Raw genomic sequence first — 56,460 nt, forward strand, 5'->3', positions numbered from 1 at the left:
AAAGCTTGCCAGCACACCGATCGCCTCTTCCAGTTCGCGTGCGCGCATCCGGGCTTCGGCATGTCCTGCCGCTGCTTTCCGGGACAGAGCGGCCAGCAGCAGCGCCTCTTTCGGCAGGGCGGTCCCAATTCCGGTAATCGAACCAGTGGCCCCGCAATTGACAAACCCGTGGTAAACCTCGGTATCCACCCCAACCATCAGCGTTACGTCGTCATCTTTCGATGTGATGTGTTCCGCCGCATAACGCAGATCATCCTTGCCGCCGAATTCCTTGAACCCGACGAGGTTCGGATGCTCGGCCCGTAAGGCAAAGAACAGGTCAGCCCGGGTCGCGAACCCGTAGACCGGGCTGTTGTAAATGATGGCGGGCACATCCGGCGCAGCGTTCAGAATGGCCTTGAAGTGATTTCTCTGCGCCGCGATAGAGGACCCGCGGGATAAGACACGGGGGATGACCATCAGGCCTGCTGCGCCTAGTTTTTGCGCATGTGCGGCATGGGCGGCAGCCGATTTCGAATTGATCGCGCCGGTGCCGACCACAACCGGTAAGCCTGCAGCGATCAGGCGCTCGACCCCTTCCATCCGCTCTGCATCGGTCAGCAGAGGCCAGTCGCCCATCGAGCCGCAATAGACCACCGCCGACATACCGGCCCTGATCATCTCCTGTCCCTTTTTGACCAGTGCGTCGTAGTCCGGCGTACGATCCGCTTTGCAGGGTGTCATCAGGGCAGGCATGGTGCCGGAAAAGACTGTCTTGGACATTGTGGCTCTGTTCTCCTGAGCATTTTTGGTGGGTGCGTTAAGGGCGTGCGTTTTGGGAGGAGCGAGCGAAAATCCGTCCCGACAAGATCCATTTCGGATATTGTATCCAATTTTGCTTCTCAATTCCACCTGCAAATACTCGGCGCGGAGTTGAGCAGTAAATTGGGCCTAACTACTCGGCGAGATGAGCTTCGGACAGACGGAGGACAACTGAGAACCGGCCAGCCGTGACGGCACCAAAAATCGCCTTAACAATATGTGAAATGGCGGAGACGAAGGGATTCGAACCCTCGAGACCCTTCCGGGCCTACTCCCTTAGCAGGGGAGCGCCTTCGACCACTCGGCCACGTCTCCGCCGACGGGTATATCCGTGCATGTTACCGAGATACAAGGTCGATTTGGTCGCCCCGCGCAATTTTCTGAAAAGGTAGTCATTGTGCTCCTTCGGCCGGGTTCTGATTTGCCAATGGTTGCGCAGACACCCATCTCGGCAAGGGAAAGTCGGGCGTTGCGCGAATATGAGGTGACCGGCATCATGCGTTCTTGCACCGCCTCTCGATTTCCTCATGATGGGTCCAAACCGAAGAAACGAAGCAGTCAGTGATTTGCCTCAGACGCTATACACATATTTTTCAGTATCCGCGTGAATGGCCATCACTGGAGGCACAATAATGGGATATGTCGGATGACATTCAGGCTGGTTTCCTGCGACGGGGGCGGGATCAGAGGGTACTTGACCTGCTTGATTTTACAGAGCCTGCACGAGGAAACGCAGTTTCTGGATAAGGCGGATGGCTTTGCAGGGACTTCGACCGGTGGGTTGGTTGCGGTTGCCTTGGCGGACGGTCGGTCGCAGGGGAAAGACATGGCCACCCTGATCGGCGATCTGGCGGCGCATTATCGCGACGATGCGGACAAGATTTTCCGGGAGAACGAGCGCACGCTTCTGGACAAGGCGTTCGACGACATCCTGGCAAAGTTCAAACTGGGTGGTGGACCCGGTATCACCGCTGCGCAGTACAATTCGAGCGGGCTTGCGGAAATTGGACAAAGCCTTGTGGGCGACAGGACGCTCTCATCACTGGATCCCGAGCTTGTCCTTGCAGTCAATACGGTTTGCCTGCACCGCAGCGACAAGGTGGGTTGGTCGCCGTTTACAGTCACGAACCAGGATTTGAGCCACGAGGCCTGGTTGGATATGAAAGCGGTTAAACTGTTGGACGTGGCGATGGCGAGCTCAGCAGCGCCGACTTATTTCCCACCACATCTCATCACCGCTGATGGCGTTGACTATGGCTACTTTGCGGATGGCGGAACGTTTGCGAACAACCCGGTGATGAACGGTATTAACGTTGCCATTGCGGCGGGCCGTGCGGATGGGTTGGGCGACATCGAGGCGTTGTCCATTGGCACCGGACAACAGCCGACGGACATATCGGAAGAAATGATCAAGAACCCGGACGACTGGGGTCTGCTGAAATGGTTTGGCATCACGTCAAACGCGACCAAGGGCGCGCTGATCGAACTGTTGCTGACCACCTCGGCGGAAAACCAGTACTGGATGGCGCATTTGGTGCTGAAGGATCGGTTGGTGCGCCTGAACCCGCCATTGCCCAAAGTTGTTGGGCTGGCAACGCACAAACCCGCCTCGTACGACCTGATGGACGAAGCCTTCAAGGCCAGCAAACAGACGCATCATTGGGAGAAGGCCGTTACTCTGCTGAACCGGTGGTAACAAAGGCCGACACTTAACAATGCAACGTCTCTGTTGCGTTTGCAGGCGGAGTGTTTAAGATTTGTTAATACATATTAACAGATTATCTGCACATAGGGGGAGACATGGGGGATCCCGGCATCGCCGAGAAGCTGGTTGACGTGTTGCATCGACCGGACGGGGATGATGCACTCCGGCCCGTTCACACGATCGGAATCAGTGCAACAGGGTTCTTCGAACCCTCTCCGATCGCTCAGAATTTTTGCGTTGCCGCACATTTCCGGGAAAAACGGAGCAATGTCGTTGTGCGGTTCTCAAACGGATCCGGAAGCGCCACTGTGCATGATGGCTGGTCCGACGTACGCGGCCTTGCCGTGCGGTTTCACCTGCCGGACGGCAGCGATACAGATCTGATTGCGATGACCTTGCCCGAATTTTTCTCGCCCACGCCCGAAGACTTTCTGAACTTCGCCAAGGCCGCGAAACCCAGGCCGTATGAAGGTGAAACGCCATGGCAGAAAATCTTCAACTTACTGCGTCTGATCCTGCCAAAACGCGATCCCTATCCGGGGGAAACGATCAGCCCGGATGACGGGGCAATCGAGTTTGCCGACAAAACCCCGCATGCCCAGTTGGCTGTGCTGGAAGCCGCCGAGATCGGCGCACCGGTCAGTTATGTGCGCGAGGCCTATCACGCGGTGCACACGTTTGTTGTCACCGGTCCGGACAAGGCCCGGCGTTGGGTCCGCTTTTCCTGGCAGCCGATTGCCGGTGTTCTCAAAACCAATCCTGATCTGCCACCGGTCGACGATTACCTGAGGCAGGAATTGAGGGATCGGCTGGCGTCGGAACCGGCTCGTTTTTCATTGATGATGGCGGTCGGTGAGGTCGGCGACGACTTCAACGACTCGTCGCGGCCCTGGCCACCGCATCGCAAGCGCATCATGATGGGCACTCTGACCCTGGACGCGGTGCCGGATGATCAGATTGAACAGTCCGAAAAGCTCAGCTTCAACCCGGGTCTTTTGACCGAAGGGATCGAAACGTCAGACGATCCTGTTCTCAAAATCCGCATTGAGTCCTACGAAATCTCAAGCGCGCGGCGGGGTGGGACACCCTGCCCATTCTCGCAGGGGTAAGACCATGACACGCCACAACAGTTGGTTCAATCGCTACGTCAACAGCCTGCCGGAACGCGGATGGTTCAAGTTCCTGTCACGCTATGTTGTCGTTCCATTTTGGATCTGGAAAGAACCGAAACCCAAACTGCCCGGCGGTCCCAGACCATCGCCGCAACCCAGCGAAAACGTTCAGCGCATGATGAACCTGATCATGCCGCTCAAGGATCCGTCGCCAGCCGGACGTGCGCACGCGACCCTGGCCATCGCGCAAAACGTAGAAGAGGTTTTCGCCGGGCTCGACAACGTTGGCACAGTCCACTTCGCGCGCTTCCTGTTGATCGACGATAAGATCTGCATGATTTCCGTTTATGACGGAGACTTCAGCAATTACATTCGGGATTTCATCACTACAATCGGCAGCGTGTTCAATGACGTCATCTCTTTGGTGGACGGCGCCGAGCATCTGATCCCGACTGAGCACAACGTCGAAGAGTTCATTGACTGGGTGCACGAACATGACCTTTTCCAGGCGCCGGATTTTCCGACGGATATCTTCGGATTGCAGGATGCGGCCAAGGGTAAAACACCTAACGATCCACCACATAAACTGGCGTCGCTGCCGCGCGATTTCGTTTTGCAACTGCACGCGAACCGCAACATTTCATTGGGAGGCGGCTATCGCGCGTATCCCGGAGTTTCGGCCGCGCAAGTGCGCCAAAAGTTTGGACAAGGCTGGTGAAAACGACCTTCAATCTCGCCGATATTCAGGGCAACATTCTGCGCGGCTATCGCCGTGATTTCGTGCGCCATCTGATCCTTGAAGTGGATGACAGTGCCGCCGCGCGGCAGTTTCTGAGCGCATCGGTCGATGACAGCACCGAAGATGTGCCAGCGATCACGCGTGATGTGACATGGAAGGTGCGCCCCCTCTATTGCTTTAACATCGCGATCACGTTCGAAGGCCTGCGGGCGTTGGGGACACCTCGTCAGCATCTCGACACCTTCCCGACCGAGTTCAAGCAGGGCATGGCTAAACGCGCGATCAAGATCGGCGATTTTGGTGATAGCGCGCCCGAGCATTGGCCCGCGCCGTTTGACCAGCCGGAACGCGTGCATCTGATCGCCTCGATCCATTCGGATGACGAAGAGCACCTTGATCAGGTCGAAGCGCAGGTGGCGAAAGGCTTTAAAGTCCTGGGCGTGCGCAACGGGCGCAACCTGCCTGAAGGCCGGGTGTTCTTTGGCTATGTCGATGGGATTTCCCAACCCAGGTTCAAGCATGTCATCGACCCGGAACAGGCGGGTGTGGACGAACCCATGGACCCGCTCGGAACCGCGTTGCTGGGCTATCCCACCCGGCAGGAAGGCGTGCTGTTCCGGGTGCCGACGCCACATGAACTTGGGTTCAACGGATCGTTCAATGCGTTCCGGGTGCTGGAGCAGGACGTTGCAGGGTTCGAAGCCTATCTGGATCAAGCCGCAACCACGTTGATGGATCACCCCAAAAAACACCTGCTGGCAAATCCGGACAGGCTGGACCTGATCGGTGAAGGTCTGGACATGCACGGCGCCCTGCGCGAGGTCGTGGCCGCTCAAATGTGCGGGCGCTGGCGCAATGGTGTCCCGTATGAACTGTCCCCGGATGCGCAATTTCCTGAGACAGAGGTGTCGCTGACGAATTTCGACTACACCCACGCTTCTCGGTGCCCGGCGGGATCACACCTGCGGCGCGGCAATCCGCGCGGGGGACCAATCGTTCAGAGGATCGCGAACTATACACGGCGTCTGGTGCGGCGTGGCATGTCTTATGGTCCTGATTTTGATCCGCAAAACCCGGATGATCGCGAACGTGGCCTGCTGGGCAGCTTCATCGGGGCGAATATCGCGGCACAGTTCGAGGCCGTTATGTGCGACTGGATCAATCTGGGTCTGCAAGATCCGAACATCACCGGCGCGAACGATCCGGTTCTGGGAGCAAATACACCCGAGACCAGTTGGTTTGACATGACGCTGCCGGATGGTGACTCGATCCGATTGTTCGGTTTCCCGCGCCTCATTCATTCGCGGGGCGGAGCTTATACCTTCCTGCCAAGCTTGGCCGCCATCAAGTATCTGTCCGAACTGACGGACTAAGTCAGGTCCGCGAGCGCATTGTCTATGCGGGTCAACAGGGGTGTCTGACCAGCGGTTTCGACGATGACGCGGGCCTTGGTCAGGTGTTCGACCGCCAGCAGTTTCTTTTTTCGGGCTTTGTACAGCAGCCCAAGGATCATGTCGCAGCGGGCGACGTAGTGCCCCCTGTCGTCAAATTGCGGGTTTTGCCGTACCTGAGCTATCATCGAAATCAGTTCCTTTTCGCCAAATAGCATGACACGGGCAATAGACCGCAGGTTTCGGAGCAGAACGGAAACCGACCCGCCACCTTCGCCGGTCAGAATGGCCAGATACATCTCGCACAGAAACAGACGCGCCCAGTCGGCTGAGGCTTTCGTGCCTTCGTCAGTTCGCTTCTGGATCGTGGCTTCTATCTGACGCAGCCCTTCGGCAATCTGCCCGTTCAGCGCATAAGCCACACCCAGCATGGTGGCTGGCCCCATCGTGAATAGTGTCCAGCCCTTGGATTCGCAGACATTGATATGGCGCTGAACCGTCTCAATCGCACCGGGTTTTTCCAGTGGTACGAGCGCGCCGATTCTGGCCGCTTCGGCAATCGCCAGTTCAAATTCCACCTGCGAGGCTTTTTGGGCCTCTTCCGCCATGGTCAGCGCCAGTTCGTAATCGTCGGTGACCATTGCGATCAGAGCTTTCATCGCGGTTCCGTAGCCCAGAGACCGGGGGTCGTTTTTCGACTTTCCGACCTCGATCATCAGGTCAGAGGTGGCATGTGCCCGGGCGACGCGGCCTCGAGTCAGTTCGTTCCAACCCACTGTAGCCAGAAAGAAATTCTGGATGTACGCGTCATCGATCTTTTTCAGCTCGGCTTCGATGAGACGTTTTTTGGCTTCGAACACTTCATTGTCGATCGGTGAAAAATAGATCGAGACCGACAGCTCGTTCACCATGGCATAGGCCTTGGACGCAGGGTCGCCCAGCCGGTCTCCCATGGCGGTCAGTTCCTGCTGCACCAGATGCGCCTCACGGTACTTTCCGTTGCACACAAGGCAGGACACGTAGTGATGCAGGAACAGTGCATGATCCGGGTTGTCACCGACCTGTTCGAGGATCGGCCGGACCGTACCGGCCAATTCGATGATCGTTTTGACTCTGAGCGAGATATTCGAGCACAACGCGAAACCTGCAAGAAACGCTGCAAACTGCTCTTTCGTGGCGCAGGTCGGATCGCTTTGATAAAGTTCGAGGGCGGATACGAAGTACCGGTTGGCTTGGTCCAGCGAATAAACCCCCAGACTCTTGTCACCTGCCATCGCGGTATAGCGGAACGCCTGATCGGTCCGATCTGTCTGGCTATAGTGGAAGGCCAGTGTTTCGGCCGCTTCCTGTAGCCGGTTCGCGTTGCGCAATTCCAGCGTGTCGGCAATGGCCAGATGCAATTCTGAGCGGCGTGATGACACAAGGCTTTGGTAGACCGAGTCCCGCAACAAGACATGCTTGAAGATGTAGTCGGATGAGTTGGCTTCGCGATACAGCACATCTTGCGCCTGCAGGCGTTGCAGAGCGGTTCCTGTGCCTTCGGCGTCGTCAACCAGTTGCGACAGCAAACCCGGGTCAAATCGGCGTCCAATGACTGCGGCTGCCTGCAACAGATCCCGATCTTCTGGCGGCAGGCGTTCCAATCGGGTGGTCAACAGGCTGCGCATGCTGGCAGGCAATCCGGAGGCAACCATTTCCGTATCGAGATAGGCCTGCCCGTCCTCGATCCGCAACGCGTCCTGATCCAGAAGAAAGCCCAGGATCTCTTCGCCAAACAGTGGGTTGCCGCCCGAGCGTTCGGCCAGTTGCTCAGCGAAACCGTTAGGCAGCGTATCGACGCCCAACCGGTTTTGCGCCAGATGCCCAAAGTCGTCCGGACCAAGCGGCTGCAAGGCAACGGTTGCCACTCCAGAACGCCCCAACCAGTCAGGACGGTATTCCGGACGCCGTGTCTGAATGATCAACAGGTTGGACAGGTCTTTATTTTCGATCAGATTGCGCAGCAAATCTTCTGATGCGCTGTCGATCCAATGACTATCCTCGACCAGCAGGATGACCGTTTCCCGCGTGCACCTGGCCTTAAGCAACACCGGCAACAGTTCCCGCGTGCGCAGACCAATCAGAACGCCGTCCAGACCGTCCAGCGCGCCCGGAGGGGGTTTGAGACCAAGAAGGTTGAGCAGCAGTCCAAGATTTTCATCCGAGTACTGGTCCCAGACTTTGAGGCCAATCTCCAACTTGTGCGCGACCTTTTCGGGATCGTCGCGATCCCGGATTCGGAACGTGTTTCGGACGATTTCGATAATCGGCAAAAACGGAACCTGTTGCCGGTCGGCAAAACAATACCCAGTCAGGATCAGTGTCTTGTCCTTAGACACGCGCTGCAGGAATTCGAATACAAGCCGCGTTTTTCCCAGACCCGGCTCGGCCACAAGATCAACGACCGTCGTGGACTTTTGGGCCCGTGCAAGGGCGTCGGACATCACATCCAGTTCGCGATCACGCCCAACGTAGCTGCTCAGCCCCTGTGCGACGGACGCATCAAACCGCGTCGCGCCCTGATGTATCGCCTGCAATTCCCAGAGCTTCTGCGGCTTGGCCAGCCCTTTGATCTGATGTTCGCCAAAGAACCGCAGATCGGTAACCCATTCGACAAGCCCGCGGGTCGTGTCGCAGATCAGTGTGCCACCCGTGTCCGCCAGGTTTTCTATGCGCGACGCAAGGTTGACCGTGCTGCCAACAGCCGTCGTGGGACCGTCACTTCCCTGAACCGCTGCCATCAGCGCATTGCCAGAGCTCACCCCGACCCGCATGGCGGGGCGCACACCGAACCGTGCTCCGATGTCGTCCGCTCCTTTTGCGAAGGCGTCGTGGATGGACAGTGCAGCCCGGCATGCGCGCAACGCGGGATCTTCAAGCGCGTCCGGTATTCCGAACAGGGCCATGATGCTGTCGCCCGCAAAGTCGCGGACCGTGCCACCGTGCTCTTCGACCGCACCCGTCAGGGTGTCGTAGACCATGCGCACAAATTCCAGGGCCTTTTCTTCTCCCAGGTCCGAGACGATCGCGGTGTAGCCCACCATATCGGCAAACAGAACCGAGACCTGGCGCCGTTGCCCCAGGTCTGCCCGCTGCTGAGCAGATATGTTCGTGACATCCCCCATTTTGGCAAAGTGTCTACAACACTTGGCATAATCCTGCTAGCTCTAGACGACATCACAACACCATGCTGCGATCAAAAGGCAGCTAAAATGTCACGCACGTCGCCCGGACAGGCATGTCCACGTCAAAAGACGTGATTTGCGCAAATGCGCATCAGGCGGAATACTCCAGTTTCAATCCCGGGCGCGGCCATCTGGTTTTATAGATCTTGCCGGTGCTCGACGCCGTGATCCAAAGGTCCTGCATGTCTGCACCGCCAAAGCACAAGTTGGTTGTGAACAGGTCCGGAACCGGCACATGTTCGGTGCTGCCATCGAGGCTGAAGACCGTGATGCCGCCGTTGAAGATCGTGCCCACACAAACCCGCCCGCTGGCTTCGACCTTGAGGCTGTCCAGCCACTGATACCCAGGCAGTGTCTGAACGACGTTTCCGGGCATTCCGGCGATCGGGCCTCCTTTGACTTGGCCTGGGCCTGTGATCTCCATGGCCCAGAGCCGGCCGAACACGGTATCGGAGACGTAAACGGTTTTGCCATCCGGTGACAGGCCCACCCCGTTGGGCATCGGGATCGTCGCCGCCTTGATCAGCGTATTCCCGTCGATTGTTGCGTAGTACAGACCGCCATATCGTGTCGATTCTTCGTCTTCGATCCCCGTGTCTGTGAACCAAAAGCCACCAGATTTGTCGAACACGATATCGTCGGGCGCAATCAGGCGTTTACCTTCGTAGGACTCAAACAGCTGGGTGACGCTTCCTGTTGCCAGATCAACCCGATGTACGGACCCGCCTTTGTAATTCGGTCGTATTGGCGCGGGCACAGTGATCTGGTCTGGGCCGTATGGCACAAAGCTGTAGACGCCACCATTGTTGCAGACATAAGCTGCCCCGTCCGGACCGATTGCGACGCCGTTAGGACCGCCCGGGATTCTGGCCACCACGCGCACCTTGCCGTCCGTTCCAAGCCGTACCAGTGTTTCTTCCTTGATATCGACGAACAACAGTGATCCGTCGTTCATTTCCACCGGGCCTTCGGGAAACCCTAACCCGCTGCACATTTCGTTCAGTTCCAATGCCATGCTGTTTCTCCCTCGTCCTGTTGGTTGTTCGTTTGACTGACTACCTGTGGTCATGACGCCACATACCGTTCAATCGCATAGCGCTCAAACGTTAAGCAAGGTGCAGCATGGCCCTCGGTATTTCGAACAGGTGGAATTGCCCTGCACTTATGTCCTTTGGCGCAAGGAAAACCTTGGCCGGGTGTCGTGAAAAATTCCTCCAAACGAGGAGCTTAGCGTGGCACGAGTGGCGAACAACCGCCCTTGCCGGAGAGCTTTCGCACGCCTGGGTCCTTCTGATGTTGATGGCAAGTTGTGTAAAAGAGCCTTGGTTTTCAGGCCATCAGAAGTATTCCCGATAACCAGTCACGTTCTGGTAACGCTGGTCATGGCATGTGCTCCTTGCCGAATAGGAGGGCATCATGCCGCAAGACCCCGTGAATACCCGACCAGAGTCGATGCAAGCGACGGCTGATCAGCTGACCCTGCCCAACAGACGCCAGGCCGCAACGTCGGTGTTTGAGGCGTCGTCTGTGAGTGCTGCGCACAACAGAGAATCCGAAATTTTCGCGGGGACGTGGCCCACGAATTTCTCAAAAGGCCTTCTGCACAGTGTTTTTGGTGTCGTCGACTCCTTTGCGTTTAATGAGTTTTTCGAAGAAATCGCGCATCCCAGTTATTCGGACAACAGCGGCAATCGGCTCGCTTTGTTTGATACCCCGGCTTATCCCGGACCGTTTCGAACCAAACCGGTAAATGGTGGCCTGGATTTTGAGTGGCGCGGATGGGACGGCCCTATCTACGGCCGTCAATTAGGTCTGAAAGGACCGGATGCCGGTGCGGTTGGAATCGCACCCGCGCCGCAGCTGGGTTCAGATGAGCTGGCCGCAGAGATGGCGGAGTTGTATGCAATGGCGTATCTGCGGGATGTCTCGTTCGAGGACATTCGCAACGGGGTACGGGGTGCGGATAAAATCGCCGGCGCACTGGGCCAGATGGTCTGGTTTCAGCCGGAAGGCCGTCCGCTGGATGCCGATGGCAGAGATATCGGCAAAGTGTCGGCGGCACGACGGGTCCGTGATGGCAATGGGCTATCTCCGCAGACGCTCTTTCGAGGGTCCAGCCAGGGGTGCGCGCAGGGACCTTTTCTGTCGCAGTTCCTCTTGCAGGGGTACGGCCTGTCGGCAAACAGCCCATTGCCCGGTGACGATACCAATAGTGAGCTTCTCTTTTTTGGTGCAGATCGGAATGATCCGCAGATCATTCCGCAACCTGAAGGTGTTGATTACCTGCGCGATTGGGCGGAGTGGCTGGACGTGCAGAATGGCGCCGATACAAGGGGCGAGCTCGCTATCGATGCTTGTGGCTTGAAATTCATCGAGACACCGCGTGACCTTGCAACCTACTTACATTGCGACCGGACTTATCAAGCGTATCTGAATGCCTGCAGGGTGATGCTCGACTGGGGTACGCCTGTCGACGAGGGACTGCCGGATCATAGCCAAAACGGGCGGCGCGACCCTTTTGCCGCGTGGAGCAGTCCGCACATTCTGACCCTTCTGACCGAGACGGCAACGCGCGCCTTGAGCGTGGTGAGACAGCACACTTTTCAGGTACACAATCGAGCCCGCCCGGAAAAACTGGGCAGCGTGGCCTGTCTGACCGCAAATGGGCACGGAGAGGCGCTTGGAGCCGCCAAAACACAGGCCGAAGTGCATCTGGATAAGCTGGAAAGCGCTGCGTTTGACGGATTCAGTCTTATGGAGGCCATTGCCGCCACCCCGGTTGACCGACGGTTCTCGCACAATGCTATGTCGCACAAGGGGCTACCCAAAATCGAGCGCAACCTTTTGCTGCCGATGGCCTACCCAGAAGGTTCGCCAATGCACCCGGCCTATGGCGGTGGACATGCAACCGTCGCCGGTGCTTGCGTTACCGTACTCAAGGCGTTGTTCAGAACGCATGCTGCGGATGGTGCCCGCCTGTCTCTGGATGCGGCTGGCGCGCAGGCGGTCTATGTACCGGCGCACGGCGGCAAGATGCTGGTGAATGCCACGCGAGCCGGGGACCAGGCCCATTGTCTGACGCTCAACGGCGAGTTGAACAAGCTGGCCGCAAACATGTCGCTGGGGCGGAGCATGGCCGGTGTTCACTACTACAGTGACTATTTTGACAGCGTGCGTATGGGCGAACGGATCGCAGTGGGTATCCTGGCGGAACACGTGGCCACGTATGCAGATACGGCAAGGATAACGTTAGAAACCTTTGACGGCGACCGTCTCAGCATTGTCGGCAGCCGCAAACGCGGCAGTGAGATCCATATCCAGAACAGCACGCCCGAGACGTGGTGGACCCGCCATCTGCCGGAACAGGCGGGGTGGTGAGCGATGTTGGAACGTCGAACCAGCGCTGGCCCGCAGTTGTGGCGCCCCTGAGGATGCCGCTCGCAACGGCGCCGCCAACCCGCCTTGAGGGTCCCGCCGAGGGTTTGCGGTCATCCGCTTCCGCTTTGAAACGAGCCGCTGACATGCCTGTTTTTCAATCGCCAGGAGATGCCGATCAGGACGTCAACAAAGAGGCTCTGACGGCTTGGAACGCACGCATCAAGTCGTTGTTCGATGCTTGCAGCGTTAGCCCGTTTCTGGTGCTGGACCCCCGAGACATCCAATACGGTCAGATTTCTGATGCGTTCAAATGGTCAGGTAACCCACGTGAGCCGCTGGATTGCTTGGGGGAAGATCTGGCTGCGCAGCTGTCCGATCTGGGTTGGTCAGGACGTGCCGAGTTGCAAAATGAGTACCTTGAATATGCACTGGTGATGCGACCGGATCATCGAGGCAGGCTGCGTCCCAAACGGTTTGTCGGCACCACCGAGTTTGCCGAGTGGTGGATGACAGTGGCCGCGTTTGACTTGCCGTATTTCTTGCGAATCGTCCACAGGATCACGGGACGGAATTACAACCCGGACGAGTTGTTTGGCATGTCATCGGTGGATTGGAGTGCCCTTGATGTATCGGCGCGCATGGCCTGTTTTCAGAAACGTCTGATTGGTGCGGGCCGTGCTCGGCCACCCGAACATCCTCTGAACGTTGAACATGCGCTGTTTATGGCGAACGTCACGAACAGATTGGAAGACCTTGTATCGGTTATTCATGCCGGCTCGTTCCCCTATTCCGTATTGGAGGCCGGCCCCCGTCGGCGGGCGCGGTTGGATGAGATTTTCACGGCAACCCATCGACAGACTCAGTTTTGCCGGGCTGCAGTCTCCAAAGTGGTGCAAGATGCATACGGTTTGGCGTTTATCGAGGATGCGACCGACCCCCAGGGCCATGCAATGGCGTTTGCGGACCCATTTGGCATGTATATTCGCGCCTTTCAGACTGTGGGCCTAAGTATGCGCGGGGAAGACATTCCGCAGGACTGGGTGCGATATTCGCGCGGAGCAGAACACATGCCTATGCGCATCGAGTTCGGGCCTGCCGATGACGATCCGCGATTTTTGGACGAGATCACTGTTGGCGCAGGCGCTTTGGCCCAACCAATTTCAGGCTACAGCCTTGCAAAGCGGATCGAGGTTGGCCCGCATATCAAAGTCGCCTCAAAACCACGTGTGATCACAAAGGTCGAATTTGCCGAGATCTCGGCAACAAAACCGGGGGGGATCGTCTGCGGGCTGCCTGGAACCGCACGCTGCCAACAGATTTCACAATTCGCGGACCTTTGCGAAACACGGAAACGTGGCCGCCCAGGCAACGTCGAGTGATCCAATGGTTGACGTACTTTCATCCGAGGCGCTCACACGGGCACAACTTTGGTCACCGGCAACGGGATTTCCGGCGCAGTCATGTCAAACACCGCGACAGGGCGACCCAGTATTGTTGCTGCAGTTTTCAGAACAGCGCCAAGCGTTGGGTTGCGCGCGCGCCAAGTTGCGACATCGAAAGGCGTAACGGGATGTTTGGACTGGTCCCGGCTGGCTCCCCGGTAAAGTCGGAACAGTCTTGTTTCATCCGCTCCCATCCCGTCCTGTGTGACGCCGGTATGTTCAAGCGTCACCATATTGCGCCAGGACACAACAGCCTCGGAGGCAGCGTGCCAGGCACCTTGTTTCACGTCTGCGGAAAACGCCGTGCCGAAAGTTGGCCTGCCGCCGTCTTCATCGGCACAGATGGCACGGATCAACACACCGATGTCGCGCACTTCGGTCACATGAACGTCCAGCTTGCGCAGATGCGTGGCGAGCCACTTCGTCAGATCTGTAGGCAAGGCCGACGTCGGCAGCGCATGTTCGCAGTTCTTTGCACCAAGGGCATGTTCCAGACACTCAAGCGCCGCGCTCAGTGCCGCCGCCTCTGTCGTGGGACCAGCGGCAGACCCTTTAGACGTAATCTGCCCATTGGTGATCGGTGCACCCAGGGACAGGGCGTCGATTGATGCCAGATGCCTCCTACCATCCGATGCAATCAGGCTTTCGCGTGTCTCGGGTTCGGTCGAACTGTATTGCAGAGCATACCTTTCGATGGCCTCGAACCCGGCCAACCGGGCCGCACCTTCGGCCGTGCGGGCTGTGCCAAATGACACCCGCCGGGCCATCGCACCTTGGGGAGGCTGGGTGCCGTCGCGCAACTCGATCATTCGAAAGGCCGCGTGGATTGGTGCGCCTTTCGGAAATTCGGCAAAGGAAGGTTTGGAAATGAGCCTTGCCGTTTCGGCGTGCTCGATCAGTGCGTCGGTCATTTTCGTTTCCGGATAACAACGTAAGGAGGTATACAAATGGTTGTGGTCGTGAGGGAAGGAATTTCGATATGGCTCGATTGACGCTTAATCCTGATTATTCGCTGAAAGACCTCGGTTGCGAGGTTCTCAGGGCGGCACGTGCCAGGGCGACTGATGCCAAAGACGAAGAGGAAGCCGCAGAACGCAAGATCAAAGAGATTCTTGCAAACGTCGGTAACCCAGAAGTAAAATTTGTTTATGATTCGAAGGATATAGCGCATATTGTCATCCCGGATCTGAGCGGCAAGGGCGCGGAAGAAGACCACGACCATGAATCGTGGTGCTGCAAACTCGCCTACGAGGCAATGGGCGGAATCGTCGTTTTCGGGTGCAGTTCCTAAGCATCGTCTCTCCGCGCACCTGAGGGGCATTTGTGACTAAGGCACGGACCAAGATATTCCTGACCGGCCCATTTCAGGTGATTTGCGACGACGGTCGTGATGCAACCCCGCGTGGTACCAAGGCGAAAGCGCTTGTCGCCTTGGTGCTGTTGTCCAAGAACACCATTCGCAGCCGCACCTGGCTGCAGGACAGGCTGTGGAGTCAGAGTTCCCCGGCACAAGGTGCTGCATCGCTGCGCAAGGAGCTGAGTGTTCTGACCAAACATTTTGGGACGTTTGGCCTGACATTTTTGGATGTCGGGCGCGAAACCGTGTCGGTTGATCTGACATCGCTTGATGTTGACCTGTTCGATGAGCAGCTTCATTCGGATCGCGCCGAGCTTTTGGAAGGGTTGGATGTTGGAGATCCAGAGTTCGAGGACTGGCTGGCGATTGAGCGTCAGGCCTATTGGGACATCGAGACCGATGGAAATGGCCTGGGTTCGATTGCGGGTCGTGTGCCGACCCGTTGGGGTCGCCAGCGACCTGCCGTTGTGGTCGAACCGATGGAAGTGGTCGGCGAAACTCCAGAGGTCAACGTTGCGGCAACGTCGATCCGCGACGAGCTTTTGTTTCTGCTGGGCACGTTGTCCGATGTCATCGAGTTGCGTGACGCCCGCAGACAGGAAGGACCGGTCGACGGGTATGTCCTGAGCGGCAGCGTTGTCGGCGCCGAAGGGCTGCGGGTGACGGCTCAGCTAACCTCTACTGCGGATCAGATCTGTCTGTGGACCGAGCGGTTCCGCTTTAAAAGCCAGGATACGTTCGATGCTGTCGAAGAGATCGCCATGAAAGTGGTCGAAGCTCTGCATCTGCGTTTGCGAGACGGGTACTGGTCTGAAATCTGGTCTGCGCGGGCCACGTCGACCGAGGCGTGGACAGCCTTTCAAAAGGGTCGGATACTTGAGAGCCAGGCGACCGAGGGCGGTTTGCATCAGGCGATCCGGCAATATGAATCCTGTCTTGAGCGCGACCCGGCATATCTGCCCGCGAGCGTCGCGATCGGGTTCTGTCGTCTAGACATGATCCGGCTGGGTATGGACAACACACCCGAACAGACATTGGCACGTGTAAACTCAGACTGCCTGAGCCTGCGCGAAAAACACCCGACTGATCCGTATTGCGCAGCTTTGGAGGCGTTTACGCAAAATGTCGCCGGCGATACGTCCAAGGCCTGCAAACTGATGCGCAAAGTGGTGGACCGTTTTCCCAGCAGCCCCGAGATGTTGGGATATTATGCAGTGCTGTTGCTCTACGATGATCAGATCGACGCGGGTATCGGTGTCTATCAGCAAGCGCTGGCGCTTACGCCGCACCCTCCGATCTGGATCGAGGCAAATCTTGCGATGGCCATGGCTTTGGTCGGGGATGGATCGGCCTGGCAACATGCGCACAACGTGTTGCGCATCGACCCGGGGCGCGTTCGACCGCGGGTCGTTTTGTGCATGCTGTCGGCTGAGGCCGGCAACGAGTCATTGGCGCGGCGTCACGCCCGAGGCATTCTGGAACTGCAACCGGGATTTACGGCCGCGCGGTGGGCATGGCCCGGGTGCTTCAAGAACCAGGGCCACTATACAAAAGTTGTCAAGTTGCTGTCCAAAGCCGGGTTGTGAACGCTCAAGCCTCGTCCAACACTTTGCGGGCCACGCGAAAACACTCTAGCGCCTGTGGGACGCCGCAATAGATCCCAATGACGTGCAGGATTGCTCTGATTTCTTCTCGGGTCACGCCGTTCTTGATCGCGCCTCGGCAATGGATTTCCCATTCATGCATCTTGCCCAAGGCACCGATCATCGACAGGTTCATCATAGACCGAGTTTTGGCATCAATCACGTCATCGCCCCAGCCGAACCCCCAGCACCAGGCTGTCATCGCCTCTTGGAACGGACGGGTGAAATCATCCGCTGCCGAAAGGTTCTTTTCGACATACTCGGCACCCAGAGTGCTCTTGCGTTGTTCGAGCCCCTTCAGAAAAAGGTCCTCGTCAAAAATGTTGGCCATTGTTGGTCTCCGGGTTTGCCGATCGGGCGTGTTGAGGCAGCGACTTTGCGCTGAAGTTTTGCATCAAACTGACGCTATCCTTTTACTGGTCCAAAGGGAACGTGCAGCGCGACTTAACGCGCTGAAATCCGGAACGCGATAGCATCAGGAGTGCTTTGATCCATCAGCCATCGACACCGTCGCGCATCCATTGTTGCAGCCGCGCAATTGAATGTTCCGACATCACACCGCACCCAGGATCCAGAACCAACGGGCCGGGGCAATATCCACGGGATTTCAGGCCACGATGAACGGATTCCACCAGGCGGATGTCTTCTTCGACGGTGGTTTCTCGATCCTGCACGGCCAGTTGCCGGATCACGGCGCTTTCCGAGCCGCCCTCGGTGTACCAGCCGCGCCAGACGGTACAGTGATCCGTGTCGACCGCACGCCAGTGATAGGTGTTCAGCACGTTGCCGGGGTAGCATTGAAACGAGAACATTGGCCACAAAAACCAAGACTGGTAGTCGCCCGCATGAGGCACTGACAGGTCGATGGGGTAGGTCATCTTGTCCAGGCTCTGGCATTCGGTCGTGTGGCGCAGGACGTACCCACCATTGGCATCAGGCTGAATGTCGTACGTCTCGGGCTTGACCACACCCTCGGCAAAAGTCGGGTGGTTGGTCGGGCAGTGGTAGCATTCCGAGTAGTTCTCGATACTGACCTTCCAATTGCAGTTCTCGGGAACCTCGACCCATTCGAGCGGCTCCAGATCATCTATGTGCGGGACAAAGGCGCGGATTTCTTCGCGCACGCCGGGGAACCAGTCGTCCATCGGTGCGGCATCATCGTCGAGATTGACGAAAATGAAGCCGTTGAAGACTTCGGTGCGGACGGATGTCAGACAGATCGCGCTGCGATCAAAGCCGGGGACAGATTTTACATTCGGTCCGGCGCGCAGTTGCCCTGAAAGCTCATAGGTCCAGGAGTGATAAGGGCAGACGACAACGCGGGTATTGCCCGCGCCGGTCACCATCTCATGGGCGCGGTGCTGGCAGACATTGTAGAATGTGCGGATCTCCCCGTCGCGGCCGCGGATGCAAAACAGGTTCTGCCCTGCGATCTCAAAGGTGAAATAGTCTCCCGTTTCCCGAACCTGCGCGATATGTCCGGCAAATTGCCACGTCCGGGCCAACAGCCCCTGCATCTCTTGCTCAAAAACCGCGGGGTCGGTGTAGTATCGTGCATCCAGTGAATGGACCAGGGGCGCGTTCATTCGGGCTCCTCCGCATAGAGGCCTAGTTGATGTCTGCGTTGGTGAAACCGCTCCACCCGTTCCACGATTTCGTCGCTGGAGACGGCAATCACGAAGGAGAGCAGCGTCTCCAGCAGCGCAATGGTCGAGACCGAGGACGGGAAGAATTGCGGCGTGTCGGCAGCCACGACAAAACCGTGATGGGCGTTCAGGATGACCGGACTGGCCGGGCTGTCGGATATGCCGACAACGGTCAGCCCTTGCTCGCGGGCCAGTTTGATCGCGTCGATCACTTCGGTCCGGTAAGGGTGGCAGGTGATCGCGATCAGCACGTCCTGTTCATCGGCCCAGGCCAGATCGTCGACCGGCGTTGAGCCAGGCCGAGGGATGGAGTGAAACTGCTTCATCCCCGTCGATGCGAGATAGGTAAAGTTTCGTGCGTTCGAGTTGTTGACGCCCACGCCCAGAGTGAAGATCTGGCGGCAATTCCATATATCCTCGGCTGCGGCTTTCAGGCGCGCGGCGTTGATTCCGGCGAAAGTGTCTTCGATATTCTGGATCGCGGCGCCGACCATATCGGCGTAGAGACCGCCCAATTCCCCGGATTTGCCTATTTCCTGCAACCAACGGGCCCGATCAGGGAATGACACACTCCCTTGTCGAATCGCTTCGCGGAATGGTGCCCGAAAATCCTCGTAGCCCTCAAAGCCGACCTGTCGTGCCATGCGAACAAAGGTGTTGGGTTTTACTTTGGCGGCCTCGGCAATTTCGCGCACGGTTGAAACCCCAACATCTGTTGGGTTTTCCAGCACATATCGTGCCGCTTTCTGCGCCTCTGGCGTCAGGGCGTCCCATTCTTCGGTCAGGCGGTCGAGAACGATAGATGATACATTTGTGTCATTCATGATTGACGATGGTACAAATGTGGAATTAGCCTGTCGAGCAGAAAACGCGACTCGGGAAGAGGAAACATCATGTCCGAGAAGAATCTGCCATCTCATGCCCGCGTGGTGATCGTCGGCGGCGGCGTGATGGGTGTTGGTCTGGCCTATCATCTGGCGCATGAGAGTTGGGGCAGCGATACCGTGCTTCTGGAGAAGGCAGAGTTAACCAGCGGTAGTACCTGGCATGCGGCGGGGCAGATCACGCATTCGACCTCCAGCTTTGGGCTCGGCAAATGCGTGGATTACAACATCGGGCTGTACTCGGGTCAGTTGGAGGCCGAGACCGGCCAACCGGTGACATGGCATGGCTGCGGGTCGTTCCGACTTGCCTATACCGAGGACGAGATGGACTGGTTACGCCACACCCTGTCGGTGGGCCGGTCGCTGGGTTTCAATATCGAATTGGTGGGTCCCGACAAGGTGGCGGACCTGCACCCATTCTACAATCTAGAAGGCGTGCTCGGCGCGCTGTACACGCCGGATGATGGGCATGTCGACCCAACCAATGTGACCATGGCGATGGCGGCAGGTGCGCGTCAGAAAGGCGTCCGCATCTTCCGCAATTGCCGCGCGACCAACATCACGCAGGCCAAAAACTGTGAATGGGTGGTCGAGACTGAGCAGGGTACAATCACCTGTGAGCATGTGGTGAATGCAGGTGGAACCTATGCGCGGCAAATGGGTGACTGGTCAGGTCTGCAACTGCCTATGACTTCGATGACGCACCATTACTTCGTGACGGAACCGGTGCCCGAGTTCCAGAATCTGGGTGAGGAATTACCGGTGATCCGGGACGACCGCAAAGTCTCGGGCTACATCCGGATGGAACAGAACCGCGGACTTATCGGGATCTACGAGAAAGAAAACCCGAACTCGGTCTGGCATGATCATTGCCCTTGGGAATATGAAAACTGGCTGTTCGATGCGGATTACGACCGGGTGATGCCGTGGCTCGAGGAAAGCCTGAACCGGATGCCGATCTTTGCAGAACTGGGCATTCAGCGCGACGTCCATGGTGCGATTTCGCATCCGCCGGACGGCAATCCTCTGATCGGGCCTGCGCCCGGTGTGCGGAATTACTGGTGCTGCTGCGGGACACAGATCGGCATCGGCTGGGGGCCGGGCCTGACCCGTGAACTGGCGCGCTGGATGGTGCATGGGACCGCTGATATCTCGATGCGGGAATTCGATCCGCGCCGCTTCGGCAGCTATGCCACCAAGGACTGGCAGGTCATCAAGGCTGAGGAGGATTACTGCCTCCGCCACGAAATTCCGTACCCACATTTCAACCGTCTGAAGGGGCGCCCGATCAAGCCGTCGCCATTGTATGATCTGTTGAAATCCAAAGGTGCGGTGCATGAGGAAGTCTATGGCTTCGAACGGCCGCGATGGTTTGCCCGGGACGGTGTAGAGCAACGTGACTACTACTCGTTCCGTCGCACCCCGGCGGACAAAATGGTTGCGGCTGAGGTCAAGGCCGTGCGCGAACGCGTGGGCATCATGGACGTCACAGCCTTCACCAAGGTCGTGGTCTCGGGGCCGGGCGCCTACGCATTTCTGGATCGTTTGACAGCGAACCGCATGCCGCAAAAGGTCGGCTCGATCACGCTGACCCACATGCTGAATCGCCGTGGCCGGATCGAGTTGGAGACAACAATTGTTCGCATGGCAGAGGATCGGTTCTATCTGGTCTGCGCCGCCTTCTTTGAACAGCGCCTGCTGGACCATCTGACGCAACAGCACGTGGATGAGGACGTGACCATAACCGCGCTGTCTGAAGACTGGTCGGCGCTTTCGCTGAACGGCCCCCGGTCGCGCGACGTGCTGGCCCGCTGCACCGATGCCGATTTGACCAATGCGGGGTTCCGATGGCTGTCGGCGCAGGAGATCACCATCGCAGGCCACAAGGTTTGGGCCTTCCGCATGTCTTATGCCGGCGAGTTGGGGTGGGAGTTGCACATGCCCAACGCAGCCTGCCTCGACGTCTATACCGCGCTTTGGGCGGCGGGTGAGCCGCATGGCATCGCCGACTACGGCAGCTTTGCCATGAACGTGTTGCGAATGGAGAAAGGTTTTAAGGGCGCCGGCGAGTTGACCAACGAAGTGACTTTGGCTGAGGCGGATGTTTTGCGCTTTGCCCGGGCAGACAAAGACTATCTGGGTAAGGACAAGACGCTCAACACTGATCTGCCCTGGTTGTGCGCCTACCTGGAAATTGAACCCGACGGCGAAGTCGACGGCCATGGCGGCGAGGCTGTCACCCTGAATGGCCGGGTCGTGGGCTCGACCGCGTCCGTCGCTTATGGCCATACGATCGGCAAGATTCTGGCCTTTGCCTATATCAAACCCGAAGCGGCGACGCCGGGGACGGCACTGGAGGTTGTGATCCACGGCAAACCCCGCGCGGCCCGCGTGCTGGGTGAGCCCGCTTATGATCCCCAAGGCCTGTTGCCCAGAACTGATGCCATGATGGAGCCGGTCTGATGACCTTACCCGAAACGATGAAGGCCATGGTTCTGACAGGTCATGGTGACATGGACAAATACGAGTGGCACGAGGACTGGCCAACACCACAAGCTGGCCCGATGGAGGTCGTGATCAAGGTCGGCGCCTGCGGGTTGAACAACACAGACGTCAACACGCGGACCGGCTGGTATTCAAAAGCCGTTGACGAGGCCACGACCGGCGGGTCGTACGACGAACTGGATGATGAAGACAGCACCTGGGGTGGGGCGCCGCTTACCTTCCCACGTATTCAGGGCGCAGACGCGGTGGGGACTGTGGTGGCCATTGGTGCAGGGGCGGATCCGGGCCTGCTCGGCAAACGCGTGATAGTGGCGGGATGGTTGCGCGATTGGGACGATCCCATGAACCGTGACAAGGCGGGGTATTTCGGCTCTGAATGCGATGGCGGATTTGCGGAATACACCAAAGCAGATATGCGCGGTGTGGCCCCGATCAACAGTGATCTGAGCGACGCAGAACTTGCGACGTTCAGTTGCTCTTACGTGACCGCCGAGGGCATGCTGGACCGCGCCAATGTCAATGCGGACGACACGGTTCTGATCCCCGGTGCCTCTGGCGGTGTCGGGGGCGCGCTGATCCAACTGTCCAAATTGCGTGGCGCGCGCGTGATCGCGATGGCGTCCGAGGCCAAGCACAGGGAGGTCGCCAACCTTGGTCCGGATCGTATTCTGCCGCGAAGTCCCGAGAACCTGAGAACCGCTTTGAAAGGTGAAAAAATCACAGTGATTGCAGATGTCGTCGGTGGCCCGCTTTGGCCCCGCCTGATCGACGTTCTGGAACGTGGCGGCCGCTATACCTGTTCCGGTGCCATCGCTGGCCCGCTGGTCGAGCTTGATCTGCGCACCTTTTATCTGCGCGATCTGACCTTCACCGGGTCGACGGTGAACAGGCCGGAAAACTTCACAGATGTCGTGAAATACATAGAGGACGGTAAAATCAAGCCAGCGCTGGCCGCCACCTATCCGCTAGCTGACCTGTGTGAGGCCCAACAGGCCTTTATCGACAAAACACATACCGGCAACATTGTGGTGGTCCCATGACGCTCGACGACGTTCTTGATGCGGCGCGCCTTGTGCACCGGTCCCATCCCGATCTTTCGGCGTTCGGGACGTGGCCGACCGACCTGACGCCCTGCGGCCTGCAACCGATGTCCGTTCCGGCAACGGAATTGGTGAGCGGTTTTGAACACTCGGGAACCGCATTGACGGAACGGCTTGTTACGGCGGTTCGAGCAACGGCGCATCTGGCCAGCTGGCAACGCGCCTATCGTGAAGAAGAGGTCGGCGCCGATTTTCTGAATCGGTATGGGCATTACGAACTGTTCGGTCCGAACGGTCATTTTCACTCGACCCAGCTGCGCGGATACATCGCCTATTGGGGGCCCGGCCTGACCTATGACTGGCACAGCCACGAAGCAGAGGAGTTGTATCTGAACCTCGCCGGTCACGCTTTGTTCAAAGTGGCTGATGAAACGGCGCCTGTTGAACCGGGTCAGACGCGGCTGCACGGCAGTTGGCAAAGTCACGCAATGGACACACAAAACAAGCCGGTTTTGACCTTCATCCTGTGGAGAGGACAAGGTATGGGCGGTCTGCCGCAGATGGATGTCGCATGAAGAGAACGCGCCTCCGTGGGTGTCAGAGGGGCTTGCCCTGTATGGGCGATCGTGCGCGGAACGGAAAGCTCTTTGCACCTGACGTTGCGGGTCTCGGCGTTGTGCCGCAGTACCTTATCCTTCGTGCGCTGATCGAGGAGTTTGCGCAATGAGACCGCAGGCCGTCGCAACTCAGATGATCGACGATACACGTGTACGGGTGACACGATTTGACTTTGCTCCCGGTGCAGAAACCGGTTGGCACCGCCACGCGATGGACTATGTCATAACGGCGATCACGGATTGTCACATGCAACTGGAATTGCCGGATGGCACGGTCAATGAAGTAACGGTCTCAGCCGGAACCGCGTATCGCCGCGACAAGGGGGTCGAGCATAACGTGATCAATGCCGGGGAAACTCCGATGTCATTTGTTGAGGTCGAGTTGAAATGAAGATCACCCGGATCTCAGTCTATCATGTCGACTTGCCGCTAGAGCATCCCTATTGGCTGTCCGGCGGACGGCTGAAGTTCGAGGTGCTGGATGCGGCGCTCGTCAAGATCGAGACCGATAGCGGCCTGGTAGGATGGGGTGAGGGGACGCCTTGGGGGCACACCTACGTTCCGGCTCACGGCCCGGGTATTCGTGCCGGTATTGAAACCATGGCGCCCTTTGTGCTGGGCCTTGATCCGCGCCGCGTGCTGGAGGTGGAACGGGCGATGGACATCGCGTTACCCGGTCACCTTTACGCCAAAAGCCCGATCGACATGGCCTGTTGGGACATTGCCGGGCAGGCGGCCGGCCTGCCGATTGCCGATCTGATGGGGGGCGGGTCGCGGTCACCGCGCCCGATTGCATCCTCGGTCGGGGCCAAAACGGTGGATGAAACCCGAGAGGTCATCGAACGGTATCGCCAGCGCGGCTATGTTGCGCATTCTGTGAAAATCGGTGGTGATGTCGAACGGGATATCGCGCGTGTGCGCGATGTGGAAAGCACACGTCGACCCGGTGAAACTGTCCTTTATGACGTCAATCGCGGCTGGACGCGGCAGCAGGCCCTGCACGTGATGCGTGCGTGTGAGGACTTGAACGTCGTTTTTGAGCAACCGTGTGAAACGCTGGATGACATAGCCGCGATCGCGGCCCGCCACGCTGCGCCTGTGTCCGTCGACGAAAGTCTTGTGACCCTGCAGGATGCGGCCCGGATTGCGCGAGACGGGTTGGCCGAAGTGTTCGGGATCAAGCTGAACCGCGTTGGCGGGTTGACCAAGGCGGCACGGATGCGCGACATCGCGCTGGCGCATGGCATAGACATGTTCGTGATGGCCACGGGCGGTTCGGTTCTGGCGGACGCCGAAGCGCTGCATCTGGCTGCGACGGTTCCGGATGACAATTGTCACGCGGTCTGGGCGTGTCAGGACATGATTACGGTCGACATTGCAGGCGGCCGGGGGCCGCGCAACGTAAACGGGCATCTGCACCTGCCGGAAACGCCGGGTCTGGGCGTTCATCCGGATGAGGATGCGCTGGGCGACCCGGTCGGAGTGTACGGATGAAGATCACCAGAATAACGCTCTGGGCCGTCGACCTGACCAGCCATGAAACCTACATTATGGCCGAGGGCAAAACCTGCGCCACGGTGACCTCTCACATCCTTTGCCTTGAAACCGATACCGGCCTGAAAGGCTGGGGTGAGGTCTGTCCGATCCCGCATTACCTTCCCGCTTTTGCAAACGGTGTGCCTGGTGCAGTTTCGGAAATGAGTGGACAGATACTGGGAATGGAGCCTTTCGGGGTGGACGCCCAGATGCGCAAGCTGGATGGGTTCCTGCAGGGTCACGCCTACGCCAAATCGATTGTCGATATCGCGCTGTGGGATTTGTTTGGACAGGCCACAGGTCTGCCTCTCTACAGTTTACTGGGCGGGCGAACACGGCGGGACATGCCGCTTTATCACTCGATCACCTGCATCTCTGCGGATGAAATGGCCCGGATCGCCACCGCGGCTTACCAGACCGGTATCCGTCAGTTTCAGGTCAAGCTGGGGGTCGAAGGCGATTGGCAGGCCGATGCGGAACGGTTGATCAAAGTACGCGAAGCGGTCGGTTCGGGGCCGATTGTCTACGGTGACTGGAACTGCGGTGCGTCGCGGTTGCAGGCCACACGGACGGGGCGGGCGGTCGCACATCTCGACATCATGTTGGAACAGCCCTGCAAAACACTGGAGGATTGTGCGGCCGTGCGGCGGGCCACCGGGTTGCCCATGAAACTGGATGAAAACGCGCATGACTTGCCCTCACTCCTCAGGGCGTACGAACTGGGATGCATGGATGCCGTGGCCCTGAAACTGTCAAAGTTTGGCGGCCTGTCGGCCATGCGTAGGGCGCGGGATCTGACCGTGCATCTTGGAGCGGAAATCTGTGCGGAATGCACGTGGGGTTCGGATATTGTAACTGCGGCCTCGCTGCATTTTGCGGCGTCCACCCCGCACGGATCCTTGCTGAACACCTGTGATCTGTCATCCTACGTGTCGCCACGTATATGCCCCGACGCCCCGGCACGCGAAAATGGTCGGATTGCCCCACCCGATGGGCCGGGACTGGGTGTTTCACCCGACATGGATGTTCTGGGCTCCCCGATATTGGAGATCGCTTGATATGCTGAAAATCAACACCCAATCCGAATGGATCGCCCGCGCCAACGCGGTTCTGCCTGCTGGAGGCTTTGGCAATTTCGACCCGGGTATCATCATCGCCCGGGGCGATGGCAGCCATGTCTGGGACGAGGACGGAAACGAATACATCGACTATCTGATCGGCTCTGGCCCGATGCTTTTGGGCCATGGTCACCCGGAAGTGATGGAGGCGGTGCTTGAGCAACTGCCCAAGGGGATGACGTTCTTTGCCAATAACAGCAAAGGCATCGAGCTTGCCGAGGCCATTGTCGAGGCGGTGCCATGCTGCGAACAAATTCGATTTGTCGCCTCGGGCGGCGAGGCGGACATGTATGCGATCCGGCTGGCGCGGGCTTACACCGGTCACGACAAGATCCTGAAATTCGAGGGCGGCTATCACGGGATGAGTGCCGAGGCACAAATGAGCCTTGCGCCCAGCCGCGAGGTCAATTTCCCGCAGGCCGTGCCTGACAGCGCCGGAATCCCCCAGGGTGTTGCAGATCAGATGCTGATCGCGCCGTTCAATGACCTTGAGGCCGTTGCAAACCTGCTGAACGAACACAGTGACGTTGCAGCGATCATGGTCGAGCCGTTGCAGCGCATCGTTCCCCCCATGCCCGGATATCTGCAGGGCCTGCGTGATTTGTGCGATAGGCACGATGTTCTGCTGATCTTTGATGAGATCGTGACCGGCTTTCGTCTCGCCTATGGTGGCGCCCAGGAACGATATGGAGTGACGCCGGATATCTGTACGCTAGGCAAGATCACGGGTGGAGGCTTTCCGCTCGCGGCCGTTGGTGCCAGCGCAGAGATCATGCAGCATTTCGACAAATCCCGTGTCGGCGAAGAGGGATGGCTGATGCAATTGGGAACCCTGTCCGGCAACCCGGTGGCCTCGGTGGCCGGGTTGAAGACGATGGAAATCCTGCGGCGCGAGGGCGCGTACGAGCGTCTGCGTGCGACGGGCCGTGCCTTACAAAAGATGCAATCGGACGCCTTGACCAAGGCTGGTATCCCGCATCAGATTTGCGGGGATGAAACGCTGTTCGACATCTATTTCACCGAAGGCGTGTGCCGTGATTACCGCAGCGCAAAGCATGACAACCCGCAGCGCAATGAGGTCTATAACTCCGCTTTGCGATCCCATGGTGTGTTCAAATCGCCCGGAAAGCTCTACCCGTCGCTTGCGGTGACAGAAGCCGATCTTGCGCACACGCAGGAGGCGGTCGATCGCGCCGTCAGGGTTGTTTGCGAAATCTGACGCAAGTTTTAGGACGTAAAACGTGAAACGGGTCGCTGCCTTGGTGGGACAGCGACCCGAAACGATTGGGTATCGGGGATCAGCCTCGCCCCCTCGAATACTAATTACGACACTAGAAACTCTAAACCTTCGATATTTTCGAGACTGATCCGATGTCCTGATCGTTATGGGACCTTAATGCACTGCCGAACCGACCACGACAGTGAAGCAGTTCACATTGCATAAACTTTTTTTTAATTTCTCCAATCAAAGAAATCTGGTCCTGCCTGTCGCAGCAGAGTTTCGGCCATGGCGCGACCCATGTCTGCGCCGTCCTGAACCGGGCCTTTTGATTCCTCGGCAATCGCCTCGGCCCCGTTCGGGCGCAATACCTCGCCGCGCAGCCTGAGCTGACCATTGTCCACCTCGGCCAGACCAGCAATGGGTGTCTCACAGGACCCATCCAGGGCCTTCAGCAATGCGCGCTCTGCCCGCAGCCTCTGGCTGGTCTCGGCATGGTGGATCGCTTCGAGCATTTCGGCGGTACGGGTATCATCACTGCGCCGTTCGATCCCGATGGTGCCCTGCGCGATAGCCGGAAGCATGTCGTCGGGAGAGATGGCGGTTGCGGGCACGTCCTCCATATTCAGGCGCCGGATACCGGCCATGGCCAGAAAGGTGCAGTCCGCGACGCCCTCTGCCAGCTTTTTCAGACGGGTCTGAACATTGCCGCGAAACTCCACGACCTTCAGATCGGGGCGACGGTTCAACAATTGCGCCCGGCGGCGCAGAGAAGATGTGCCGACGACAGCGCCCTCGGGCAAATCCTGAATCGATTGAAGATGCGGCGAGATGAACGCGTCCCGCACATCCTCTCGGGGCAGAAACGTGTCCAGAACCAGCCCAACCGGTTGTTCAACCGGCATGTCCTTGGTCGAATGCACGGCGATGTCGATTTCAGCGCGAAGCATCGCGTCTTCGATTTCCTTGGTGAACAGGCCCTTGTTGCCAATCTCCTTCAGCGGTCGGTCCGCATCAATCATGGCTCGGTTGTCGCCGGTCGTCTTGATCACAACAATTTCAAAAGCGTCGTCCGACAGATCGAATGCATCGCGCAGTCGTTGCCGCGTTTCATACGCCTGTGCCAGCGCCAGCGGGGAGCCTCGGGTGCCAATTTTCAGCGGCGATGCGGGGGTGGGCAGGGTCAAAGTCATGAACACAGCTTTAGTCGCGTCACTTTGCCCTGACAATGGGGGCTGCGCTTGACAAATTGCCGCCGAAGGTCGACCCGTTGCCAAACCGGAAGACTGGGGGCGATGATGGCCGAGACAAAAACACTGCTGCGGGCGCTGGCGGGCGAGGTACAGGATGTACCGCCGATCTGGATGATGCGGCAGGCCGGTCGCTATCTACCGGAATACCGTGCGACCCGCGCGCAGGCGGGTGACTTCTTGTCGCTGTGCTACAACCCCGATCTGGCCGCCGAGGTCACTTTGCAGCCCATTCGGCGCTACGGGTTTGATGCGGCCATCCTGTTTGCCGATATCCTGTTGGTGCCGCAGGCACTGGGCGCGGATCTCTGGTTTGTCACCGGGGAAGGCCCGCGGCTTTCTACAATTACGCGGCAATCCGATTTCGATGTGCTGAAGCCGGTTGAGGAGATTCACGAGACCCTCTCCCCGGTCTATGAGACCGTTCGCATCCTGTCCCGCGAACTGCCGTCAGAGACGACGCTGATCGGTTTTGCCGGCGCACCCTGGACGGTGGCGACCTATATGATTGCCGGGCAGGGGACGCCGGACCAGGGGCCGGCGCATGCGCTGCGCGAGGAAAATACGGCCCTTTTTGAAGCGCTTTTGGATCGGATCACGGCGGCGACAATCGAGTACCTGTCAGCCCAGATCGAGGCGGGCGCCGAAGTGGTCAAGATCTTCGACAGTTGGGCCGGTTCGCTGAAAGGTGACGCATTCCGGAAATATGCAGTCGAACCATGCCGAGTGATTACGCAGGCTGTCAAAGAACGTCATCCCGATATCCCGGTCATTGGTTTCCCGCGTGAGGCCGGTGAGGGTTATGTCGGTTTTGCCAGGGCCACCGGTGTTGACTGTGTGGCGCTGGACAATTCAGTGTCGCCGGACTGGGCCGCCGAACATGTTCAGGCGGACGGCTGCGTGCAGGGCAATCTGGCCTCGTCGCATATGGTGACCGGTGGACAGGCCCTGGTGGATGAGACCCGCCGGATCGTGCAGGCATTCTCCAAAGGGCCCCATATTTTCAACCTTGGTCACGGGATCACGCCGGACGCAGATCCCCGGAATGTTCAGCTCATGATTGACACGGTGCGCGGACGGTGAAGGTAGGAGGGGGCCAGCCCCCTCTTGGCTTGCGCCAATTCACCCCCGAGGTATTTTTGGCCAGATGAAGGGGCGGATCAAGTCGGGTCATTGAGCTCTGCGAGAATCTCTTGGGTGTGTTCGCCACGGGACGGGCTGGGTTTGGGCTGCCAATCGACGCCGGAAAACCGAGGGGCGGCAGCGGCCTGTAGCGTGCCGTATGTGTTTTGCCATGTGCCGCGGGCGGCGTTCATCTTATGCATGTGCGCTTCTTCGGGGCTGAGGACCGGGGCGACGCAGGCATCCGTTCCCTTGAACAGTTCGGCCCAGTGGTCACGGGGGTGCGCCACAAACATTTCAGCAAGGCGGCGGGTCAAATCCGGCCAGAGCGACCGGTTGTATTGTTGCTGGAAATCGCCGTCTTCGGACAGGGTCATCAGCGACAGGAATTGGGCATAGAATTTTGGCTCCAGACACTGAACGGTTATGAATCCGCCATCCGCACAGGCATAGGTTCGGCACCAGTGGGGGCCATCCAGCAGGCTGTGACCACGTGTTTCGGACAGGTTGCCGGTCTGGCGCAGGCTCATCAGCAGGTTCATCATGTGGGCCGACCCGTCGTAGATCGCGGCATCGACAATTGTGCCATGCCCTGTCTTTTGCGCATTGAGCACTCCGGCCAGAATACCTGTGACCAGATACATGGCCCCCCCGCCGATATCGCCCACCAGTGTTGCCGGTGTCATGGGTGTCTGACCGGGGGCGGAGGCATACCACAGCGCACCGGACAGGGCGATGTAGTTCAGATCGTGCCCTGCCGTGCCCGATAACGGGCTGTTCTGGCCCCAGCCAGTCATGCGGCCATAGACCAGTTTCGGATTGCTGGCATGAAAGGATTCAGGGCCCAGCCCCAGTTTCTCCATCACCCCTGGCCGGAAACCTTCGATCAATGCGTCGGCGCCGTCGATGAGGCGTTGAGCCACCTGCAGGTCTCCCGCGTCCTTGAGATCGAGTGCAATCGACCGCTTTCCCCGATCCAGAATCGACCGGTCCGGCATGCCCGGCGTCACGGCACTGCCTTTGCGATGAATGGTGACCACATCAGCGCCCAGATCCGCCAGCGTCATGGCCGCAAAGGGTCCGGGTCCCAGACCCTCGATTTCAATAATGCGAATTCCGTTCAGCATTTGGTGCCTCCCCTTGGGGCAAAGGTTCCGTTCCCGCCGTTGGAACGCAAGGCTGTCCTGCAGCGACGTGACGTCTCGGGCGGAAAAGACTATGCGACTCCTTAGTCAGCTGATTTGTTTGGTTCGGCAAGAGGAGGAAGAAATGTCGGTGGTCCTGTATGAGAAAGACGGGCGCATAGCGCGGATTACGCTGAACCGCCCCGAGGTCATGAACGCAATCAATGACGAGTTGCCTGTTCAACTCGCGGATGCGGTGGCACGGGCAGATGCTGACGCCGATGTGAATGTCATGATCCTGTCGGGCAGTGGCGCAGGGTTTTGTGCGGGTTACGATCTGACGTATTACGCCGAAGGCAATGGCGCCGGGGAAGTCACGCAGAGCATGCCTTGGGATCCGATCAAGGATTACAGCTTTATGTGGCGCAACACCCAGCATTTCATGTCGCTTTGGAGGGCGATGAAACCGGTGATCTGCAAGGTCCACGGTTTTGCCGTTGCGGGCGGCTCGGATATTGCGCTGTGTGCCGACCTGACGCTCATGGCTGAGGATGCACAGATCGGGTATATGCCGGCCCGGGTCTGGGGCTGTCCGACCACGGCCATGTGGGTCTATCGCCTGGGCGCGGAAAAGGCCAAGCGCATGCTGTTCACCGGTGACAAGATCACCGGTCGCGAAGCGGCTGATCTGGGGCTGATCCTCGACGCGGTTCCGGCCGATGATCTCGATGATGCCGTTGAGGCGCTTGCCTCGCGTATGGCCTCGGTTCCGATCAACCAGTTGGCGATGCAGAAAATGGTGATCAATCAGGCCATCGAACAGACAGGCATGATGCAGGTTCAACGGCTGGCTACCGTTTTTGACGGTATCACCCGACATTCGCCAGAAGGGATCAATTTCAAGACCCGAACCGAGGAGGTCGGCTGGAAGCAGACCGTTGCCGAGCGGGACCAAGGCACATGGGACTGGACGGCAAATCGGGAAATACCAAAGCGGAACCGTTAGGACACGGGCGGCTGCCAGACTGCGATTGATTTCGTCGTAAACGTGCACAGAACATTGTGCGGAATTGATCTGTTCCGGCCCGGTCGGGCGCGATAGGGTCGCTGCCAGAACGAGGAGCATGAATGACGACCATTTTGTCCATCAAGGATCTGCGCAAATCCTATGCCGACGGTTTCGAGGCGCTCAAGGGTGTGTCGCTGGACATTGAAGAAGGTGAGATACTCGCTTTGCTGGGGCCTAACGGTGCAGGAAAGACGACGCTGATTTCAACCGTCTGCGGCATCACGACACCCACCTCCGGTTCGGTCACGGTCGGAGGCCACGATATCCAGACCGAATTTCGGGCTGCGCGCAAGATGATCGGTCTGGTGCCGCAGGAAATTGCGCTGGAGCCGTTTGAGAAGGTCTGGAACACGGTGCGCCTGTCGCGCGGCCTGTTCGGGCTAAGCCGGAACAATGCTCGGATCGAAGAGATCCTCCGCAAGCTATCCCTTTGGGATAAACGCCGCAACGCGATCAAGGAACTGTCCGGCGGTATGAAACGCAGGGTGTTGATCGCCAAGGCACTGGCGCATGAACCGCGTGTCCTGTTTCTGGACGAACCTACCGCAGGCGTGGATGTCGAGCTGCGCAAGGATATGTGGGAGATCGTGTCGGAACTGAAACAGGCCGGTGTCACCATCATTCTGACCACGCATTACATCGAAGAAGCCGAGGCCATCGCGGACCGTGTCGGCGTGATCGACAAGGGTGAACTGCTGCTGGTGCAGGATAAGGACAAACTGATGGCGCAGATGGGCAAGAAGCAGATTGAGGTTATGCTGACTGAACCCATCCAGGACATCCCGAACAGTCTGGCAGCGCACAACCTGACCCTGAACGGCAACGGGGATGCGCTGATCTACACCTATGACACACACGCGGACCGGACGGGTATCACAACGTTGCTGAATGACGTTGCACAGGCCGGTCTTGTCTTGCGTGATGTACAAACCCGGCAATCCAGTCTCGAGGAGATTTTCGTCAATCTTGTATCCGGAGAGGCCGCATGAACTGGTCCGCTGTTGTTGCCATCTACCGGTTTGAAATGGCGCGTTTCTTTCGCACTCTGGCACAGAGTTTCCTGTCTCCGGTTCTGTCTACATCACTCTATTTCGTGGTATTCGGCACCGCCATTGGCAGTCGTATCCAAGAGGTAGAAGGGGTATCATATGGTGCGTTCATCGTACCCGGTCTGATCATGCTGTCGGTGGTGATGCTTGCAATCTCGAACGCGTCCTTTGGAATTTATTTTCCCAAATTTCTGGGCACGATCTATGAATTGCTGTCCGCCCCGGTGAACTTCATTGAAATCGTGATCGGTTATGTTGGCGCGGCGGCTACAAAGTCCTTGTTTGTCGGCATTGTCATCCTCGTCACGGCGACGTTCTTCGTAGACATTCGTATCGAGCACCCATTTGCCATGGCCGCCTTTCTGATCCTGTCCTGCCTCAGTTTTTCGTTGCTTGGCTTCATAATCGGTATCTGGGCCAGCAATTTTGAGCAAATGTCGCTGGTGCCGCAGCTTATCGTCACGCCTTTGATCTTTCTCGGGGGGACGTTTTACTCGATCTCGATGTTGCCGCCTTTGTGGCAGACGATCACGCTGTTCAACCCCGTAGTTTATCTGATTTCGGGGTTCCGGTGGTCCTTTTATGGGCTGGCGGATGTGCCGATTGTGTTTAGCCTGCTGGCGATTCTGGCGTTCACTGGCATCTGTCTCGGCATCATTGGTTGGATATTCAAAACAGGTTGGCGCATCCGAAACTGACCCGTTCGAGGGCGTTGCATTTTTGCCCGCTGCCTTCGGGAAATTTGTTCACGTCGCGTTTAACGCCGCAAACGTCCCTTGTTTACAGGTTGGGTGCACTCTACATCGGCACCCATGAAGCTCAGCCTGCCGTTTGTCAAAAAACAGCCCTGTGTGGCCGTTGTCCGCCTGAATGGTGCCATTGGAGTGCCCGGGCGCGGGTCTTTGAACGATGCCACTTTGGCGCCCGTGTTGGAAAAAGCCTTTCGGAAAGGCAAGCCTGTCGCCGTTGCGCTTGAGGTCAATTCGCCTGGCGGGTCAGCGGTGCAAAGCTCGCTGATCGGCGCGCGGATTCGGCGTCTTGCCGAGGAATTTGAGGTTCCTGTTATTGCGTTTGTCGAAGATGTTGCAGCCTCGGGTGGGTACTGGCTGGCTACCGCTGCGGACGAGATCTGGGCGGATGACAGTTCGGTTCTGGGGTCAATCGGCGTAATCTCGGCGGGGTTCGGCGCTCACGTTTTTCTGTCGCGCCAGGGGTTCGAACGGCGCGTGCATACGGCAGGTCAGTCGAAATCCATGCTGGATCCGTTTGCCCCGGAAAAGAAAGAGGATGTGGCGCGGCTGGAACGCCTGCTGCACGATATCCACGAGAATTTCATTGCGCATGTCAAAACCCGGCGCGGCGATAAGCTGGATCAAGGCGCCGACTTGTTCACCGGTGAGATCTGGCTCGCCCGGCGTGCGCAGGAATTGGGCCTGATTGATGGCATCGCCCATCTGAAGCCAAAAATGCAGGAGCGGTTTGGGGACAAAGTCAAATTCCGCCGCTACGGGTTGCGCAAACCGATCTGGGCAAGGCTTGGGGCCACTCTGACACAGGACGCCATATCCGGTCTGGAAGAGCGCGCGGCCTACGCGCGGTTTGGTTTGTGACGTGATCATCAAAGCCGTCACCCTGTTTCTGATCGCCATGGGCGTCCTGGCGATGTTCGGAAAGCTGCGCTTTCCGGGACAGCGGCGATTGAGTTCAGCGAAATGCCCCCGTTGTGGTCGGTTTCGGATCGGTAAAGGCCCTTGCGCCTGCGAAAAGGGAGGCCGGACATGACGGCGTGGCTGTTTTCCGGCCTGGGATTGGTGATCCTTTTGCTGGCAGGCGATGCATTGGTGCGTGGCGCGGTCAATCTGAGCCTGCGCCTGGGCGTACCGGCGTTGATCGTCAGCCTGACCATTGTGGCATTCGGGACATCTGCGCCGGAGTTGCTGATCGCAATCAGTGCGCTGAAAGAAAACGCTCCGGGGATTGCCCTGGGTAATGTTGTCGGATCAAACACAGCCAACATTCTGTTGGTCCTGGGGGTGCCCGCCTTACTGGCGACGTTGCACACCAGCGAATGCAACAGTCGTAGGAACTACGTCTTCATGTTGCTGGCGACGGTGCTGTTCATCGGGCTCGCCTTTTTGGGAACATTCACGTTTCTCAGCGGGGCGGTCCTGCTGGCCGCATTGGCGCTTGTTCTGCTCAACGCGTTTCGCGACGCAAAAGCCCATCGTAATGCCTGCGGGGGAATCGTGGCAGACGAAGACACATTGGAGGGTCTGGAAGAAGCAGACCCGGACATGCCCTATTGGAAGCTGTCGATTTATCTGATCCTGGGTTTGATCGGTTTGCCGATGGGCGCGCATCTGCTGGTGGACAACGCCACCATTATCGCACGGACCTATGGGGTGAGCGAAACGGTCATCGGCCTGACCCTGATCGCGGTTGGTACATCGCTGCCGGAACTCGCGACGACTGTGATGGCCGCATTGCGTCGGCAGGCCGATGTCGCGCTGGGCAATGTCATCGGATCGAACATGTTCAACCTGCTGGCCATCGTGGGCATTGCCACCTGGTTCGGAAACATCCCTGTCGATCCGGAGTTCCTATACTTCGACCTGTGGGTCATGCTGGGCGCATCGCTCCTGTTGATCCCGTTTGTGTTCTTCAAACAGGATATCTCTCGAATCTGGGGGCTGGTCCTGACGATGCTATATGCGGTTTACATCACATCACTGCTGGTGTGACCTTACGAAATGAGGTGATCCATGACCCGAGCCCTGGTAACCGGTGCCGGAATCCGTCTGGGCCGGGCGATGGCTGTATACCTGGCTGGCAGAGGTTATGACGTAGCAGTGCACTTCGCGACGTCGGAACAGCCCGCTCGGGACACGGTGGCCGAAGTGCAGGCATTGGGCCGGCAGTCGGTGGCGCTGCGGGCCGATTTGCTGGACGAGGCTCAAGTGACCTCCTTGCTGCCGCGCACGGCTGAAGCCCTGGGCGGGCCAATCACATGTCTGGTCAACAATGCCTCGATCTTTGAGTATGACACCATTCATACGGCAACCCGGCAAAGTTGGGACCGTCACATCGACAGCAATCTGCGCGCGCCGTTTGTGCTGACGCAGGCGATGGCCGAACAGGGCCTGAAGCCCGAGACCGATGCCGATGGTGAACCTGTTGCAACTGGGCTGATCGTCAACATGATCGACATGCGGGTGCGCAAGCTGACACCCGAATTCATGACCTACACCATCGCCAAGATGGGATTGTGGGCGCTGACGCGCACGGCCGCGCAGGCGCTGACCCCGTCAATCCGCGTAAATGCGATTGGACCGGGGCCGACCTTGCAAGGCCATCGCCAGAGCGAAGACCACTTCAAGACGCAGCGGTCGAACACGGTTCTGGAACGCGGCGCGAACCCGTCGGATATCACGGCCGCGCTGGGATATTTTCTGGACGCCGATGCGGTGACCGGACAGCTGCTGTGCGTGGACGGCGGACAGCATTTGGGTTGGCAGACACCGGACGTTCTGGGCGTTGAATAGACAAATTTGGTGTAAGTTTTGCACTGCTCTCAATTCTGTTACACTTGCGTTACAAAAATGTCTTTTTTTTCATACACTTGCTAAGCAATTAAAAAATACTCTTTAAAATCAAATGGTTGAAAAAGCGCCTATTTTTTGTGCATTTCAGGGAAACGGCAGGGAAACAAGGAAAAATCGCAGTGCCGCAAAACTTATCTGCACTGTTATCCACAGAAACCGTGGATTTGTTTTCTCTTGATCTGGACGGCACAAGATTGCAGCCAAGAGCAGAGAATCATATTTCAGGGCCATGAACTCTCAGAACGATACGAACACGGGCACTCAGCCGACCGGATACGCGTGTATTCAGCGGTATGCAAAGACGCTGGACAGTTCGCCCGGGGTCTATCGCATGCTGGATGGCGACAGCCGGGTTCTGTATGTCGGCAAAGCCCGCAACCTCAAGACGCGCGTCTCGAACTACGCGCGTCCTGGCCATTCGGGTCGGATAGAACGGATGATCGCCGCAACGGCTTCGATGATGTTCCTGACCACCAGAACCGAGACCGAGGCACTGCTGCTTGAGCAGAACCTGATCAAGCAGCTCAAGCCGAAATACAATGTCCTGCTGAGGGACGACAAAAGCTTTCCAAATATTCTGGTGGCCAAGGACCATGCGTTTCCGCAGATCAAAAAGCATCGCGGCGCGAAGAAAGAGAAAGGCGCCTACTTTGGTCCCTTTGCCAGCGCGGGCGCGGTGAACCGGACGCTCAATCAACTGCAAAAGGCATTTCTGCTGCGCAACTGCTCGGACTCGATGTTCGACAGCCGTACGCGGCCCTGTTTGCTCTATCAGATCAAACGGTGCTCGGGGCCTTGTGTTGGGCTGATTTCCGAAGCGGAGTATGGGGAAAGCGTCAAGGATGCTGAGCGGTTCCTGTCGGGACGGTCAACCAAGGTGCAGGAGGATCTGGCCCAGCAGATGATGACCGCGTCCGAGGCGATGGAGTTCGAACGCGCCGCCGGATTGCGTGACCGGATCCGGGCGCTGACGCAGGTTCAGACATCGCAAGGCATCAACCCGCGCGGCGTGACCGAGGCAGATGTGGTCGGTCTCTACATGGACAGCGGTCAGGCCTGCGTGCAGGTCTTCTTCATCCGGGCCAATCAGAACTGGGGCAACCGTGATTTCTACCCCCGCGTCGGGCCCGATGTCTCACCGGCCGAGGCGATGGAGGCCTTTCTCGGTCAGTTCTACGACAACAAGGAACCACCGCGTCAGCTGATCCTGTCCGATGCCATTGAAAACGCCGACCTGATGCAGGACGCGCTGAGCGAAAAGGCTGGTCGCAAGGTCGAAATCCTTGTCCCGCAACGCGGGGAAAAGCAGGAATTGGTTGCGGGCGCCCTGCGAAACGCGCGCGAGGCGCTTGCGCGCCGTATGTCAGAAAGCGCCACGCAGGCCAAACTGCTGCGGGGTGTGTCCGAGGCGTTCGATCTGGACGGCCCGCCAAACCGGATTGAGGTTTATGACAACTCGCACATTCAGGGAACGAATGCCGTTGGCGGTATGATCGTGGCCGGGCCCGAAGGGTACATGAAAAACGCCTACCGCAAATTCAACATTCGCGGCGACGATCTGACCCCCGGCGACGATTTCGGTATGATGAAAGAGGTTCTAAACCGCCGCTTTACCCGGTTGCAAAAGGAAGATCCCGATCGAGACAAGGGGCTTTGGCCCGATCTGTTGCTGATTGATGGCGGCGCAGGGCAGGTCAGTGCCGTGCATGAGATCATGGCGCAGCACGGGGTGGAAGACATCCCTATGGTCGGTGTGGCCAAAGGCGTCGACCGCGATCATGGTAAGGAGGAATTCCATCGGATCGGCCAGCGTCCCTTTGCCCTGAAACGCAACGACCCGGTGCTCTATTTTATCCAGCGATTGCGGGATGAGGCACATCGCTTTGCCATCGGCACCCATCGCGCCAAACGCGCCAAGGCGGTGGGCGCGACGCCGCTGGACGAAATCCCCGGCGTCGGCGCGGCGCGCAAACGCGCGTTGCTGGCTCATTTCGGCAGCGCCAAGGCGGTCAGCCGCGCCAATCTTGCCGATCTGAAAGCGGTTGAAGGAATCTCAGCCGGACTTGCCCAGAAGGTTTATGACTTCTTCCATGACAAGGGCTAGGACCGTCGTCCGCGCCACAAGATATACAGACCCGAGGCCACGATCAGGGTGGATCCGATCCACATGGTTTGGTCCAGCCGTTCGCCAAAAAACACGACGCCCAGCGCAACGCCAAACAAAAGGCGCGAGTAGCGGAACGGCGTAACGGCCGAAACCTCTCCGGTCCGCATCGCTTTCATCAGCGCGGCATAGGCCATCGTGCCCATCAGAACAGCGCCGGTCACGTGAAGTCCGGCATGCAGGCTCAGGGGTTGCATCGGGACCCCCTCCCAAAACCGATAGGCCAGTCCAGCGGCCACAATGCAGAGGAAGCCATAGAATCCCAGCACCTCGGTGCTCAGGGTTGCCGGCGCCGCGCGGCTGGCAAGATCGCGCCCGGCAAAGCCCAACATGCCCAGCACGGCCAGAATCGACAGGACCGAAAAACTGTCCCCGGTTGGTTGGATGATGATCACAACACCGATCAGGCCGATCAGAATCGCGCTCCACCGTCGCCAGCCCACGGCTTCACCAAAGAACAGCGCGGCCCCCGCGACCACAACAAGAGGGGTGGCCTGCAGGATCACGGTCGCTGCCGACAGGGGGGTCAATGTGATTGCAAGGACGTAAAACAGCCGCCCGAGGATCTCGAACAGCACCCGTACCTTCATCGGGCGCGACAGGACGTCGGGATGAAACAAGTCGGCGCCGCGCAGCAGGGCCACCGCCGCAAAGACCAACGATCCCCCTGTACCGAACAACACCAGTATCTGCCAGATTGGCAGCGTGGCCGAGGCCCCCTTGAGCAATGCGTCTTCCAGCGCGAACAGTGCCATGGCCGCAATCATCCAGGCGCTGCCGATCAGGTTCGATCGGGGGTCGGTCCGAATATGTGCCGTCATCCAGTTCGCCTACCTTGTGGCTGATCCGCCGGACAATCTGACGGCAAACCCATCCGGAGCCAAGGCGTATTATGGCGAGAAGGATATCTTGCGACCGTTTGTCTCCGGATCGCCCAAGCGCCTGTGAATGGTATGGTTTTTTGATGTGCCGTCTTTTATGTCGGAAATCGGCAATGTAGTGTCTGACGCATGAAATGGAACCTTCCGAATATCCTGACTGTCCTGCGTCTGTTGGCGGCGCCCGGGCTGGCTGTGATGTTTCTGTACTTCACCCGGCCTTATGCAGACTGGTTCGCGCTGATCCTGTTTCTGTCCGCAGCGATCACGGACTGGTTCGACGGGTATCTGGCGCGGGCCTGGAAGCAGGAAACCAAGATCGGTGCCATGCTGGACCCCATTGCCGACAAAGCCATGGTTGTGATCGCGCTTATGATCCTGGTCGGGTATTCGACCGAAAGCTGGACACCGTGGCTGGTCCTGCCGGCTACAGTCATCCTGTTTCGCGAAGTATTTGTCTCGGGCCTGCGCGAATACCTCGGTGATGTGGCCGGAACGCTGAAGGTGACGAATTTGGCCAAATGGAAGACAACGGCGCAGATGATTGCCATCGCGGTTTTGTTTTCGCAAGGGATTTTCGAGCACTACTTTGTCATGTCCACATTGGGAATGGATGCCGTACTGATTGATCAAGTGCTCGCGGGACAGGTCGAGGACGCACATGGCCTTGGCTGGAAGCTTGAGGGCATGTTCTGGTCTGGTCAGATCGGGTTGTGGCTGCTGTGGATTGCGGCTGCGCTGACATTGATCACCGGCTATGACTACCTACGTAAAGCTATGCCCCATCTGAAGGAGAGTTGAGCCATGGACGTGCTGTATTTTGCCTGGGTGCGCGAGCGTATCGGCCTGCCAAAAGAGCGGGTCGAAACGAAGGCGGCGACCGTATCGGACCTGGTTGCGGAACTCAGCGCACGGGAAGAGCGCTACGCCGCCGCGTTTTCGGATACTTCGGCACTGCGCGTGGCACTGGATCAGGAACTGTCCGACTTTGATGCGCCGCTGGCCGGAGTGCGCGAGGTTGCGTTCTTTCCGCCTATGACCGGCGGCTAATCTGATGAGGGTTTCCGTTCAGGAAGAACCGTTTGATCTGGGGGTCGAAGCCAATGCGTTTGCTTCAAGCGACACCGCAAACGGAGCCATCGTGACCTTCACCGGCGTCGTGCGCGACCTGGCGCAGAGTGATCTGGACGTGATGGAGATAGAGCACTATCCGGGGATGACCGAACAGGCGATTGCCAAGATCGCCAAGGAGGCCAAGGCACGATGGTCGCTGGGCGATGTGCTGGTCATCCACCGGCATGGGCGACTGGCGCCGGGGGACCGGATCATGATGGTCGCGACTGCAGCTCCGCATCGCAAGGACGCGTTCGAGGCCGCTGAATTTCTAATGGATTACCTCAAGTCGCGGGCGCCCTTCTGGAAGAAAGAAATCACCGGATCAGGGGCGGAATGGGTCGCCGCGAAAGATGAGGACGAGGACGCGCTGGGCCGCTGGTAGCCGGTTCAATCCGCGTTGTTGATCCGTCCGCGCAGTTCTTCCGCTTCCTGACGGGCCGCGCGCAAGCCGTCCATTGCCGCAGACAACTCCGCTTCGGTCTGGGTCAGCTGATTGGTCAGCTCAGCTTCGCGTTGTTGCAGATAGGTAATCGCCTGATCGCGGGTTTCTTCGGCCTCGTGCAATTCCTGACTCATCCGATCCAGATCGGCCACATCGCTCTGACGCACCCGGGACAGGCGATGGGCAAGCCAGTTGGCGAACCACCCCATGCAGAAGGCCGCGAACAGGATGATGGCGGTGGCGATTATGAATTCGGTTCTGTTCAAGTTACTGGTCCTCTGCGTCCGCATCAGATGCGGTAGTGTCCTTCTGTTCGGCTTCGGGTGCGTTTGTTTCGGCCTCCAGCGCCTCCAGCCCGGTTTCGGAATTCTCAACGGGTTCGGGCCGGATCAGCCGGAACTCGATCCGCCGGTTTTCCTCTCGCCCTTCCTCGCTTTCGTTATCCGCAATCGGCTGTGTTTCTCCGTAACCCACGGCCGTGTAGCTGGAGGTTGGAATTCGCCGCCCCCGCAACTCGTTCAGGATGGACTGTGCCCGGGCCTGGCTTAGCTGCTGGTTCATTTCTTCACGGCCCTGGCTGTCCGTATGACCCTGTATTTCCATGCGGATCGGGCCGCATTCGCGCAGGATGTCGGCGATTCTGTTGACGGTATCGCGCGAGTCCGCTGCAATAGTGGATGATCCGGGTTCAAACGCGATCTTGCCGGCTGACTGCACTTCGGCGATCTGCTCTTCGCAAATCTCGGGATCGGGCAGGGCATCCTCGGGTTCCGGAGGCGGCTGGTAGGTGATCGACAGGGTGAAATCCTGCGCATCACCCAGCTTTTCCGACAGCTGACCCGCGATACGGGCTTTTGCTTCTGTGTCATGGCTCAGTCCGGTCAGATCAACCGATTCCGGTGTCACGGTCAGCGCTCCGTTGTGCAACTGGGCGAGGGCTTCAAGCCCGGCCAGAACCCGCACGGGCCAGTCAACCGGCAGGTCCGGAGCAACGCGCGTTGCAGTATACACCTGTTCCGAACCAAAAGCGGCGCGCGCATAGCTGTCGACCATGTCGCGCAATGTGTCGTCGCTCAGGCGCCCGCGGAGTTGAACCAAGCCTTCGGGGCTGCGCGTCGCCGAGAACTCGACCGGGCCGGCCTGCGTTTCTGTTTCCGGTTTGGGCAAAACGGCGTGCAAGGCGAAAACATCGGGCAGGGATGTCTCCAGTTCGCCAACAACCCGGTCAAACAAGCCAGGTGCGGTGCCCTGTGCCGCGATCAGCGTGATGTCGGCATCGGACATCGTTACGGACCCCTGCCCAATTTCGGCAAGGGCGCCGATGCTCAGCTTGGCCGCTTCGGACCAGCGCGGGGACGGAACCCCCAGGCCGATGGTGCAGGAATAGGGTCCGGTAAGGCCCGCGCTTTGCGCCGCCGCGACAATGATATCGCGCGCGTTTTCGTCCTGTGCAGAGCAGGCATCGAATTGCCCGCCATCTTCTCCAATCAGGTATCTCAGGGTAAAGGGTGTAATCACCGGGCGCGGTGCTGAAATGGCCAACCCGATGCGCAGGCTCGGCGGTGCGGTTCGGGTCAAATCCCGTTCCAGCCGCTCTTTTTCCTGCTGACTGTCGGCGATGGCGGTTACTTTGACCAGCCCGGGGCTGGCCGAGATCTTGGCGCGCGGCAACCGGGATAAGGCCCCGATGGCATAGTCGATGGCGTCATCCCAACCTTTGGGCTTGGGATAGTCCGCTGTTTCCATCAGGTCAGACACTGTCCCGGAGGCCTCGAGATCGTCGAGACGGTCCATCAGTTCCGCACGGTCCTGGCTGGCCGGGATCAGGCCGATGATTGTGATGCCGCTGTCATTCCGCAGGATTTCCGCCGAAAATCGCGGCGGGGCCAGATCCGAAGTTGCCTGGACCTGCATCTCGTCAATCACGCGGGATGTATCGACTTCCGTTGCTGCCGCCGTCAGTGCGTTAAAGCGTGTTGCCTCATCCGCGGCGGTCCCGGTCAGGACAACCCGCAACCCGTCTGACTGAACCTCGGCCCAATCATGTCCGCTGAGGTCCAGTGCGCGGCGTACGGCAAATTCCGATGTCTCTTCGATCTTGGTGACCGCATAGCTCGCCGCCAACAAAGACAGTCCGGCAGATACGAGGAAAATCACAGAGACGGCAAAAATATACGGCAGACGCATGTGCGGGTTTGAGACTCCTTAGGCGATTGAGCGGACTCTTACAGACCCCGGCCCAGAGGTGCAATCAGAGCAACAAGGCGACGCACAGGAAGATCAGCGGAATAAGGCCGGTGTCCCGATTGGCGTGGAACAGTTGCAGCAGCTTGACGTTGTCTTCGATGTCCAGCCCGCGCAGTTGCCAGGTCATGTGCCAGCCCATGGCCCAGGGCCCGGCAAGCGCGACAGCCAGAGCCATCAGCGATGCATCAGGAACACCGGCGTCGATGATTGCAAGGGCCATCAGGGCGACGGTGGCAATCAGAAAATACTTCAACCACTTCGCCGTGTCGGTGCCAAACAGGCGTGCCGTGGATTTGATGCCGACAAGCTCATCGTCCTCGGCGTCCTGATGCGCATAGATCGTGTCATAAAACAGGGTCCATGCGATGCCCGCCAGATAGAGAGTGACCGCGGGCCAGCCCAGGCTGCCGCTGTGCGCGGTCCAGGCCAGCAGGGCACCCCAGTTGAAGGCAAGCCCCAGAAACACCTGCGGCCACCAGGTGAATCGCTTGGCGAACGGGTAGATCGTCACCGGCAGCAGTGACAATACACCCATGGCTATCGCCGCCTGATTGAAGCTGAGCAGAATCGCGAGCGCCAGCAGACATTGCGCAACCATCCAGATTACCGCCTTCCGGACGGTGACCTGTCCGGATGGAAGCGGTCGGGATCTTGTGCGCTCAACCTGCGCATCAAACTCGCGATCCGTGATGTCATTCCATGTGCACCCTGCGCCCCGCATCAGAAAGGCGCCCAGTGCACACCCGATTGCGATCCAGAGGTCTTCCAGTCGCGGCTGGCCGTCGCTGAGGATCGCCAAAGCCAGCCCCCACCAGCAGGGGATCAGCAGCAGCCACGTACCAATGGGCCGGTCCGCGCGCGAGAGACGCAGGTAAGGGCGGGCAAATCCGGGCGCGTAAGAGTCCACCCAATTGCCGGCTACTGCATCGGCGACCTGACCGTCTGGTGTTGGGGCATTGCCTTGCATATGTAGGGTCTCATGACTGCGAAGATCAGATTGTATGTAGAGCAGCCCTTGGGTCCGGGGCAATCGGTTCCTTTGACGCGTGATCAGGCGCACTACCTATTCGGCGTCATGCGGCTGAGCGTCGGCGGGCACGTTGCCCTGTTCAACGGGCAGGACGGCGAATGGTTGGCCGAAGTGGCCGAGACCGGCAAGCGTGGAGGGACGTTACGGTGTATCGAGCAGACTAAGCCGCTGCAGCTTCCGCCCGATCTGTGGTTTCTGTTTGCACCGATCAAAAAGGCGCGCACCGATTTCATTGTCGAAAAGGCGGCGGAAATGGGCGCGGCGCGGATACTGCCGATCCAGACCGAGTTCACTAATTCCGAACGCATCCGGCAGGACAGGCTGCAAGCCCACGCTGTTGAGGCGGCCGAACAATGCGGCGGGACTTTCGTGCCCGAGGTTGCGGATCTCCAACGGCTGGACCGCGTACTGGACAACTGGCCCAAGGATCGCCAGCTGATGTTCTGCAACGAGGCCGAGGTGGGCGCTGCGCTGCAGCTGGCGGACACTGGCAAGGGCCGTCCCTGGGCCGTCCTTATCGGTCCTGAAGGCGGGTTTTCCGACCGTGAACGGGACCGGCTGACCGCATTGCCATATGCGCATGTCGTGAGCCTTGGTCCTCGCATCCTGCGCGCGGACACCGCGGCGGTGGCGGCTTTGACAATGTGGCAGCAAGCGCTGGGGGATTGGGCGTGACACCGCCGCGACTGCATGTTCTGACCGCTTTGCAGTCAGAGCGCGCGGTCGTTCTGCGCCGGGGTCCGTCGGACCAGGTGGCCGCCTTGTCGTGGGACCGCCGCGATGGAACGGTCGAACTTGGACAATGGCTCAAGGGTCGTATCCATGAATACCGCTGCGATCTGTCGCCGTCCGGCCGACATTTGATCTATTTCGCGTGCCGTGGTGGGCGGTGCTGGACGGCCTTGTCCACAGCGCCCTGGCTGACCGCCATTGCCTGTTGGCCTCAGCCCGATAGCTGGTTTGGCGGCGGATCCTTCACCGGCGATGGCGCATTGTGTCTGAACGGCAGGACGCCTGAGGCATTGCCAGATGGTTTGAAATCTGCGGCGAACGACGCTTTCCCACACTCCACGGATGGTTTCCATATGGGCGAACTGGTCGTGTCCCGCCTGCAACGGCGGGGTTGGTCTCATGTCGGCGGCGAAGGTTATGAGGCGGAACTCCGACTGACGTTTTCCAAGACCTGCGCCCTCGGTCAAACATTTGCAGTGGGTGACAAAAACCGCTCTTTGATATCCAGCCGGTATGCGCTGCATTTTTCGGATGGAGAGAGAATTGTCGACCTTCCGGGATGGGAATGGGCTGATCGATTCGGCGGCGAAGTGCAATGGGCCGAAAATGGTGCGCTGTGGCAGGCGCGTGTTGCGGATGGCATAGAAGATCGCCGATTGGTGTATGATTTTTCATCCCTGCAGTTCGAGGCGACCAAAGCGCCCTATGCGGGTGTTCCAACAGGAGCGTTGAAATGAGTTTCATCCGACCCGAAGCCAAGCTTGCCCTCTGGCGTTGGCGCGAGGCAGTTGTTGCGGCTTTTGTCCTGGTCCTCGGGCTCAGCTGGATCAACGGTCCGGGCGGTTTGCTGGGGTGGCTTGGATGGGTGCTGGTCGTGGTAGCCGTGGCCTTGGCCGTCATCGGCGTGCAACGCGCGCGGTTTCGGACCGGGGCAGGCGGTCCGGGTGTTGTGACTATCGACGAGGGCCAGATCACCTATCTTGGACCCCTGGATGGCGGCATCGTGGCCACCCGCGAAATCGAACGGCTGGCGCTGGACCCGACGTCCAGCCCGGCGCTTTGGGTTCTGGATCAACCCGGGCAGCAACCACTTCACATTCCGGTGAACGCAGAAGGGGCCGAGGCGCTGTTTGATGTTTTCTCCAGCCTGCCGGGGCTCAAAACCGAGCAAATGCTGGCAGAACTGAACGGAGGCGCAGCGCATCCAGTGGTGATCTGGGAGCGTCACCCGTCACGCCCGGCCCATCTTCGGCTGCATTGACACCGGCACCGTTTGCGACCACCACTGACCTTCAAGACAGACACATCAGGATCGGAGCACGGTTCATGTCCATCCCCCAGTCCGGCGGCGGACCGATCGAACGCCATGAGCAACTGGCCGAATATCTCGAATCCGGTTGTAAACCGAAACAGGACTGGCGCATCGGCACCGAGCACGAAAAATTCGGCTATTGCAAAGACACCCTCAAACCCCTGCCCTTTGAAGGCACACGCTCGATCGTGGCCGTACTCGAAGGGTTGCGGGACCGTCACGGTTGGGGCGAGGTGCGCGAAGGCGGGCATCTGATCGGTCTTGAGAAGGACGGCGCCAATGTCAGCCTCGAACCCGGTGGTGCCCTGGAACTGTCGGGTGCGCCGCTGGAAAACATTCACGAGACTTGTGACGAGGTGAACATCCACCTGCGTGAGGTCAAGGATATCGCTGACGAGATCGGTGTGGGCTTCATCGGTCTGGGCGCGGCCCCGATCTGGACCCATGACGAGATGCCGCTGATGCCCAAAGGGCGCTATCGGCTGATGAACGACTATATGGAGAAAGTCGGCACCATGGGCCGCGCCATGATGCGCCGCACCTGCACGGTGCAGGTCAACATCGATTTCGGGTCCGAGGCGGACATGGTGCAGAAACTGCGCGTGGCGCTGGCCTTGCAGCCGGTGGCGACTGCCCTGTTCGCCAACTCGCCCTTCTTTGAGGGCAAGGTCAACGGCCAGAAAAGCTGGCGCAGCTATATCTGGCGGCATCTGGACGATGCCCGGACAGGCATGCTGCCCTTTGTGTTCGAAGACGGGTTCGGGTTCGAGCGTTACGTGCAGTACGCGCTCGATGTGCCGATGTACTTCGTCTATCGCGACGGCCAGTACATCGACGCGCTGGGCATGTCGTTCCGCGACTTCCTGCAGGGTAAACTGCCTGCACTGCCCGGCGAAACACCGACGCTCAGCGACTGGGCGGATCATCTGACAACGGCCTTCCCCGAGGCGCGGATCAAAAAGTTCATGGAAATGCGCGGCGCAGATGGCGGCCCGTGGCGTCGGCTATGCGCGCTGCCCGCTTTCTGGGTCGGACTGACCTACGATCAGGGCGCGCTGGATGCGGCCTGGGACCTGGTCAAAGGCTGGGATGCGGAAACGCGTGAGGCGTTGCGCGTTGAGGCCGCCAAAGACGGGTTGCAGGCGCTGGTTGGTAACATCAACATGCATGATCTGGCGCGCGAAGTGGTTTCGATCGCCGATGCCGGGCTGAAATCGCGTGCGCGTCCCGGCGCAGGTGGTCTGGTCCCGGATGAGACGCATTTTCTCAACGCGCTCAAGGACAGCATCGAATCCGGCCAAGTGCCGGCGGACGAGTTGCTGGATCACTACAATGGCGATTGGCAGGGCGATCTGACGCGGATTTACCCCGAATACAGCTACTGATCCGCACCGTCCGGCTTGCATTCACGGGGCAGGGCCGATAGCAGGTTCTCGACCAATTTCAGAGGACCGTCATGGACGATCTTAAGGCAAAATATCTGGGGCAGATCGCCGAGGCCGGCGATGAAAACGCGCTTGAGGCGATCCGTGTTGCCGCCGTTGGCAAAAAGGGCGAAGTCGCGCTGAAGATGCGCGAACTGGGCAAGATGACGCCTGAGGAACGTCAAGTCGCAGGCCCCGCGCTGAACGCCCTGAAGGATGAGATCAATTCGGCGCTGGCCGCCAAGAAGGCCGGTCTTGCGGACGCCGCGCTGGATGAGCGCCTACGGACCGAATGGCTGGATGTCACACTGCCGACACGTGCGCGCGGTCACGGCTCGATCCACCCGGTCAGTCAGGCGACCGAGGAGTTGACCGCGATCTTCGCCGAGCTGGGGTTCTCGGTGGCCGAAGGGCCGCGGATCGAGACCGACTGGCACAATTTCGACGCCCTGAACATCCCCGGCCACCACCCCGCGCGGGCTGAGATGGACACGTTCTACATGCACCGCGCCGAGGGCGATAACCGCCCGCCGCACGTGCTGCGCACCCATACGTCTCCGGTGCAAATCCGTTCGATGGAGCTGCAGGGCGCGCCAATCCGTGTGATCTGCCCGGGCGGCGTGTATCGCGCCGACTATGACCAGACCCACACGCCGATGTTCCATCAGGTCGAGGGGCTGGCCATCGATACCGATATCTCGATGGCGAACCTGAAATGGGTGCTGGAAGAGTTCGTAAAGGCCTTCTTCGAGGTCGACGACGTCGAACTGCGCTTCCGCGCCTCACACTTCCCCTTCACCGAACCGTCGGCTGAGGTCGATATCCGCTGTTCCTGGGAGGGTGGCCAGTTGAAGATTGGCGAAGGCGACGACTGGCTTGAGATTTTGGGCTCTGGCATGGTGCACCCCAAGGTGATCGCCGCCGGTGGGATCGATCCTGAGGTCTATCAGGGCTTTGCCTTTGGCATCGGGATCGACCGTCTGGCGATGCTGAAATACGGCATCCCGGATTTGCGGGCGTTCTTTGATTCCGACCTGCGGTGGTTGAGGCACTATGGGTTTGCGGCGCTGGATATGCCGAACCTGCATGGTGGTTTGTCTCGGTGATGGATATTCCTTGGGCCGATCATACGATTAGCCTTCTAACGGCCACGGTACTGGCGTTCTTGGCCGTGGTATTGAATAGCTATTTGCATGATCGACAGCTCAGGAAGACAAAACGAGTAGACTTTCTGATCCAAGCTTACCGGGAAATCGAAGCTGGCTCCAATTGGCCGAGTATTCCAAATAAGACTGCTTTTGAAAGAGCTTTGGCCGATATATTTTTGATGGGAAGCCCACAACAGATAACCCTCGCCGAACAACTGATGAACACGCTGGGATCAAGTTCCGGTGCTGATACCACCGAGTTGCTTCAAAAGTTGCGACATGACCTTCGAATGGAACTGGGCTTGGAGCGAGTGGATAAGAAGTTCAGATTTCTTCGCTTGGCGCGCCATCAGTGGGAAGTTGATGACCTTTACAGCAGGACCGCTGAAAGTTCTGAGTCAGACCCAGAGTAAGTCCTTAAGCGCGGGGCAAAGGCCGATAGGCCGCCGCGCCATCGCCAGACCGCCCGCACGGGCTGGCGATTTGTCTCCGTAAGCGCTCCGTTTGAACATTTTGCGGATTTGACTGGCATAAAACGCCCAATACAGCCTTGGGATCGCCATCCCGCGGTCTGGCGACAGCGCTGCTTGTCACGATCTCCCACGGGCTTGTGACGTGACAGTGAGCGCAGGCTCGCTAGGGTTCGGCAGATGACTTACCGACTTTTTTGCCTTTTTCTGCTAATTGCGTCTCCGGCACTCGCCATGGGACCTTGGAATACTGAATGCCACGGCGACACTGCCTGTGAACTGGGCGACCGGTCCTATCACGTGCTGGAACCGGACGGCTGGGATGGCGAAACCCCTCTGCCCGTTTTGCTGCATTTCCACGGCTGGGCGCGGCAGGGCGATGTGGTGGTGAAACACGAACGCATTGCCAGAGCAACGAAGCTGCGCGGCGTCTTGCTGGTGGCGCCGAACGGGTTGGGGAAAAGCTGGGATTTCTGGACTTCGGATACCAGCGACGTGGCCTTTGCCGACCGGGTTCTGGAGGACGTGGCCCGACGCTATCCGATTGATCCGGAACGCATTTATGTCTCGGGCTACTCTTATGGCGGCGCGATGGCGTGGCGTTATGTCTGTCAGTCGGGCAATGGTACCGCCGCGTTGCTGGCGGTTGCCGGTTCAATCCGGCAGACCGAGGAGTGCCCTCAGGCCCCGCGCGAAGCACGTCATGTCCATGGGGTAAGCGATACGGTGATGGATTTTCCCATTGGTCCGAACGGAGACATGACCTATCCGGTCGCCCTCTGGCGCGAGAAATACCGCTGCAAAGGTGCGACCCCGCGTGGGGATTGGCGCGTCGTGCCGTTCCTGACCCTCACCCGCGTGGAGTGGACCGACTGCGCACACGGGCAGGTGGTGTTGGATACACACCCGGCCGGGCATTTCATCCCCCATGGCTGGATCGGGCGGCAACTGGACGAGCTTTTGGGCCGCACCCCCACCTATCCATGACGCCTAGCGCTTGCACCCCGCGTCATTCTTTGCCATTGCCTGTGCCGATTGGATGTTTGCCACAAAAGGCCCAGTGCGATGAAATTCACTCTGTCCTGGTTGAAGGACCACCTGGATACCGACGCTTCGGTCGATGAAATTGCCGAGGCGCTGACCGATCTCGGACTGGAAGTCGAAGAGATCGTGAATCCGGCGGACCGGCTGGCGGGCTTCACGCTGGGCCACGTGAAACACGCCGAGAAGCACCCGGACGCCGACAAGTTGCGGGTCTGCACGGTTGAGACCGACGAGGGCGATCTGCAGATCATCTGTGGTGCGCCGAACGCGCGCGAGGGCATCACCGTCGTGGTCTGTAAGCCGGGCATGTACATCCCTGGTCTCGATCTGACCATCAGCGTCGGCAAGATTCGCGGCGTCGAAAGCTTTGGCATGATGGCGTCCGAGCGCGAACTCGAACTGTCGGATGAGCATGACGGGATTATCGAGCTGCCGTCGGGCAAGGTGGGTGACCGTTTCGTGGACTGGTTGGCCGAAAACGATCCGACCAAGATTGATCCCATGATCGAGATCGCGATTACGCCGAACCGTCCGGATGCGCTGGGTGTGGCGGGTATTGCGCGCGATCTGGCTGCGCGGGGTCTGGGCACGCTGAAAGTGCGGGATTACGTCCCGGTGCCGGGAGACTTCAAGAGCCCGATTAAAGTGTCGATCGACAAGGATACGCTGGACGGTTGCCCGCATTTCACCGGACGCATGATCCGCGGCGTGAAAAATGGACCCAGCCCGCAGTGGTTGCAGGATCAGTTGACCGCCATCGGTTTGCGCCCGATCTCGGCTCTGGTGGACATCACCAATTACATGACCTTCGATCACAACCGCCCTCTGCATGTGTTTGATGCAGACAAGGTAAAGGGTGACCTGCGGGTGCATCGCGCCAAAGGCGGCGAAAAGATCGTCGCGCTGGACGAGAAAGAGTACATCCTGCAGCCCGGTATGATGGTGATCTCGGACGGCAAGGGTCCGGAATCCATTGCCGGTGTGATGGGCGGTGCAGAAACCGGCTGTACCGAGGAAACGGTCAACGTGTTTCTGGAAAGCGCGTTCTGGGATCACGTGCAGATCGCTCTGACCGGACGCGCGCTCAAGATCAATTCGGACGCGCGCTATCGCTTTGAGCGGGGCGTGGATCCGGAATACACCCTTGAGGGGCTGGAGCACGCAACGCAGATGATCCTGGATATCTGTGGCGGTGAGGCCTCGGACGTGGTCGAAGCCGGTAAAGCGCCCAAGCACGCACGGGCCTACAAGCTGGATGCAGAACGTGTGCAGTCGCTGGTCGGCATGGATATTCCGGAAAGCGAGCAGCGTCAGACCCTGACCCGTCTGGGATTCCGTCTGGAAGGCGAGATGGCGCATGTGCCCAGCTGGCGTCCCGATGTGATGGGCGAGGCCGATCTGGTGGAAGAGGTCGCGCGGATCGCGTCTCTGACCAAGCTGCAGGGCAAACCTTTGCCGCGCGTGACCGCTGGCATTCCCAAACCGGTAATGACCCCAACGCAGCGTCGCCAGTCCATGGCGCGGCGCACATGCGCGGCGTTGGGCTACAACGAATGCGTCAGCTATACCTTCATCGATCAGGTGTCGGCCGCGTTGTTTGGCGGTGGCGATGACACGACCATGCTGGAAAATCCGATCTCGTCCGAGATGAGCCACATGCGCCCCGACCTGTTGCCCGGTCTGCTGCAGGCTGCGGCGCGTAATCAGGCGCGCGGGTACACGGATGTGGCCCTGTTCGAGGTCGGGCCGGTGTTCCATGATGGCGAGCCGGGCGAGCAGAATACCCAGATCACCGGCCTGCTGGTTGGCTGCAACGGCCCCAAAGATGTGCACGGCGCCTCTCGCTTGGTCGATGTGTTTGATGCGAAAGCCGATGCCGAGGCTGTGCTGACTGCTATTGGCGCGCCTGCCAAGGTCCAGATTCTGCGCGACGGTGATGCCTGGTGGCATCCGGGCCGGCACGGCAGAATTTGTCTGGGGCCGAAAAAGGTGCTCGGCGTGTTTGGCGAATTGCATCCACGTGTCTTGCAGGCGATGGACGTCAAGGGATCCGCGGTTGCCTTCACGATCTGGCCGGATCAGGTTCCAATGCCGCGGAAATCGGGTGCGACGCGCTCGGCCCTGGAGCTGCGCGATCTGCAGTCCGTCGAGCGTGATTTCGCCTTTGTCGTCGATGAACACGTCGAGGCACTGGCCCTGGTCAATGCCGCGGCAGGTGCGGACAAGGCATTGATCGAAGACGTACGTGTTTTTGACGAGTTCATCGGCGGCAGCGTTGGTGAGGGCAAGAAGTCGCTGGCCATCACGGTGCGTCTGCAGCCATCGGACGCGACGCTCAAGGAAAAAGATATCGAGGCTGTTGCCGAAAAGATCATCGCCAAGGTCACCAAGGCTACGGGCGGTACATTGCGCAGCTAAGACGTACGATATGATCTGAACAGCGCGCCTTCGGGCGCGTTTTTCATTTTGAGAGGAACTCGGCCAGCAGATCAAAAACCAAACGGATGCGGCGGCTGGTGTGCAGTTCGCGATGGGTGGTCAGCCAGATCGGAAACGTGATTGGCTCCATCTCGGGCAGCACGCGCTCAATACCCGGCGATACATCACCGACCGCTTCGGTCATGGGCGCGATGCCAAAACCCTGTTTGGCGTATTCCCAGGTCACGATTCCGTTTTGAGAGCCCAGTCGGAAATTGTCTTCAGTCAGATGGATGCCAAGCGGTTTAAGATACGCGATCATCTGTGCTGTGTCGCCGAAACTGATGAAGTCATGCCGGGACAGAGCCTGTTTGGACTCGGGGCGCCCCGCCCGATTGAGATACTCGGAGGAGGCATAGAAATGGCCCTCTGCCTCCTGTACCAGTTTGGCGATCAGGTCGGGTTGATCGGGGCGCACATGACGTATCGCGATGTCCGCCTCGCGTCGCATCAGATCCTGAATGTCATTCGAGGCAATGACGTCGACCCGCAGGCGCGGGGCGCGTGCGCGCACTTGGCGCAACACATCCGGAAGAATATAGGCAGACATCACATGGCTTGCGGTAATGCGGACCAGCCCTTCGATGGATTGCGCCTGCCCGGATGCGGTCAGTGCGATGCGATTGGCGGCGTCACCCATCAGGCGGGTGTGATCCAGCAACTCTAACCCCGCTTGCGTAATCTCCAACGCCCGCCCGACCCGTTCAAACAACATAACGCCCAGATCCGCCTCCAACGCTGCAATCTGGCGGCTGAGCGTTGGCTGTGTCTGTCCCAATTGCCGCGCGGCCGCGGACAGCGATCCCGTTTCTGCCGTCGCCAGAAACGCCCGAATGTGGTTCCAGTCAAAATCGCCAAAGTTGATCATGCAAATATGTATAAGAGATCTACAGATTTCGGCAATTCATATCCGATTTGTGTATGAGTAGACAGGCCCCGAAGGAGATCGACCATGACCATAGCACCCGCAAAGTTCTGGGACGGTGTTGCCGGGAAATATGCCCGCGCTCCAATCCGTGACATGGAGTCTTATGAGTACACTCTGGGACGGACCCGGTCTTATTTGTCAAAGCAACACAAGGTCTTGGAACTTGGCTGCGGAACAGGATCAACAGCGCTGTTACTTGCACCCTCCGTTGCACACATCACAGCGAGCGATTTTTCCGAAGCCATGCTGGACATTGGCCGCGAGAAGGCGAAATCAGACGGGGTAGAGAACATCTCGTTCAGAAATGTGGATATTGCCGCGTCGAACGAGAGGCAAACCTATGATGCCATCCTCGGCTTCAACCTGTTTCATCTCGTGCCGGATATCGACCTGGCATTTGCAAGCGTTCACGCGCAACTGGCGCCCGGCGGATTGTTCATCTCAAAAACGCCGTGCCTTGCCCAAGGAGGTCTGGGGATCAAATTTGGTTTGCTAAAGCTCTTGCTGCCAGCGATGCAGTTTTTCGGCAAAGCCCCATTCGTCAACCAGTTCAACATCGAGACACTTGAGTTAGCAGTCGTCAAGGCGGGGTTCGAGATTGTCGAAAGCGGGAATTTTCCGGCGACTCCTCCGTCTCGGTATCTGGTGGCCCGTAAGGTGTGACAAAAGCACCGCGGGATTCTGCAATTTCCACGTTGGGCTTTGCCCGATTGCGACTTAAGTACGTTCTGAAACAAGAGCGGAGCTTGCAATGGGCCTGAATGTCTACCTTTCCGGAGAAATCCACACCGACTGGCGCGAACAGATCATCGACGGGGCACAGGGGCTGGATGTGACGTTCAACAGTCCCGTGACCGATCATGCAGCCAGCGATGATTGCGGCGTGGCCGTTCTGGGGGCTGAGCCGAACAAATACTGGCACGATCACAAGGGTGCGATGGTCAATGCCATTCGAACCCGAAAGGGCATCGCCGACGCGGACGTGGTCGTGGTTCGGTTTGGCGAAAAGTACAAACAGTGGAACGCGGCGTTTGACGCAGGCTATGCCTCTGCACTTGGCAAGTCGATCATCGTGCTGCACGGCCCGGATCATCAGCACGCTCTGAAAGAGGTCGATGCCGCCGCTTTGGCCGTCGCCGAGGAGCCGCGTCAGGTCGTCGAAGTCCTTCGTTACGTCCTGACTGGAAAGCTGCCGGGCTGACACCGCCTGACTGAAGGGTGGCTGCCTCGCTTGGCACCCACCCCTTGCAGACGCTTAGTCACGCGCAGGCGTGACCAACCCTTTCTGGACCGCGGGACGCTCCAGAAAGCGGTCGAGATAGGCCGCAACATGCGTGTAGCCGTCCCATCCCAGCACGTCTTTTGCGTTGTAGAAATCCAGCCCGCGCAGCCAGGGCGCAATGGCGATGTCGGCGATTGAATACTCACCGGCGACCCAGTGCTGCCCGTCCAGTTGCGTGTTCAGGACATTCAGAAGCCGTTTGGCTTCGTTGATGTAGCGGTCGCGCGGACGCGGGTCTTCGATCTCGCTGCCGGCGAATTTGTGAAAATACCCAAGTTGCCCGAACATGGGACCGATCCCGCCCATCTGGAACATAAGCCATTGTGTGACGCGGTGCTTGTCGGCCTTGCTTTCGCCCAGTAGCTGCCCGGTCTTCTCAGCCAAGTACAAAAGAATAGCGCCACTCTCGAACAGACCAATCGGCTCTCCGTCCGGACCATTCGGGTCGATGATCGCCGGGATCTTGTTATTGGGGTTCAGCGACAGGAATTCCGGGCTTTTGACGTCAGAATCCGACAGCGTGACCTTGTGAGCTTCATAAGGAAGCCCGGTTTCTTCCAACATGATCGACGCTTTGACCCCGTTGGGGGTTGGAAAGGAATAAAGTTGTATGACGGATGGATCTTTAGGGGGCCATCTGTCCGTGATGGTATAAGATGCGAATGGGGTCATGGTGCCTCTGCATGTAAGGTGTCCGGGGAAAAATAGGGGTGCTTTCCCATGAAAACACCCATTCAATAGTGCCATGAGCGCACAATTAATCTGCGCAGATGCGCCAAAACTGGTGAAAACTACCAGTCTGACAGGAGAAAGGGACGCTATGTTTGAGGAGTTCAAGACCTTCATTGCGAAGGGCAACGTCATGGATATGGCCGTCGGTATCATTATTGGCGCCGCGTTCACCGCAATCGTCACGTCGCTGGTTGGCGATCTGCTGAACCCAATCATCGGCCTTGTTTCGGGTGGGGTCGACTTTACCAACAACTATGCGGTTCTGGCCGGCGATGTCGCCGAAGGTGCCAGCCTGGAAGCCGCGCGAGAAACTGGCGCTTCGGTGTTTGCCTATGGTGCCTTCATCATGGCCGTCATCAACTTTCTGATCATCGCGTGGGTCGTTTTCATGCTGGTGAAAATGGTCAATCGCGTGAAGGATGCAGCGGCTGAAGAAGAAGAGCAGACAGAAGAAGCACCG

General features: G+C 58.8%; 53 protein-coding genes and 1 tRNA gene (2 of these 54 running past the window's edge). 38 read left to right on the forward strand and 16 right to left on the reverse strand.

Annotated features, from left to right (window positions below):
* A protein-coding gene (locus ACR3E0_RS03395) for a dihydrodipicolinate synthase family protein (protein ID WP_480476167.1) crosses the window boundary here: on the reverse strand, positions 1 to 762 show its 5' portion. Its footprint begins 198 nt before the window's first position; 762 of the gene's 960 nt are visible here — the first part of the coding sequence; it begins with the start codon at positions 760 to 762; its stop codon lies off the left edge, out of view.
* Positions 763 to 1,026: 264 nt separating this feature from the next.
* A tRNA-Ser gene (locus tag ACR3E0_RS03400) sits at positions 1,027 to 1,116 on the reverse strand.
* Between the two features lie 331 nt (positions 1,117 to 1,447).
* Here ACR3E0_RS03400 and ACR3E0_RS03405 point away from each other — a divergent pair.
* The 4 genes from ACR3E0_RS03405 to ACR3E0_RS03420 all read left to right on the forward strand — a co-directional run bounded on the left by ACR3E0_RS03405 (position 1,448) and on the right by ACR3E0_RS03420 (position 5,730).
* Positions 1,448 to 2,497 (forward strand): patatin-like phospholipase family protein, encoded by a 1,050-nt coding sequence (locus ACR3E0_RS03405; protein ID WP_480476169.1) that lies wholly within the window; start codon positions 1,448 to 1,450, stop codon positions 2,495 to 2,497.
* Between the two features lie 104 nt (positions 2,498 to 2,601).
* Positions 2,602 to 3,615: a catalase gene (locus tag ACR3E0_RS03410; protein WP_480476171.1), complete on the forward strand. Its 1,014-nt coding sequence runs from the start codon at positions 2,602 to 2,604 to the stop codon at positions 3,613 to 3,615.
* A 4-nt stretch (positions 3,616 to 3,619) separates the two neighbouring features.
* Positions 3,620 to 4,336, forward strand: coding sequence for a hypothetical protein (locus ACR3E0_RS03415; protein ID WP_480476173.1), 717 nt, complete (start codon positions 3,620 to 3,622; stop codon positions 4,334 to 4,336).
* Complete coding sequence (locus tag ACR3E0_RS03420; protein WP_480476175.1) at positions 4,333 to 5,730, forward strand: Dyp-type peroxidase; 1,398 nt, start codon at positions 4,333 to 4,335, stop codon at positions 5,728 to 5,730. Before ACR3E0_RS03415 ends, ACR3E0_RS03420 begins: the two co-directional genes overlap by 4 nt.
* On the opposite strand, the gene ACR3E0_RS03425 is transcribed toward ACR3E0_RS03420, so the two are convergent.
* Together ACR3E0_RS03425 and ACR3E0_RS03430 are read right to left on the reverse strand one after the other, a co-directional pair.
* A complete protein-coding gene (locus tag ACR3E0_RS03425; protein WP_480476177.1) occupies positions 5,727 to 8,912 on the reverse strand; it encodes an ATP-binding protein in 3,186 nt (1,061 codons plus the stop codon). The genes ACR3E0_RS03420 and ACR3E0_RS03425 overlap by 4 nt on opposite strands.
* A 151-nt stretch (positions 8,913 to 9,063) precedes the next feature.
* A complete protein-coding gene (locus ACR3E0_RS03430) occupies positions 9,064 to 9,987 on the reverse strand; it encodes an SMP-30/gluconolactonase/LRE family protein (protein WP_480476179.1) in 924 nt (307 codons plus the stop codon).
* A gap of 401 nt (positions 9,988 to 10,388) precedes the next feature.
* Between ACR3E0_RS03430 and ACR3E0_RS03435 the strand changes: the two genes are divergently transcribed.
* Both ACR3E0_RS03435 and ACR3E0_RS03440 read left to right on the forward strand, forming a co-directional pair.
* Complete coding sequence (locus ACR3E0_RS03435; protein ID WP_480476181.1) at positions 10,389 to 12,350, forward strand: phosphatase PAP2 family protein; 1,962 nt, start codon at positions 10,389 to 10,391, stop codon at positions 12,348 to 12,350.
* Between the two features lie 143 nt (positions 12,351 to 12,493).
* Entirely contained in the window at positions 12,494 to 13,729 is a 1,236-nt protein-coding gene (locus ACR3E0_RS03440) for a hypothetical protein (protein WP_480476183.1), read from the forward strand.
* Between the two features lie 32 nt (positions 13,730 to 13,761).
* Here ACR3E0_RS03440 and ACR3E0_RS03445 read toward each other — a convergent pair whose 3' ends face one another.
* Complete coding sequence (locus ACR3E0_RS03445; protein WP_480476185.1) at positions 13,762 to 14,703, reverse strand: YcaO-like family protein; 942 nt, start codon at positions 14,701 to 14,703, stop codon at positions 13,762 to 13,764.
* Positions 14,704 to 14,771: 68 nt separating this feature from the next.
* Between ACR3E0_RS03445 and ACR3E0_RS03450 the strand changes: the two genes are divergently transcribed.
* Together ACR3E0_RS03450 and ACR3E0_RS03455 are read left to right on the forward strand one after the other, a co-directional pair.
* The gene (locus ACR3E0_RS03450) at positions 14,772 to 15,083 is read left to right on the forward strand and encodes a hypothetical protein (RefSeq protein ID WP_480476187.1); all 312 of its coding nucleotides are present in this window, start codon (positions 14,772 to 14,774) and stop codon (positions 15,081 to 15,083) included.
* A gap of 32 nt (positions 15,084 to 15,115) precedes the next feature.
* A complete protein-coding gene (locus ACR3E0_RS03455) occupies positions 15,116 to 16,735 on the forward strand; it encodes an AfsR/SARP family transcriptional regulator (RefSeq protein WP_480476189.1) in 1,620 nt (539 codons plus the stop codon).
* A 4-nt stretch (positions 16,736 to 16,739) separates the two neighbouring features.
* On the opposite strand, the gene ACR3E0_RS03460 is transcribed toward ACR3E0_RS03455, so the two are convergent.
* The 3 genes from ACR3E0_RS03460 to ACR3E0_RS03470 form a co-directional block, all read right to left on the reverse strand.
* Positions 16,740 to 17,123 (reverse strand): carboxymuconolactone decarboxylase family protein, encoded by a 384-nt coding sequence (locus ACR3E0_RS03460; RefSeq protein ID WP_480476191.1) that lies wholly within the window; start codon positions 17,121 to 17,123, stop codon positions 16,740 to 16,742.
* A gap of 163 nt (positions 17,124 to 17,286) precedes the next feature.
* Complete coding sequence (locus ACR3E0_RS03465; protein WP_480476193.1) at positions 17,287 to 18,378, reverse strand: aromatic ring-hydroxylating oxygenase subunit alpha; 1,092 nt, start codon at positions 18,376 to 18,378, stop codon at positions 17,287 to 17,289.
* Positions 18,375 to 19,262, reverse strand: coding sequence for a MurR/RpiR family transcriptional regulator (locus ACR3E0_RS03470; protein ID WP_480476195.1), 888 nt, complete (start codon positions 19,260 to 19,262; stop codon positions 18,375 to 18,377). Before ACR3E0_RS03470 ends, ACR3E0_RS03465 begins: the two co-directional genes overlap by 4 nt.
* Before the next feature lie 69 nt (positions 19,263 to 19,331).
* Between ACR3E0_RS03470 and ACR3E0_RS03475 the strand changes: the two genes are divergently transcribed.
* The 7 genes from ACR3E0_RS03475 (at position 19,332) to ACR3E0_RS03505 (ending at position 27,357) form a co-directional block, all read left to right on the forward strand.
* Complete coding sequence (locus tag ACR3E0_RS03475; protein WP_480476197.1) at positions 19,332 to 21,785, forward strand: FAD-dependent oxidoreductase; 2,454 nt, start codon at positions 19,332 to 19,334, stop codon at positions 21,783 to 21,785.
* Positions 21,785 to 22,867: an alcohol dehydrogenase family protein gene (locus ACR3E0_RS03480; RefSeq protein ID WP_480476199.1), complete on the forward strand. Its 1,083-nt coding sequence runs from the start codon at positions 21,785 to 21,787 to the stop codon at positions 22,865 to 22,867. Before ACR3E0_RS03475 ends, ACR3E0_RS03480 begins: the two co-directional genes overlap by 1 nt.
* Positions 22,864 to 23,442, forward strand: a complete 579-nt coding sequence (locus tag ACR3E0_RS03485; RefSeq protein WP_480476201.1) for a dimethylsulfonioproprionate lyase family protein — start codon at positions 22,864 to 22,866, stop codon at positions 23,440 to 23,442. The genes ACR3E0_RS03480 and ACR3E0_RS03485 overlap by 4 nt, the downstream gene beginning before the upstream one ends.
* A 148-nt stretch (positions 23,443 to 23,590) precedes the next feature.
* Positions 23,591 to 23,875, forward strand: coding sequence for a cupin domain-containing protein (locus ACR3E0_RS03490; protein WP_480476203.1), 285 nt, complete (start codon positions 23,591 to 23,593; stop codon positions 23,873 to 23,875).
* Entirely contained in the window at positions 23,872 to 24,978 is a 1,107-nt protein-coding gene (locus tag ACR3E0_RS03495; protein ID WP_480476205.1) for a mandelate racemase/muconate lactonizing enzyme family protein, read from the forward strand. Before ACR3E0_RS03490 ends, ACR3E0_RS03495 begins: the two co-directional genes overlap by 4 nt.
* On the forward strand, positions 24,975 to 26,078 hold the full coding sequence (locus tag ACR3E0_RS03500) for a mandelate racemase/muconate lactonizing enzyme family protein (protein WP_480476207.1): 1,104 nt from the start codon (positions 24,975 to 24,977) through the stop codon (positions 26,076 to 26,078). The genes ACR3E0_RS03495 and ACR3E0_RS03500 overlap by 4 nt, the downstream gene beginning before the upstream one ends.
* 1 nt (position 26,079) lies before the next feature.
* Positions 26,080 to 27,357, forward strand: a complete 1,278-nt coding sequence (locus ACR3E0_RS03505; protein WP_480476209.1) for an aspartate aminotransferase family protein — start codon at positions 26,080 to 26,082, stop codon at positions 27,355 to 27,357.
* Between the two features lie 233 nt (positions 27,358 to 27,590).
* Here the strand turns inward: ACR3E0_RS03505 and hemC are convergent, their stop codons facing one another.
* Entirely contained in the window at positions 27,591 to 28,550 is a 960-nt protein-coding gene (gene hemC / locus ACR3E0_RS03510) for a hydroxymethylbilane synthase (RefSeq protein WP_480476211.1), read from the reverse strand.
* A gap of 105 nt (positions 28,551 to 28,655) precedes the next feature.
* Here hemC and hemE point away from each other — a divergent pair, with 105 nt between their 5' ends.
* Complete coding sequence (hemE, locus tag ACR3E0_RS03515; RefSeq protein WP_480476213.1) at positions 28,656 to 29,690, forward strand: uroporphyrinogen decarboxylase; 1,035 nt, start codon at positions 28,656 to 28,658, stop codon at positions 29,688 to 29,690.
* Positions 29,691 to 29,767: 77 nt separating this feature from the next.
* Here the strand turns inward: hemE and ACR3E0_RS03520 are convergent, their stop codons facing one another.
* On the reverse strand, positions 29,768 to 30,856 hold the full coding sequence (locus tag ACR3E0_RS03520) for a CaiB/BaiF CoA transferase family protein (protein ID WP_480476215.1): 1,089 nt from the start codon (positions 30,854 to 30,856) through the stop codon (positions 29,768 to 29,770).
* A 91-nt stretch (positions 30,857 to 30,947) separates the two neighbouring features.
* On the opposite strand from ACR3E0_RS03520, the gene ACR3E0_RS03525 reads away from it, so the two are divergent.
* The 7 genes from ACR3E0_RS03525 (at position 30,948) to uvrC (ending at position 38,677) form a co-directional block, all read left to right on the forward strand.
* Entirely contained in the window at positions 30,948 to 31,859 is a 912-nt protein-coding gene (locus tag ACR3E0_RS03525; protein WP_480476217.1) for a crotonase/enoyl-CoA hydratase family protein, read from the forward strand.
* 122 nt (positions 31,860 to 31,981) lie between these two features.
* Entirely contained in the window at positions 31,982 to 32,911 is a 930-nt protein-coding gene (locus ACR3E0_RS03530) for an ABC transporter ATP-binding protein (RefSeq protein WP_480476219.1), read from the forward strand.
* Positions 32,908 to 33,669, forward strand: a complete 762-nt coding sequence (locus ACR3E0_RS03535) for an ABC transporter permease (protein WP_170427539.1) — start codon at positions 32,908 to 32,910, stop codon at positions 33,667 to 33,669. The genes ACR3E0_RS03530 and ACR3E0_RS03535 overlap by 4 nt, the downstream gene beginning before the upstream one ends.
* A gap of 114 nt (positions 33,670 to 33,783) precedes the next feature.
* A complete protein-coding gene (locus ACR3E0_RS03540; RefSeq protein ID WP_480476221.1) occupies positions 33,784 to 34,581 on the forward strand; it encodes a S49 family peptidase in 798 nt (265 codons plus the stop codon).
* A 168-nt stretch (positions 34,582 to 34,749) separates the two neighbouring features.
* On the forward strand, positions 34,750 to 35,712 hold the full coding sequence (locus tag ACR3E0_RS03545; protein WP_480476223.1) for a calcium/sodium antiporter: 963 nt from the start codon (positions 34,750 to 34,752) through the stop codon (positions 35,710 to 35,712).
* 21 nt (positions 35,713 to 35,733) lie between these two features.
* Positions 35,734 to 36,513: an SDR family oxidoreductase gene (locus ACR3E0_RS03550; RefSeq protein WP_480476225.1), complete on the forward strand. Its 780-nt coding sequence runs from the start codon at positions 35,734 to 35,736 to the stop codon at positions 36,511 to 36,513.
* Between the two features lie 289 nt (positions 36,514 to 36,802).
* The gene (gene uvrC, locus ACR3E0_RS03555) at positions 36,803 to 38,677 is read left to right on the forward strand and encodes an excinuclease ABC subunit UvrC (RefSeq protein ID WP_480476227.1); all 1,875 of its coding nucleotides are present in this window, start codon (positions 36,803 to 36,805) and stop codon (positions 38,675 to 38,677) included.
* Here the strand turns inward: uvrC and ACR3E0_RS03560 are convergent.
* Positions 38,674 to 39,558: a DMT family transporter gene (locus ACR3E0_RS03560; RefSeq protein WP_480476229.1), complete on the reverse strand. Its 885-nt coding sequence runs from the start codon at positions 39,556 to 39,558 to the stop codon at positions 38,674 to 38,676. The two genes, uvrC and ACR3E0_RS03560, sit on opposite strands and share 4 nt — an antisense overlap.
* Here ACR3E0_RS03560 and ACR3E0_RS03565 point away from each other — a divergent pair.
* The 4 genes from ACR3E0_RS03565 (at position 39,491) to ACR3E0_RS03580 (ending at position 41,113) form a co-directional block, all read left to right on the forward strand.
* Positions 39,491 to 39,685: a hypothetical protein gene (locus tag ACR3E0_RS03565; protein ID WP_480481102.1), complete on the forward strand. Its 195-nt coding sequence runs from the start codon at positions 39,491 to 39,493 to the stop codon at positions 39,683 to 39,685. The genes ACR3E0_RS03560 and ACR3E0_RS03565 overlap by 68 nt on opposite strands.
* Positions 39,686 to 39,747: 62 nt before the next feature.
* A complete protein-coding gene (gene pgsA, locus ACR3E0_RS03570) occupies positions 39,748 to 40,416 on the forward strand; it encodes a CDP-diacylglycerol--glycerol-3-phosphate 3-phosphatidyltransferase (RefSeq protein WP_480476231.1) in 669 nt (222 codons plus the stop codon).
* A 3-nt stretch (positions 40,417 to 40,419) separates the two neighbouring features.
* Positions 40,420 to 40,665, forward strand: coding sequence for a molybdopterin converting factor subunit 1 (gene moaD, locus ACR3E0_RS03575; protein ID WP_480476233.1), 246 nt, complete (start codon positions 40,420 to 40,422; stop codon positions 40,663 to 40,665).
* Between the two features lie 4 nt (positions 40,666 to 40,669).
* Positions 40,670 to 41,113, forward strand: coding sequence for a molybdenum cofactor biosynthesis protein MoaE (locus ACR3E0_RS03580; RefSeq protein WP_480476235.1), 444 nt, complete (start codon positions 40,670 to 40,672; stop codon positions 41,111 to 41,113).
* A gap of 5 nt (positions 41,114 to 41,118) precedes the next feature.
* Here ACR3E0_RS03580 and ACR3E0_RS03585 read toward each other — a convergent pair whose 3' ends face one another.
* The 3 genes from ACR3E0_RS03585 to ubiA all read right to left on the reverse strand — a co-directional run bounded on the left by ACR3E0_RS03585 (position 41,119) and on the right by ubiA (position 44,387).
* Complete coding sequence (locus ACR3E0_RS03585; RefSeq protein WP_170674840.1) at positions 41,119 to 41,439, reverse strand: hypothetical protein; 321 nt, start codon at positions 41,437 to 41,439, stop codon at positions 41,119 to 41,121.
* Position 41,440: 1 nt separating this feature from the next.
* Positions 41,441 to 43,360 (reverse strand): OmpA family protein, encoded by a 1,920-nt coding sequence (locus ACR3E0_RS03590; RefSeq protein WP_480476237.1) that lies wholly within the window; start codon positions 43,358 to 43,360, stop codon positions 41,441 to 41,443.
* Positions 43,361 to 43,424: 64 nt separating this feature from the next.
* The gene (gene ubiA, locus ACR3E0_RS03595; protein ID WP_480476239.1) at positions 43,425 to 44,387 is read right to left on the reverse strand and encodes a 4-hydroxybenzoate octaprenyltransferase; all 963 of its coding nucleotides are present in this window, start codon (positions 44,385 to 44,387) and stop codon (positions 43,425 to 43,427) included.
* 12 nt (positions 44,388 to 44,399) lie between these two features.
* Between ubiA and ACR3E0_RS03600 the strand changes: the two genes are divergently transcribed.
* The 8 genes from ACR3E0_RS03600 to pheT all read left to right on the forward strand — a co-directional run bounded on the left by ACR3E0_RS03600 (position 44,400) and on the right by pheT (position 52,998).
* Complete coding sequence (locus tag ACR3E0_RS03600; RefSeq protein ID WP_480476241.1) at positions 44,400 to 45,125, forward strand: 16S rRNA (uracil(1498)-N(3))-methyltransferase; 726 nt, start codon at positions 44,400 to 44,402, stop codon at positions 45,123 to 45,125.
* On the forward strand, positions 45,122 to 45,919 hold the full coding sequence (locus tag ACR3E0_RS03605) for a hypothetical protein (protein ID WP_480476243.1): 798 nt from the start codon (positions 45,122 to 45,124) through the stop codon (positions 45,917 to 45,919). The genes ACR3E0_RS03600 and ACR3E0_RS03605 overlap by 4 nt, the downstream gene beginning before the upstream one ends.
* Complete coding sequence (locus ACR3E0_RS03610) at positions 45,916 to 46,443, forward strand: hypothetical protein (protein ID WP_480476245.1); 528 nt, start codon at positions 45,916 to 45,918, stop codon at positions 46,441 to 46,443. The genes ACR3E0_RS03605 and ACR3E0_RS03610 overlap by 4 nt, the downstream gene beginning before the upstream one ends.
* A 65-nt stretch (positions 46,444 to 46,508) precedes the next feature.
* A complete protein-coding gene (locus ACR3E0_RS03615; protein WP_480476247.1) occupies positions 46,509 to 47,879 on the forward strand; it encodes a glutamate--cysteine ligase in 1,371 nt (456 codons plus the stop codon).
* A gap of 71 nt (positions 47,880 to 47,950) precedes the next feature.
* Complete coding sequence (gene pheS / locus ACR3E0_RS03620; RefSeq protein ID WP_480476249.1) at positions 47,951 to 49,024, forward strand: phenylalanine--tRNA ligase subunit alpha; 1,074 nt, start codon at positions 47,951 to 47,953, stop codon at positions 49,022 to 49,024.
* The gene (locus ACR3E0_RS03625) at positions 49,024 to 49,479 is read left to right on the forward strand and encodes a hypothetical protein (protein WP_480476251.1); all 456 of its coding nucleotides are present in this window, start codon (positions 49,024 to 49,026) and stop codon (positions 49,477 to 49,479) included. Before pheS ends, ACR3E0_RS03625 begins: the two co-directional genes overlap by 1 nt.
* Positions 49,480 to 49,716: 237 nt before the next feature.
* On the forward strand, positions 49,717 to 50,523 hold the full coding sequence (locus tag ACR3E0_RS03630) for a CE1 family esterase (protein WP_480476253.1): 807 nt from the start codon (positions 49,717 to 49,719) through the stop codon (positions 50,521 to 50,523).
* A 78-nt stretch (positions 50,524 to 50,601) separates the two neighbouring features.
* On the forward strand, positions 50,602 to 52,998 hold the full coding sequence (pheT, locus tag ACR3E0_RS03635) for a phenylalanine--tRNA ligase subunit beta (RefSeq protein WP_480476255.1): 2,397 nt from the start codon (positions 50,602 to 50,604) through the stop codon (positions 52,996 to 52,998).
* 43 nt (positions 52,999 to 53,041) lie between these two features.
* Here pheT and ACR3E0_RS03640 read toward each other — a convergent pair whose 3' ends face one another.
* Entirely contained in the window at positions 53,042 to 53,926 is an 885-nt protein-coding gene (locus tag ACR3E0_RS03640) for a LysR family transcriptional regulator (RefSeq protein ID WP_480476257.1), read from the reverse strand.
* 84 nt (positions 53,927 to 54,010) lie between these two features.
* Between ACR3E0_RS03640 and ACR3E0_RS03645 the strand changes: the two genes are divergently transcribed.
* Both ACR3E0_RS03645 and ACR3E0_RS03650 read left to right on the forward strand, forming a co-directional pair.
* Entirely contained in the window at positions 54,011 to 54,649 is a 639-nt protein-coding gene (locus tag ACR3E0_RS03645) for a class I SAM-dependent methyltransferase (RefSeq protein ID WP_480476259.1), read from the forward strand.
* An 88-nt stretch (positions 54,650 to 54,737) separates the two neighbouring features.
* A complete protein-coding gene (locus tag ACR3E0_RS03650) occupies positions 54,738 to 55,187 on the forward strand; it encodes a YtoQ family protein (protein ID WP_480476261.1) in 450 nt (149 codons plus the stop codon).
* Positions 55,188 to 55,241: 54 nt separating this feature from the next.
* Here ACR3E0_RS03650 and ACR3E0_RS03655 read toward each other — a convergent pair whose 3' ends face one another.
* A complete protein-coding gene (locus tag ACR3E0_RS03655) occupies positions 55,242 to 55,940 on the reverse strand; it encodes a glutathione S-transferase family protein (protein WP_480476263.1) in 699 nt (232 codons plus the stop codon).
* A 148-nt stretch (positions 55,941 to 56,088) separates the two neighbouring features.
* Here ACR3E0_RS03655 and mscL point away from each other — a divergent pair, with 148 nt between their 5' ends.
* Positions 56,089 to 56,460, forward strand: the 5' portion of a protein-coding gene (gene mscL / locus ACR3E0_RS03660) for a large conductance mechanosensitive channel protein MscL (RefSeq protein WP_480476265.1). It continues 57 nt past the right edge of the window; only the first 372 of its 429 coding nucleotides appear in the window; its start codon is at positions 56,089 to 56,091; the stop codon falls past the right edge of the window.

The organism is Ruegeria sp. AJ12 (assembly GCF_056536245.1).

Bases quoted from the DNA above. Each gene is read 5' to 3' on its own strand.
- ACR3E0_RS03655 (WP_480476263.1), bottom strand. From the start codon at position 55,940: ATGACCCCATTCGCATCTTATACCATCACGGACAGATGGCCCCCTAAA.
- pgsA (WP_480476231.1), top strand. From the start codon at position 39,748: ATGAAATGGAACCTTCCGAATATCCTGACTGTCCTGCGTCTGTTGGCG.
- uvrC (WP_480476227.1), top strand. From the start codon at position 36,803: ATGAACTCTCAGAACGATACGAACACGGGCACTCAGCCGACCGGATAC.
- ACR3E0_RS03495 (WP_480476205.1), top strand. From the start codon at position 23,872: ATGAAGATCACCCGGATCTCAGTCTATCATGTCGACTTGCCGCTAGAG.
- ACR3E0_RS03535 (WP_170427539.1), top strand. From the start codon at position 32,908: ATGAACTGGTCCGCTGTTGTTGCCATCTACCGGTTTGAAATGGCGCGT.
- ACR3E0_RS03630 (WP_480476253.1), top strand. From the start codon at position 49,717: ATGACTTACCGACTTTTTTGCCTTTTTCTGCTAATTGCGTCTCCGGCA.
- ACR3E0_RS03500 (WP_480476207.1), top strand. From the start codon at position 24,975: ATGAAGATCACCAGAATAACGCTCTGGGCCGTCGACCTGACCAGCCAT.
- ACR3E0_RS03650 (WP_480476261.1), top strand. From the start codon at position 54,738: ATGGGCCTGAATGTCTACCTTTCCGGAGAAATCCACACCGACTGGCGC.
- ACR3E0_RS03430 (WP_480476179.1), bottom strand. From the start codon at position 9,987: ATGGCATTGGAACTGAACGAAATGTGCAGCGGGTTAGGGTTTCCCGAA.
- pheS (WP_480476249.1), top strand. From the start codon at position 47,951: ATGGACGATCTTAAGGCAAAATATCTGGGGCAGATCGCCGAGGCCGGC.
- ACR3E0_RS03640 (WP_480476257.1), bottom strand. From the start codon at position 53,926: ATGATCAACTTTGGCGATTTTGACTGGAACCACATTCGGGCGTTTCTG.
- ACR3E0_RS03550 (WP_480476225.1), top strand. From the start codon at position 35,734: ATGACCCGAGCCCTGGTAACCGGTGCCGGAATCCGTCTGGGCCGGGCG.
- ACR3E0_RS03485 (WP_480476201.1), top strand. From the start codon at position 22,864: ATGACGCTCGACGACGTTCTTGATGCGGCGCGCCTTGTGCACCGGTCC.
- ACR3E0_RS03590 (WP_480476237.1), bottom strand. From the start codon at position 43,360: ATGCGTCTGCCGTATATTTTTGCCGTCTCTGTGATTTTCCTCGTATCT.
- ACR3E0_RS03465 (WP_480476193.1), bottom strand. From the start codon at position 18,378: ATGAACGCGCCCCTGGTCCATTCACTGGATGCACGATACTACACCGAC.
- ACR3E0_RS03450 (WP_480476187.1), top strand. From the start codon at position 14,772: ATGGCTCGATTGACGCTTAATCCTGATTATTCGCTGAAAGACCTCGGT.
- ACR3E0_RS03470 (WP_480476195.1), bottom strand. From the start codon at position 19,262: ATGAATGACACAAATGTATCATCTATCGTTCTCGACCGCCTGACCGAA.
- ACR3E0_RS03410 (WP_480476171.1), top strand. From the start codon at position 2,602: ATGGGGGATCCCGGCATCGCCGAGAAGCTGGTTGACGTGTTGCATCGA.
- ACR3E0_RS03645 (WP_480476259.1), top strand. From the start codon at position 54,011: ATGACCATAGCACCCGCAAAGTTCTGGGACGGTGTTGCCGGGAAATAT.
- ACR3E0_RS03435 (WP_480476181.1), top strand. From the start codon at position 10,389: ATGCCGCAAGACCCCGTGAATACCCGACCAGAGTCGATGCAAGCGACG.
- moaD (WP_480476233.1), top strand. From the start codon at position 40,420: ATGGACGTGCTGTATTTTGCCTGGGTGCGCGAGCGTATCGGCCTGCCA.
- hemC (WP_480476211.1), bottom strand. From the start codon at position 28,550: ATGACTTTGACCCTGCCCACCCCCGCATCGCCGCTGAAAATTGGCACC.
- ACR3E0_RS03475 (WP_480476197.1), top strand. From the start codon at position 19,332: ATGTCCGAGAAGAATCTGCCATCTCATGCCCGCGTGGTGATCGTCGGC.
- ACR3E0_RS03440 (WP_480476183.1), top strand. From the start codon at position 12,494: ATGCCTGTTTTTCAATCGCCAGGAGATGCCGATCAGGACGTCAACAAA.
- ACR3E0_RS03565 (WP_480481102.1), top strand. From the start codon at position 39,491: ATGGCCGCAATCATCCAGGCGCTGCCGATCAGGTTCGATCGGGGGTCG.
- ubiA (WP_480476239.1), bottom strand. From the start codon at position 44,387: ATGCAAGGCAATGCCCCAACACCAGACGGTCAGGTCGCCGATGCAGTA.
- pheT (WP_480476255.1), top strand. From the start codon at position 50,602: ATGAAATTCACTCTGTCCTGGTTGAAGGACCACCTGGATACCGACGCT.
- ACR3E0_RS03525 (WP_480476217.1), top strand. From the start codon at position 30,948: ATGCGACTCCTTAGTCAGCTGATTTGTTTGGTTCGGCAAGAGGAGGAA.
- ACR3E0_RS03520 (WP_480476215.1), bottom strand. From the start codon at position 30,856: ATGCTGAACGGAATTCGCATTATTGAAATCGAGGGTCTGGGACCCGGA.
- ACR3E0_RS03425 (WP_480476177.1), bottom strand. From the start codon at position 8,912: ATGGGGGATGTCACGAACATATCTGCTCAGCAGCGGGCAGACCTGGGG.
- ACR3E0_RS03490 (WP_480476203.1), top strand. From the start codon at position 23,591: ATGAGACCGCAGGCCGTCGCAACTCAGATGATCGACGATACACGTGTA.
- ACR3E0_RS03615 (WP_480476247.1), top strand. From the start codon at position 46,509: ATGTCCATCCCCCAGTCCGGCGGCGGACCGATCGAACGCCATGAGCAA.
- ACR3E0_RS03625 (WP_480476251.1), top strand. From the start codon at position 49,024: ATGGATATTCCTTGGGCCGATCATACGATTAGCCTTCTAACGGCCACG.
- ACR3E0_RS03415 (WP_480476173.1), top strand. From the start codon at position 3,620: ATGACACGCCACAACAGTTGGTTCAATCGCTACGTCAACAGCCTGCCG.
- ACR3E0_RS03530 (WP_480476219.1), top strand. From the start codon at position 31,982: ATGACGACCATTTTGTCCATCAAGGATCTGCGCAAATCCTATGCCGAC.
- ACR3E0_RS03540 (WP_480476221.1), top strand. From the start codon at position 33,784: ATGAAGCTCAGCCTGCCGTTTGTCAAAAAACAGCCCTGTGTGGCCGTT.
- ACR3E0_RS03610 (WP_480476245.1), top strand. From the start codon at position 45,916: ATGAGTTTCATCCGACCCGAAGCCAAGCTTGCCCTCTGGCGTTGGCGC.
- ACR3E0_RS03560 (WP_480476229.1), bottom strand. From the start codon at position 39,558: ATGACGGCACATATTCGGACCGACCCCCGATCGAACCTGATCGGCAGC.
- ACR3E0_RS03600 (WP_480476241.1), top strand. From the start codon at position 44,400: ATGACTGCGAAGATCAGATTGTATGTAGAGCAGCCCTTGGGTCCGGGG.
- ACR3E0_RS03460 (WP_480476191.1), bottom strand. From the start codon at position 17,123: ATGGCCAACATTTTTGACGAGGACCTTTTTCTGAAGGGGCTCGAACAA.
- ACR3E0_RS03545 (WP_480476223.1), top strand. From the start codon at position 34,750: ATGACGGCGTGGCTGTTTTCCGGCCTGGGATTGGTGATCCTTTTGCTG.
- ACR3E0_RS03445 (WP_480476185.1), bottom strand. From the start codon at position 14,703: ATGACCGACGCACTGATCGAGCACGCCGAAACGGCAAGGCTCATTTCC.
- ACR3E0_RS03505 (WP_480476209.1), top strand. From the start codon at position 26,080: ATGCTGAAAATCAACACCCAATCCGAATGGATCGCCCGCGCCAACGCG.
- ACR3E0_RS03480 (WP_480476199.1), top strand. From the start codon at position 21,785: ATGACCTTACCCGAAACGATGAAGGCCATGGTTCTGACAGGTCATGGT.
- ACR3E0_RS03580 (WP_480476235.1), top strand. From the start codon at position 40,670: ATGAGGGTTTCCGTTCAGGAAGAACCGTTTGATCTGGGGGTCGAAGCC.
- ACR3E0_RS03405 (WP_480476169.1), top strand. From the start codon at position 1,448: ATGACATTCAGGCTGGTTTCCTGCGACGGGGGCGGGATCAGAGGGTAC.
- hemE (WP_480476213.1), top strand. From the start codon at position 28,656: ATGGCCGAGACAAAAACACTGCTGCGGGCGCTGGCGGGCGAGGTACAG.